General features: G+C 42.4%; 61 protein-coding genes and 1 other annotated feature (1 of these 62 only partly in view). Of the genes, 5 read left to right on the top strand and 56 right to left on the bottom strand.

All coding sequences use genetic code 11. The features are described from left to right. Positions 1–43 precede the first annotated feature (43 nt). From rpoD to ccpN, 4 genes are all read right to left on the bottom strand, one after another. Positions 44–1,213, bottom strand: coding sequence for an RNA polymerase sigma factor RpoD (gene rpoD / locus CSV74_RS03170; RefSeq protein WP_099669135.1), 1,170 nt, complete (start codon positions 1,211–1,213; stop codon positions 44–46). A 15-nt stretch (positions 1,214–1,228) separates the two neighbouring features. Then, positions 1,229–3,037, bottom strand: a complete 1,809-nt coding sequence (gene dnaG / locus CSV74_RS03165) for a DNA primase (protein WP_029054696.1) — start codon at positions 3,035–3,037, stop codon at positions 1,229–1,231. 167 nt (positions 3,038–3,204) lie between these two features. Next, a complete protein-coding gene (locus CSV74_RS03160; protein ID WP_099690523.1) occupies positions 3,205–4,023 on the bottom strand; it encodes a pyruvate, water dikinase regulatory protein in 819 nt (272 codons plus the stop codon). Positions 4,024–4,034: 11 nt separating this feature from the next. Continuing rightward, positions 4,035–4,673: a transcriptional regulator CcpN gene (gene ccpN, locus CSV74_RS03155; RefSeq protein WP_029054694.1), complete on the bottom strand. Its 639-nt coding sequence runs from the start codon at positions 4,671–4,673 to the stop codon at positions 4,035–4,037. A 317-nt stretch (positions 4,674–4,990) separates the two neighbouring features. Here ccpN and CSV74_RS03150 point away from each other — a divergent pair, with 317 nt between their 5' ends. Next, complete coding sequence (locus CSV74_RS03150) at positions 4,991–6,370, top strand: glycine--tRNA ligase (protein WP_029054693.1); 1,380 nt, start codon at positions 4,991–4,993, stop codon at positions 6,368–6,370. Positions 6,371–6,398: 28 nt separating this feature from the next. Here the strand turns inward: CSV74_RS03150 and recO are convergent, their stop codons facing one another. The 25 genes from recO to gpr all read right to left on the bottom strand — a co-directional run bounded on the left by recO (position 6,399) and on the right by gpr (position 31,230). Continuing rightward, positions 6,399–7,193, bottom strand: coding sequence for a DNA repair protein RecO (gene recO, locus CSV74_RS03145; protein WP_029054692.1), 795 nt, complete (start codon positions 7,191–7,193; stop codon positions 6,399–6,401). Between the two features lie 30 nt (positions 7,194–7,223). Further along, positions 7,224–8,132, bottom strand: a complete 909-nt coding sequence (gene era / locus CSV74_RS03140; protein ID WP_029054691.1) for a GTPase Era — start codon at positions 8,130–8,132, stop codon at positions 7,224–7,226. Further along, the gene (locus tag CSV74_RS03135) at positions 8,113–8,526 is read right to left on the bottom strand and encodes a cytidine deaminase (RefSeq protein ID WP_099690522.1); all 414 of its coding nucleotides are present in this window, start codon (positions 8,524–8,526) and stop codon (positions 8,113–8,115) included. The genes era and CSV74_RS03135 overlap by 20 nt, the downstream gene beginning before the upstream one ends. 28 nt (positions 8,527–8,554) lie before the next feature. Continuing rightward, positions 8,555–8,905 (bottom strand): diacylglycerol kinase family protein, encoded by a 351-nt coding sequence (locus CSV74_RS03130; protein WP_099690521.1) that lies wholly within the window; start codon positions 8,903–8,905, stop codon positions 8,555–8,557. A gap of 4 nt (positions 8,906–8,909) precedes the next feature. Further along, positions 8,910–9,383: an rRNA maturation RNase YbeY gene (ybeY, locus tag CSV74_RS03125; protein ID WP_099690520.1), complete on the bottom strand. Its 474-nt coding sequence runs from the start codon at positions 9,381–9,383 to the stop codon at positions 8,910–8,912. A gap of 15 nt (positions 9,384–9,398) precedes the next feature. Next, complete coding sequence (locus CSV74_RS03120; protein WP_199170303.1) at positions 9,399–11,516, bottom strand: HD family phosphohydrolase; 2,118 nt, start codon at positions 11,514–11,516, stop codon at positions 9,399–9,401. A 78-nt stretch (positions 11,517–11,594) separates the two neighbouring features. Continuing rightward, positions 11,595–12,506, bottom strand: coding sequence for a PhoH family protein (locus tag CSV74_RS03115; RefSeq protein ID WP_051210593.1), 912 nt, complete (start codon positions 12,504–12,506; stop codon positions 11,595–11,597). Positions 12,507–12,562: 56 nt separating this feature from the next. Further along, complete coding sequence (locus CSV74_RS03110; protein ID WP_099690519.1) at positions 12,563–13,654, bottom strand: sporulation protein YqfD; 1,092 nt, start codon at positions 13,652–13,654, stop codon at positions 12,563–12,565. Next, positions 13,644–13,901 carry a YabP/YqfC family sporulation protein gene (locus CSV74_RS03105; protein ID WP_029054684.1) on the bottom strand — a complete coding sequence of 86 codons (258 nt, stop codon included), beginning with the start codon at positions 13,899–13,901 and terminating at the stop codon, positions 13,644–13,646. Before CSV74_RS03105 ends, CSV74_RS03110 begins: the two co-directional genes overlap by 11 nt. A gap of 47 nt (positions 13,902–13,948) precedes the next feature. Next, complete coding sequence (locus tag CSV74_RS03100) at positions 13,949–14,473, bottom strand: hypothetical protein (RefSeq protein ID WP_099690518.1); 525 nt, start codon at positions 14,471–14,473, stop codon at positions 13,949–13,951. A gap of 33 nt (positions 14,474–14,506) precedes the next feature. Next, positions 14,507–15,499, bottom strand: a complete 993-nt coding sequence (floA, locus tag CSV74_RS03095) for a flotillin-like protein FloA (RefSeq protein WP_029054682.1) — start codon at positions 15,497–15,499, stop codon at positions 14,507–14,509. Then, positions 15,499–16,836 (bottom strand): NfeD family protein, encoded by a 1,338-nt coding sequence (locus tag CSV74_RS03090; protein ID WP_099690517.1) that lies wholly within the window; start codon positions 16,834–16,836, stop codon positions 15,499–15,501. The genes floA and CSV74_RS03090 overlap by 1 nt, the downstream gene beginning before the upstream one ends. A 390-nt stretch (positions 16,837–17,226) precedes the next feature. After that, positions 17,227–17,400, bottom strand: a complete 174-nt coding sequence (gene rpsU, locus CSV74_RS03085) for a 30S ribosomal protein S21 (RefSeq protein WP_029054680.1) — start codon at positions 17,398–17,400, stop codon at positions 17,227–17,229. Between the two features lie 144 nt (positions 17,401–17,544). Beyond that, positions 17,545–18,243, bottom strand: coding sequence for a deoxyribose-phosphate aldolase (deoC, locus tag CSV74_RS03080; RefSeq protein WP_369823680.1), 699 nt, complete (start codon positions 18,241–18,243; stop codon positions 17,545–17,547). Positions 18,244–18,310: 67 nt separating this feature from the next. Then, complete coding sequence (mtaB, locus tag CSV74_RS03075) at positions 18,311–19,651, bottom strand: tRNA (N(6)-L-threonylcarbamoyladenosine(37)-C(2))-methylthiotransferase MtaB (protein WP_099690516.1); 1,341 nt, start codon at positions 19,649–19,651, stop codon at positions 18,311–18,313. Between the two features lie 16 nt (positions 19,652–19,667). Beyond that, a complete protein-coding gene (locus CSV74_RS03070) occupies positions 19,668–20,408 on the bottom strand; it encodes a 16S rRNA (uracil(1498)-N(3))-methyltransferase (RefSeq protein ID WP_099690515.1) in 741 nt (246 codons plus the stop codon). A gap of 2 nt (positions 20,409–20,410) precedes the next feature. Then, on the bottom strand, positions 20,411–21,355 hold the full coding sequence (gene prmA / locus CSV74_RS03065; protein ID WP_029054676.1) for a 50S ribosomal protein L11 methyltransferase: 945 nt from the start codon (positions 21,353–21,355) through the stop codon (positions 20,411–20,413). A 15-nt stretch (positions 21,356–21,370) separates the two neighbouring features. After that, entirely contained in the window at positions 21,371–22,492 is a 1,122-nt protein-coding gene (gene dnaJ / locus CSV74_RS03060) for a molecular chaperone DnaJ (RefSeq protein WP_029054675.1), read from the bottom strand. 136 nt (positions 22,493–22,628) lie between these two features. Continuing rightward, a complete protein-coding gene (gene dnaK / locus CSV74_RS03055) occupies positions 22,629–24,464 on the bottom strand; it encodes a molecular chaperone DnaK (RefSeq protein WP_029054674.1) in 1,836 nt (611 codons plus the stop codon). Positions 24,465–24,501: 37 nt separating this feature from the next. Then, positions 24,502–25,077, bottom strand: coding sequence for a nucleotide exchange factor GrpE (grpE, locus tag CSV74_RS03050; RefSeq protein WP_099690514.1), 576 nt, complete (start codon positions 25,075–25,077; stop codon positions 24,502–24,504). Then, positions 25,074–26,129, bottom strand: a complete 1,056-nt coding sequence (hrcA, locus tag CSV74_RS03045; protein ID WP_051210589.1) for a heat-inducible transcriptional repressor HrcA — start codon at positions 26,127–26,129, stop codon at positions 25,074–25,076. The genes grpE and hrcA overlap by 4 nt, the downstream gene beginning before the upstream one ends. Positions 26,130–26,219: 90 nt before the next feature. Then, positions 26,220–27,359: a radical SAM family heme chaperone HemW gene (gene hemW, locus CSV74_RS03040; protein ID WP_029054672.1), complete on the bottom strand. Its 1,140-nt coding sequence runs from the start codon at positions 27,357–27,359 to the stop codon at positions 26,220–26,222. 72 nt (positions 27,360–27,431) lie between these two features. Beyond that, entirely contained in the window at positions 27,432–29,258 is a 1,827-nt protein-coding gene (gene lepA, locus CSV74_RS03035; protein WP_029054671.1) for a translation elongation factor 4, read from the bottom strand. 80 nt (positions 29,259–29,338) lie between these two features. Next, the gene (gene spoIIP / locus CSV74_RS03030; RefSeq protein ID WP_233190741.1) at positions 29,339–30,139 is read right to left on the bottom strand and encodes a stage II sporulation protein P; all 801 of its coding nucleotides are present in this window, start codon (positions 30,137–30,139) and stop codon (positions 29,339–29,341) included. Between the two features lie 53 nt (positions 30,140–30,192). Beyond that, positions 30,193–31,230 carry a GPR endopeptidase gene (gene gpr, locus CSV74_RS03025; protein ID WP_099690513.1) on the bottom strand — a complete coding sequence of 346 codons (1,038 nt, stop codon included), beginning with the start codon at positions 31,228–31,230 and terminating at the stop codon, positions 30,193–30,195. Between the two features lie 194 nt (positions 31,231–31,424). Between gpr and rpsT the strand changes: the two genes are divergently transcribed. After that, positions 31,425–31,676: a 30S ribosomal protein S20 gene (rpsT, locus tag CSV74_RS03020; RefSeq protein WP_099690512.1), complete on the top strand. Its 252-nt coding sequence runs from the start codon at positions 31,425–31,427 to the stop codon at positions 31,674–31,676. Between the two features lie 49 nt (positions 31,677–31,725). On the opposite strand, the gene holA is transcribed toward rpsT, so the two are convergent. Beyond that, positions 31,726–32,733 (bottom strand): DNA polymerase III subunit delta, encoded by a 1,008-nt coding sequence (holA, locus tag CSV74_RS03015; RefSeq protein ID WP_099690511.1) that lies wholly within the window; start codon positions 32,731–32,733, stop codon positions 31,726–31,728. Positions 32,734–32,836: 103 nt separating this feature from the next. Here holA and CSV74_RS16575 point away from each other — a divergent pair, with 103 nt between their 5' ends. Next, complete coding sequence (locus CSV74_RS16575; protein WP_155979536.1) at positions 32,837–33,001, top strand: hypothetical protein; 165 nt, start codon at positions 32,837–32,839, stop codon at positions 32,999–33,001. Between the two features lie 173 nt (positions 33,002–33,174). Next, the gene (locus tag CSV74_RS03010) at positions 33,175–33,309 is read left to right on the top strand and encodes a YqzM family protein (protein ID WP_029054667.1); all 135 of its coding nucleotides are present in this window, start codon (positions 33,175–33,177) and stop codon (positions 33,307–33,309) included. A gap of 59 nt (positions 33,310–33,368) precedes the next feature. Here the strand turns inward: CSV74_RS03010 and CSV74_RS03005 are convergent, their stop codons facing one another. From CSV74_RS03005 to CSV74_RS02955, 11 genes are all read right to left on the bottom strand, one after another. Further along, the gene (locus CSV74_RS03005) at positions 33,369–35,429 is read right to left on the bottom strand and encodes a DNA internalization-related competence protein ComEC/Rec2 (protein ID WP_158231736.1); all 2,061 of its coding nucleotides are present in this window, start codon (positions 35,427–35,429) and stop codon (positions 33,369–33,371) included. A gap of 218 nt (positions 35,430–35,647) precedes the next feature. Continuing rightward, a complete protein-coding gene (locus CSV74_RS03000) occupies positions 35,648–36,211 on the bottom strand; it encodes a ComE operon protein 2 (RefSeq protein ID WP_099669113.1) in 564 nt (187 codons plus the stop codon). A gap of 13 nt (positions 36,212–36,224) precedes the next feature. Next, the gene (locus CSV74_RS02995; protein ID WP_233190739.1) at positions 36,225–36,890 is read right to left on the bottom strand and encodes a helix-hairpin-helix domain-containing protein; all 666 of its coding nucleotides are present in this window, start codon (positions 36,888–36,890) and stop codon (positions 36,225–36,227) included. Positions 36,891–36,958: 68 nt separating this feature from the next. Beyond that, the gene (locus CSV74_RS02990; protein ID WP_099690509.1) at positions 36,959–37,699 is read right to left on the bottom strand and encodes a class I SAM-dependent DNA methyltransferase; all 741 of its coding nucleotides are present in this window, start codon (positions 37,697–37,699) and stop codon (positions 36,959–36,961) included. Further along, positions 37,696–38,040 carry a ribosome silencing factor gene (rsfS, locus tag CSV74_RS02985; RefSeq protein WP_029054662.1) on the bottom strand — a complete coding sequence of 115 codons (345 nt, stop codon included), beginning with the start codon at positions 38,038–38,040 and terminating at the stop codon, positions 37,696–37,698. Before rsfS ends, CSV74_RS02990 begins: the two co-directional genes overlap by 4 nt. Positions 38,041–38,043: 3 nt before the next feature. Continuing rightward, positions 38,044–38,616 carry a bis(5'-nucleosyl)-tetraphosphatase (symmetrical) YqeK gene (yqeK, locus tag CSV74_RS02980; RefSeq protein ID WP_029054661.1) on the bottom strand — a complete coding sequence of 191 codons (573 nt, stop codon included), beginning with the start codon at positions 38,614–38,616 and terminating at the stop codon, positions 38,044–38,046. Beyond that, positions 38,597–39,175: a nicotinate-nucleotide adenylyltransferase gene (locus CSV74_RS02975; RefSeq protein WP_029054660.1), complete on the bottom strand. Its 579-nt coding sequence runs from the start codon at positions 39,173–39,175 to the stop codon at positions 38,597–38,599. Before CSV74_RS02975 ends, yqeK begins: the two co-directional genes overlap by 20 nt. Positions 39,176–39,185: 10 nt before the next feature. Beyond that, positions 39,186–39,476 carry a ribosome assembly RNA-binding protein YhbY gene (gene yhbY, locus CSV74_RS02970; protein ID WP_099690508.1) on the bottom strand — a complete coding sequence of 97 codons (291 nt, stop codon included), beginning with the start codon at positions 39,474–39,476 and terminating at the stop codon, positions 39,186–39,188. 2 nt (positions 39,477–39,478) lie between these two features. Then, positions 39,479–40,300 (bottom strand): shikimate dehydrogenase, encoded by an 822-nt coding sequence (gene aroE / locus CSV74_RS02965; RefSeq protein ID WP_099690507.1) that lies wholly within the window; start codon positions 40,298–40,300, stop codon positions 39,479–39,481. A gap of 22 nt (positions 40,301–40,322) precedes the next feature. Further along, positions 40,323–41,423: a ribosome biogenesis GTPase YqeH gene (yqeH, locus tag CSV74_RS02960; protein ID WP_199170302.1), complete on the bottom strand. Its 1,101-nt coding sequence runs from the start codon at positions 41,421–41,423 to the stop codon at positions 40,323–40,325. A gap of 2 nt (positions 41,424–41,425) precedes the next feature. Then, positions 41,426–41,938, bottom strand: coding sequence for a YqeG family HAD IIIA-type phosphatase (locus tag CSV74_RS02955; protein ID WP_099690572.1), 513 nt, complete (start codon positions 41,936–41,938; stop codon positions 41,426–41,428). 158 nt (positions 41,939–42,096) lie between these two features. Between CSV74_RS02955 and sigK the strand changes: the two genes are divergently transcribed. Beyond that, positions 42,097–42,795: an RNA polymerase sporulation sigma factor SigK gene (gene sigK / locus CSV74_RS02950; RefSeq protein WP_029054655.1), complete on the top strand. Its 699-nt coding sequence runs from the start codon at positions 42,097–42,099 to the stop codon at positions 42,793–42,795. 220 nt (positions 42,796–43,015) lie between these two features. On the opposite strand, the gene mtnN is transcribed toward sigK, so the two are convergent. The 15 genes from mtnN to cymR all read right to left on the bottom strand — a co-directional run. Beyond that, positions 43,016–43,708 carry a 5'-methylthioadenosine/S-adenosylhomocysteine nucleosidase gene (mtnN, locus tag CSV74_RS02945; RefSeq protein WP_099690505.1) on the bottom strand — a complete coding sequence of 231 codons (693 nt, stop codon included), beginning with the start codon at positions 43,706–43,708 and terminating at the stop codon, positions 43,016–43,018. Positions 43,709–43,780: 72 nt separating this feature from the next. Further along, positions 43,781–44,503: a DUF1510 family protein gene (locus CSV74_RS02940; protein ID WP_158231735.1), complete on the bottom strand. Its 723-nt coding sequence runs from the start codon at positions 44,501–44,503 to the stop codon at positions 43,781–43,783. 101 nt (positions 44,504–44,604) lie between these two features. After that, positions 44,605–45,081 (bottom strand): transcription elongation factor GreA, encoded by a 477-nt coding sequence (gene greA, locus CSV74_RS02935; RefSeq protein ID WP_029054652.1) that lies wholly within the window; start codon positions 45,079–45,081, stop codon positions 44,605–44,607. Positions 45,082–45,300: 219 nt separating this feature from the next. Next, the gene (gene udk, locus CSV74_RS02930) at positions 45,301–45,936 is read right to left on the bottom strand and encodes a uridine kinase (RefSeq protein ID WP_099690503.1); all 636 of its coding nucleotides are present in this window, start codon (positions 45,934–45,936) and stop codon (positions 45,301–45,303) included. Positions 45,937–45,962: 26 nt separating this feature from the next. Beyond that, positions 45,963–46,601, bottom strand: a complete 639-nt coding sequence (locus tag CSV74_RS02925; RefSeq protein ID WP_099690502.1) for an O-methyltransferase — start codon at positions 46,599–46,601, stop codon at positions 45,963–45,965. Positions 46,602–46,624: 23 nt separating this feature from the next. After that, the gene (gene mltG / locus CSV74_RS02920) at positions 46,625–47,803 is read right to left on the bottom strand and encodes an endolytic transglycosylase MltG (RefSeq protein ID WP_099690571.1); all 1,179 of its coding nucleotides are present in this window, start codon (positions 47,801–47,803) and stop codon (positions 46,625–46,627) included. A gap of 52 nt (positions 47,804–47,855) precedes the next feature. Then, positions 47,856–48,143, bottom strand: coding sequence for a DUF1292 domain-containing protein (locus tag CSV74_RS02915; protein WP_029054648.1), 288 nt, complete (start codon positions 48,141–48,143; stop codon positions 47,856–47,858). A 13-nt stretch (positions 48,144–48,156) separates the two neighbouring features. Beyond that, the gene (ruvX, locus tag CSV74_RS02910; RefSeq protein ID WP_099669103.1) at positions 48,157–48,576 is read right to left on the bottom strand and encodes a Holliday junction resolvase RuvX; all 420 of its coding nucleotides are present in this window, start codon (positions 48,574–48,576) and stop codon (positions 48,157–48,159) included. Beyond that, positions 48,573–48,845 (bottom strand): IreB family regulatory phosphoprotein, encoded by a 273-nt coding sequence (locus tag CSV74_RS02905; protein WP_029054646.1) that lies wholly within the window; start codon positions 48,843–48,845, stop codon positions 48,573–48,575. The genes ruvX and CSV74_RS02905 overlap by 4 nt, the downstream gene beginning before the upstream one ends. Before the next feature lie 205 nt (positions 48,846–49,050). Further along, positions 49,051–51,684: an alanine--tRNA ligase gene (alaS, locus tag CSV74_RS02900; protein WP_099690501.1), complete on the bottom strand. Its 2,634-nt coding sequence runs from the start codon at positions 51,682–51,684 to the stop codon at positions 49,051–49,053. Between the two features lie 42 nt (positions 51,685–51,726). Beyond that, positions 51,727–51,933 (bottom strand) — a binding site (T-box leader). Between the two features lie 39 nt (positions 51,934–51,972). Then, complete coding sequence (gene recD2, locus CSV74_RS02895; RefSeq protein ID WP_099690500.1) at positions 51,973–54,399, bottom strand: SF1B family DNA helicase RecD2; 2,427 nt, start codon at positions 54,397–54,399, stop codon at positions 51,973–51,975. Between the two features lie 32 nt (positions 54,400–54,431). Continuing rightward, complete coding sequence (locus CSV74_RS02890) at positions 54,432–55,097, bottom strand: tetratricopeptide repeat protein (RefSeq protein ID WP_099690499.1); 666 nt, start codon at positions 55,095–55,097, stop codon at positions 54,432–54,434. Positions 55,098–55,109: 12 nt separating this feature from the next. Next, complete coding sequence (mnmA, locus tag CSV74_RS02885) at positions 55,110–56,228, bottom strand: tRNA 2-thiouridine(34) synthase MnmA (protein WP_099690498.1); 1,119 nt, start codon at positions 56,226–56,228, stop codon at positions 55,110–55,112. Positions 56,229–56,249: 21 nt separating this feature from the next. Further along, the gene (locus CSV74_RS02880) at positions 56,250–57,398 is read right to left on the bottom strand and encodes a cysteine desulfurase family protein (RefSeq protein ID WP_099690497.1); all 1,149 of its coding nucleotides are present in this window, start codon (positions 57,396–57,398) and stop codon (positions 56,250–56,252) included. A gap of 12 nt (positions 57,399–57,410) precedes the next feature. After that, positions 57,411–57,671, bottom strand: partial view of a cysteine metabolism transcriptional regulator CymR gene (cymR, locus tag CSV74_RS02875; protein ID WP_029054640.1) — the 3' portion only. Its footprint extends 159 nt past the window's final position; 261 of the gene's 420 nt are visible here — the last part of the coding sequence; the start codon falls outside the window, past its right edge; the stop codon is at positions 57,411–57,413.

The following is a 57,671-nucleotide window of genomic DNA, read 5'->3' as shown; positions in this document are numbered from 1 at the left end:
CTAAAGAATAAAAAGCATCGGCTATATCAAGCCGATGCACTTATTATTCTAAGAAGTCTTTGAGACGTTTGCTGCGTGATGGGTGGCGTAACTTTCTAAGTGCCTTTGCCTCGATTTGACGAATACGCTCACGCGTAACACCAAATACTTTGCCCACTTCTTCAAGCGTACGCGTACGGCCATCATCTAGACCAAAGCGTAAACGTAATACATTTTCTTCACGATCTGTTAACGTATCTAACACGTCTTCAAGCTGTTCCTTCAGCAATTCATAAGCTGCATGGTCTGAAGGAGACTGTGCTTCCGAGTCTTCGATAAAATCGCCTAGATGAGAGTCATCTTCTTCACCAATTGGCGTTTCCAATGATACCGGTTCTTGAGCTATCTTCAAGATTTCACGAACTTTTTCTGGAGTCAAGTCCATTTCTTCTCCAATTTCTTCAGGTGAAGGCTCTCGTCCTAAATCTTGGAGTAATTGACGTTGGACACGAATCAATTTATTAATTGTTTCCACCATATGCACAGGAATACGGATCGTACGTGCCTGGTCTGCGATTGCGCGAGTGATTGCCTGACGAATCCACCAAGTTGCGTACGTACTGAATTTAAAGCCCTTCGTATGGTCAAACTTCTCAACAGCTTTAATAAGACCCATATTTCCTTCTTGGATCAAATCTAAGAATAGCATGCCGCGACCGACATAGCGTTTCGCGATACTGACAACTAAACGTAAGTTCGCTTCAGCCAATTTCTTTTTGGCATTCTCACCACGTATAATACTTGTTTCTATTTCAGGTGTCATTTCCCCTGTTTCTTCAAGGATAGCTTCAGAAGCTAAACCATCAATAATACGGATCGCCAAATCTACTTCTTCTTTACCCGTCAATAAATCCACTCGTCCAATTTCTTTCAAATACATACGGACTGGATCGTTGATTCTGACACCTGGCGGTACACTTAAGTCATTTAAATCAAATTGCTCTTCTTTTTCAGCCTTGGGATCAGCTTCTTCTTTTCTGTCCATTTCAATTTCTTGTGCTTCTATCTGGTCAAGAAACTCTTCGAATTGCTCAGGCTCCATTTCAAAGGATGCCAGTTTTTCCGTTACATCCTCTAGTGTTAGCTCACCTGCTTTTTTACCCGCTTCAATAATAGCCGCTTTTGCTTCTTCAAGAGTCAATTCTACTTCTCCCGTTTGTTCTTCTTTTGTCATAGTGACTATACCTCCTTACAGAACCTTTAACGATCTCACAAGCTGGATTACTTCCGAGGCCAACTCCATTGCTTTTAGTAGGTCGTTCCTTTTTTCTGCTTCTTTTGATTCGTATCGCTTTTGATCAATTAGACGTTTAATTTGATTTCTTTTTAAATGACGGATACAGTCATTTACTTCTTGTGTGGTATGCTCCTGTGAACGTTCAGTTAAGATGGCTTCCATGACTACTTTTTTCAGTTGCCGGTCTTCCAACGTTTCTGCAAACCGCTGATAGTTTGGCAAATCATATTGCTCATAAAACGCTGCTAACTTAAAGAATATTTTGATGACGTCATCTCTTACAAATAAATCTTGAAGTTCCAGCCGTTTTTCTTCGAATAGATCTGCGTCCATCAGCAGATGCGCAAGAAGTAATTGTTCCGCACGATCTGTTTCTGCACGATTCGCCGGAGCTTTTGTAACATGCACAGTTCTGCTTTCTTCAGGACTTGTATCTCGCGATTGTTTCGCCTTTTTTGCAATCGACTTGGTGAATTCTTGACCAAGTGATTCTTTTGAAGCCTGTGTTTCATTGTGGAGTTGCTGGATCAATAAGTCTTTCTCAATAGGAGAACAACGGTGAGCCAGTTCATCAAATACTTCATGTACGTATTGCTTGATGTCATGATCAACGGATAAATTCTTATCTCTTCTATAGTAGGCTGCTACAAAAGAAATATATGATAGCGCTTGATCAAGCACCTTTTCTGAAAATACATCTGAACCATGTTGACCGATATAGTCATCAGGGTCCATTTTATCAGGTAAAGTGGCAACCAGTACATCCATTCCGCTATCCATTAGTTGGTCGGCAAATCGTTTGGCAGCCCCCCAGCCAGCTGAATCACCATCACAGCAAATGACTATCTTTTTTGCCATTCGCTTTAATTTCACGATATGATGCGCGGATAATGCAGTACCCATAACAGCCACCGTATTTCCTATTCCGCCACGATCTGCTGCAATCGTGTCCATGAAACCTTCGAATAGTACTACTTTACCCGTTTTTCGAACATTAAGACGTGCACGGTGAAAATTAAACAAAACCTTACTCTTTTCAAAGACGGGAGTTTCTGGACTATTGATATATTTAGCCTCAGAAGAAGAATCCTCCAACCTTCTGCCGGAGAATGCGATAGTTGCACCATTATCATCCTGAATCGGAAACATGATCCTTCCCCTGAAACGGTCAAAATAACCTGAGCCATCTTCCTTATGGAAACAAAGCCCTGCCGTTTCCATTTCCTTCATGTCAAAACCTTGTCTCTTTAGCAGTGCCGATAAGGCATCTGACTGAACAGGAGACCATCCTATTTCATACTGTTCTATCTCGTTACGCGTAAATCCTCTTTTTTCTAGATATTCTAATGCTTTTTCGCCTTCTATGGTGTTTAAGAGCAGATGGCTGTAAAAATTAGCAGCCAGTGTATAGGCCTTCAGCATCTTATGGTTTGATGAGGATGTTGACGCTTGGTTATCTGTTTGGGAACTTTCCAACTCCAATCCCATTCGGCTGCCTAGTTTGACGATTGAGTCGATGAATGACCGATTTTCCATATCCATCATGAACGTAATGGCATTACCGCTTGCTCCACAACCAAAACAATGGAATAGTTGCTTGTCTTCGGAAACAGAGAAAGACGGGCTACCTTCTTCGTGGAACGGACAGAGTCCAAACCAATTTTTACCTCTTTTTGCTAATTGGACATATTCACTGATCAAATCGACAATATCGGTTCCTGAACGGATTTCCTCAATTGTTTCGTCAGATATTCTTGTCATTCTATCACCATTTCCACTCTATATACATAAATTCTAGACGTTTTCCAAAAACCCTTCTTTATCGACATTTTTCGCTATAAATATTTTCAGTATCTGCATTTATGTCACATTTATGACATGTTAGCTGAGTGGAGACACACAGAAAAAAGAAGACCCAACTAGTTCGTTCAGTTGGCCTTCCTTGCTGAAAATGCTTTTAGAATCGTATTGGCTGTCTCTTCTACCGCGCGATTCGTCACATCGATGACGTTACAACCGACACGTGTAGTAATTCTATTAAAATAGTCGATCTCTTGTTGAATACGTGCTATTGTCGCATAGTTTGCATCATCATTCAAGCCTAATGTCTCCAAGCGGGATTTTCGAATAGAATTCAATTGCTCAACGGAAATACATAAGCCGAAGCACTTTGCAGGATCAATGGAAAACAGTTCTGATGGCGGGTCCACTTCAGGCACAAGCGGCACATTGGCCACTTTAAAACCTTTATTCGCAAGGAATTGAGATAACGGCGTTTTGGAAGTTCGTGAGACACCGATTAAAACAATATCCGCTTCTAATATGCCACGTGTGTCTCTTCCATCGTCATAGCGAACCGCAAACTCAATCGCTTCGATTTTCTTAAAATAATCATCGTCCAACTTTCTGACAAGACCCGGCTCTTCAAACGGTACTTGTTTCAACCGGTCTCCCATTTTCTCAATCAATGGACCAAGCAAGTCTACGGCAGGTACTTTCAATTCTTCGCAAAGTAGATGTAGCTGCTCCCTCATTTGGCTTTTGACCAATGTAAAAACAATCAATGCTTGTTGTTGCTTTGCTAAGAACACGATTTCTTCCAATTGCGAATTCTCTTCTATATACGAAAATCTTTTAATGGAAACAGTCTCTAAATCATGACGAAACTGACTTGCGGCTGCTTTCGTCACAAGGCCTGCAGTTTCCCCGACAGAATCCGAGACAATGAATAATGTGAATTTTGTCATCCTGTCACTCCTCATACATCTTGATCTTCCACTAATGAAAGAAAAGCGGCGGTAATATTTGTTTTCGTCACTCGCCCCATTACTTCAAGTCCATGTTCACGTTCTTGAACTATAGGTAATGAATCAATTTGGCTGTCCATCATTTTTTTGGCAACAGAAATGAGTGTATCTTCTTTTTTGCAATATGTGACATTCGGCATTCTTGTCATTATGACATGCACGGGTATCTTTTCTAATCCTGTTCTTCCGATGCTCGTTCTCAGCAAATCCTTACGTGACACAACGCCTGTCAATAACGACTGCTGGTCTACTACGAATAGTGTACCTACATCTTCTAAAAACAGCTGGCAAATCGCGTCATATACAGATAGATTTTCGGTGATGACGACTGGTCTTGATTGATAATTGGCCACAATCATATCTACCATGCCATCCGCGACGGATTTGATAGGTTTCTTGCCAGAATAGAAATAACCTACACGCGGTCGTGCATCCAAAAATCCAGCCATCGTCAAGATTGCTAGATCCGGCCGGATGGTAGCGCGCGCCAAATGCAAACGTTCAGCAATTTGCTCTCCTGTAATCGGACCGTTTCCTTTGACGATGTCGAGGATTTCATTCTGACGTGTATTTAATTCCAAACATGTCACCGCCTTCAGACTTCAAAGTTGTATTTACTCACTAATTATATATCAACGCGCTCGCTATTGCGAAGAAAGGAGAAGCATGCTACACTAATTTTGAACGAAGTAAACGAAGAACGGTCAATAAGTAGTGTATATTTTGAGCGAACAGGGATAGTGAAAGCCTGTACCTACACGAAAACGGCAGCCGGGAGTTGAAATGTTCATTATGAAAGTGGGTTGAAAAACCAATCGGGGTGGAACCGCGGGTTATCATGCACTCGTCCCCGGACATGATTTTCATGTCCGGAGACGTGTGCTTATTTTAATTGGAGGCGTTTAGAATGTTATCTATGGAACAAGTAGTCAATCTTTCAAAACAACGAGGATTCGTATTCCCAGGGTCTGATATTTATGGTGGTTTGGCGAACACTTGGGATTATGGTCCACTAGGTGTCGAACTAAAAAACAATATCAAGCGTGCTTGGTGGCAGAAATTCATCCAGGAATCCCCTTACAACGTAGGTCTTGATTCCGCGATCCTGATGAACCCGAAAGTTTGGGAAGCATCCGGTCATATTGGAAACTTCAATGATCCGATGATCGACTGTAAAAAATGTAATACCCGTCACCGTGCAGATAAATTAATCGAAGAAGCATTGGATGCGAAGGGAATTGAAATGGTCGTAGATGGCCTGCCGTTCGATAAAATGTTCGATTTGATTCAAGAACATGAAATCAAATGCCCTACATGTGGCGCATTGGATTATACAGAAATCCGTCAATTCAACTTAATGTTCAAAACAAGCCAAGGTGTAACTGACTCCTCTGCTAACGAAATCTTTTTACGTCCGGAAACGGCACAAGGGATCTTCGTGAACTTTAAAAATGTTCAACGCTCTATGAGAAAGAAAGTACCTTTTGGTATTGCACAAGTCGGAAAAAGTTTCCGTAACGAAATCACACCGGGTAACTTCACATTCCGTACTCGTGAATTCGAACAAATGGAACTTGAATTCTTCTGTAAGCCAGGCGAAGATGAGCAGTGGTATAAGTACTGGATTGACCAGTCAGAAAACTTGTTATTGAATCTTGGTTTGAACAAAGACAATATCCGTCTTCGCGAACACAACGAAGATGAGCTGTCCCATTATTCTAAAGGAACTGTGGATATTGAATACAAATTCCCATTTGGTTGGGGTGAGCTATGGGGAATCGCGAACCGTACGGACTTCGATTTGAAGCGTCATATGGAATATTCAGGCGAAGACTTCCATTATCAAGATCCAATTACGAATGAAAAATACGTACCATACTGTATCGAACCTTCCGTTGGAGCGGACCGCGTCACGTTGGCATTCTTATGTGATGCATTTGATACAGAGGAACTTGAAGACGGCGATACACGTACTGTTCTTCGTTTCCACCCAGCATTAGCACCAATCAAAGCAGCTGTACTGCCATTATCTAAAAAACTTGCAGATGATGCACAGAAAGTATATGCAGAGCTTTCAAAGCATTTCCCAGTACAATATGATGATTCCCAATCTATCGGACGTCGTTACCGTCGTCAAGATGAAATTGGAACACCATTCTGTATTACATTTGACTTCGATTCACTGGAAGACCAACAAGTAACTGTTCGTCACCGTGATTCCATGGAACAAGAACGTATGCCAATTGCAGACGTTACAGCATATATCCAAAAGCACCTACAGTTTTAACTATAGAAAAGCCCAGGAGAAGTTGGCATTAGCCTTCCTCTTCTGGGCTTTCTTTAGTTTGTCTTTTTGGTTTTTGCAATTCAGGTGTACGTTCCAGTTGTTCGATGAACTTTCTAGATTTCAGAAAAATCCCTGTTTGCTCCTGATAAATCGTTGAAACAAGCTTCGCCATAAATGTCTTCGTCGGTTTCTTCAACGTCAGCTTACCAATTTGATCAAGCGGAACATTGTAAAACATTCGGATCAACTTGATTTGTGTAGGCGACAGACGAATGATGTACGGATCTACGTGAAAGCAGCGATGACAGAGAAAACCTATCTGTTGAAAGGAAAAAGCGAATTCACCTTCTGTAGCGCCGCAACTCGCACACTCATGAAGTATAGGATGTATGCCTGCAACCGGCAGCATCTTCCACTGAACGAACAGTGAGATGGCTTCTGCATCATAGCCTTCTTCCATAGCGTTAAATGACTCACCTAGCAAACGAAATATGCTTGCATTTGGCTGTTCGGATTCCGTTAGACGATCAAGCAATTCTACAATCAATCCAGCATATGCCGTCGTTTCTAAATCAGAGCGAATGTGACGGACACTGCTGATCAACTCGCCTTGTTCAAGCGACCCCATACCTCTGCTTGCACGAACAAGAAAATAGCCGTGAGTAAACGTTTGTGTAATGGCAGCTAAGCGACTCGCAGGCTTTTTGGCACCTCTCGCCATCGTCGTAATCTTCCCCGCTTCTTTCGTATAGATCGTCACGATTTTATTGGATTCTCCGTAAGGGATACTTTTGATAATAAAGCCTTCCAACTTATTCAGCAACGCGCTCTCTCCTTCATCAGGACAGACCGCTTAGTAGTCTTCCTCGTTAAATCCAAATTCTTTCAAACGACTTGGACGGTTACGCCAGTCTTTTTGGACTTTCACCCATAGCTCTAAATATACTTTATGTCCAAGTAACATTTCGATATCTTTTCTTGCTTTCACACCGACTTCTTTTAGGAGCTTTCCACCTTTACCTATGACAATCCCCTTTTGCGAATCACGCTCCACTATGATAGTCGCGCGGATATGCGTTTTATCGGTTACTGGATCCTGCTCGATGCTTTCAATCGCCACTGCAATCGAGTGGGGAATTTCTTCACGTGTTGTGTGCAATACTTTTTCACGGATCATTTCGGAAATGATGAAGCGTTCCGGGTGATCGGTTACTTGCTCTGCATCATAAAATTGTGGCCCTTCTTCTAAGTAGCTTTCCAGTGTTTCCACCAATCGTTCAATATTATTGCCATTGAGTGCAGAAATCGGAACTACTTCTGCAAACTTCATTTCATTTGTGTACGATGTAATGATTTCGAATAATTGATCAGGATGCACTAGGTCGATTTTATTGATGACCAAAAATACAGGAGTCTCGGACTTCACGAGCCATTCCATAATGAACCGGTCACCTGTACCGATCTTTTCATCCGCATTGACCATAAACATGATGACATCGACTTCACTTAACGTACTGCGTGTCACTTTCAACATGAAATCACCAAGACGGTGTTTCGGTTTGTGGACACCTGGCGTATCTATAAAAATCATTTGAGATGTATCGGTTGTGACGATTCCCTGTACTTTGTTTCGTGTAGTTTGCGGCTTATCGCTCATGATTGCGATTTTTTGACCGACCATACGGTTAATAAAAGTAGATTTCCCTACATTCGGTCGTCCGATGATGGAAATAAAGCCTGACTTAAAGTTGTTCTTCTGCATAATCTAAATCCTCCTTGGAAAAAGCACCCGGCAATAGCTGGTCTACTGTTGTTTCTTGTAAGTGACCCTTCAAGTTCGTCAAGTACACAGGCATGTCCGGCGCACAAAATTCTGCAATGACTTGGCGGCAAGAACCGCATGGCGCGATTGGACCGTCCGTATCACCAATTACAGTAATCGACTTGAACGACTTGATACCTTCGGATACAGCTTTGAAAATAGCTGTTCTCTCTGCGCAATTGGATAATCCGTAGGCAGAGTTTTCAATATTACATCCACGATAAATGGTACCATCTGCAGTCTCTAATGCAGCACCTACTGGAAATTTTGAATAGGGAACATAGGCCATCTTCATCGCTTGCTTTGCTTCATTCATTAATTGTTCTACTTGCATCTACTTACCACCTCTTCATTTAATCTTATTATCCAAACCATTTCGGAAAGAAAATGATACAGCCGATAATCGCGCTCGCTATAGCAAACACGAAAACGGATCCGGCTGCAACGTCTTTTGCTTTTTTAGCTAGCGGATGAAATTCGGTTGTGACTAGATCCACAACATATTCCACTGCTGTATTCATTAATTCGAGCGCCATTACACCTGCAATGACGATAAAAATAATCATCCATTCTATTTGCGAAAGACCGGTGAACCAGCCTGCAATCAACACGATCATTGCCGATAAACCGTGAGACTTCATATTCCGACCTTGCCTAAAGCCGTCTTTAATACCTTCCCACGCATAGATGAATGATTTCAAGAATTTCCCCATACACTCACTGCCGTTCCAGACCGAATGCAGTTAAAATCTCTGTCTGCCTACCGAACATCTCACGTTCTTCTTCTTCATCGAGATGATCATATCCGAGTAAATGCAAGAAACCATGTAATGCAAGAAACCCGAGTTCCCGCTCGAACGAGTGATTGTATTCAATAGCCTGACGTCTAGCCGTATCAATAGAAATAATGATATCTCCTAGAACAACAGGCATATCGCTTTCATGAACAATCGCCACTTCTCCTTCAGACAACTCTTCTAGCGCAAATGAAATCACGTCAGTTGGACGGTCTTTGCCTCTGTACTCAGCATTCACCGCTTGGATGGATTCATCATCCATAAACGTAATAGATAACTCATATAGACCTTCCATTTTCTCCATGATTGACGCGTGAGTCAGTAAATCCTTGATCAATGCCTCCGAACTTGGGTCCACGATTTCTGTTTCGTCTTCGAAATAAAAATCTATCATAATTGCTCTGCTCCTTTACTTATTGGGGTATTCAATACGATTATGGAAAATCCCATTTAACGTTTCATTAATTGCTTGTTTCACTAGTTTAATTTCTTTTAACGACAAATCACATTCATCAAATTGATCGTCCTCTAATTTGCCACGCACAATTGCGTTGACGAGCGTAGCAATTTTTTCAGGTGTCGGTTCTTTCATCGATCGCACCGCTGCTTCCACACTGTCCGCAATCATAATTACCGCATTTTCTTTCGTTTGGGGTTTCGGACCAGGATAACGGAATTCGTCTTCATTCACATCCGGATTGGTTTCTTTCGCTTTCAAATAAAAGAATTTGACGCTACTCGTTCCATGATGCTGTCTTGCGATCGCTATTAATTCTTTTGGCATACGTTGCTTCTCCAAAATTTTTGCTCCGTCTTCCGCGTGGGCTATAATCATATCACGACTTTTCTCGGGTGTCAGTGCATCATGCAGATTACGGCCGTTATGTTGATTTTCAATGAAGAATCCTGGATGAATGGTCTTCCCTATATCATGATAATAGCTGCCGACACGCGCGAGTAATCCGTTAGCGCCAATTGCTTCACATGCCGCATCAGCTAGATTCGCAACCATAATACTGTGATGATACGTACCCGGCGTCTCCACTAAGATTTTCTTAAGTAACGGATGATTAGGGTTCGAAAGCTCCACTAAACGCATATTAGAAAGCAAATGGAAACTTGACTCGAAAAACGGCAATAACCCCATCGTTAAAGCTCCAGACAACAAGCCCGAGGAAATGGCCGCCACGGCATAGAAAATCAGTTCTGACGTTGTATAACTAGTCTGTGTCATCAATAAATAAAATATGATGAACATCATGTTCGATCCTGCAACGCCAAGACTCGTCTGTAGAATCGTTGAGCGTCTGCCATGTTCACTTAGTAAATAAATGCTCACAATCCCACCGAATAAAATATACAACGCTACTTCCATTTGCATAATGGCGGCCAAGCCTTCCTGCAACATGATGCCAGCTGTTGCAGAAGTAATAATCGTCGCCAGTACTGCTGATCGCTCATTAATTAATAACTTAATCAACATCGGTACGAGAGCCGTCGGAAATAAAAATGCAATGAGGACATCAAATTCATAATCGATGTAGCTTACGATTTTCATCAATACGACTGCCAATAATAAAATAATGTAAAATATACCGAGCGCTTTCTTTTTGAATATCTCATCTCTTTTGGACTTGCCAAAGTGTATGGCAGTCAAACCTGATACGAACAAAATAAACAGGATAATGCCGAGCGTCGGTTTAAGTGAAGATTGATTATTGAGGACCCCAGAAAGCTTTAGTTGGTGATACACATCACGGTCGATCAACTGCCCTTCACGTACGATGACTTGTCCTTGTAAAATACGGATTGCTTCAACTGAAGCTCGCGCATCCATTTGATTCTTGACAGTCAATTCTTCATCGATTATTTCCGTTTCCACTACCGCCATTCGACCGAGCGCTAGTGCCACATCAAGCAAATCCCTCGGCAAGGTATTCGTTTCTCGAATGTTGCGCTCCACCTCATAACGATGCATCGGCACCTGTTCAGCTTTAAATGGCTTCGATAATTCTCTTCCTACAGCATGTGTCAGCAATTCATGCAAATTATTCAAATCACCTTGTTCAGCCGAAAGTAGCTGTTTTAGTTGGTCGTCTGTAACAGGTAATAAAATCTGTTCTTTTTCAAGACCTTCCAACTTCTTTTGAAGCAACTTCATCTTAGTATCCGAGGTCATGTCAGGGTCTTTCTTCACTTCGACTTTGACATCGGATACTGCAGTAAAGATCGAGCCAAGGATAGCTTGGCGATTTTTCATAATATCTTCTGAAAAACGATAGGAATTAGGTACTGCCTGTTCCGCCCGTACACGTTCAAGTTCAGTTTTCTCGATATCTTCTATTGTTTTAGGTGATCGTATGGTTTTCGGTGAAATCTCAAAAGCCGATATTTCGTACGTTTCGTTCTGCGTACTCCCATACATCAGAAAAAACAATAGGATACTAGAAAGAGAGACGACAAGAAGCAAAAGAAATGTAAATTTCACTTTTCGAAGTTGTGAAAGCAGTTCCTTTAAAGCTGTCATGCAGTTGCCTCCTATCAGCAAATGTTCTTTACATGATGGATGAACTATGTATCTTCATCATTCAAAAAAAGCAGTCAATTAATTAGTTGACTGCTCTTTCTCATATGCATCAATGATCTTCGCCACAATCGGATGTCGGACTACGTCACCTTGTTCCAGATACATGAACTGGATATCCTGCACATTTTTCAAAATGTGTTCTGCGACATTTAGACCCGAATCCACGCCGCGAGGTAAATCAATTTGCGTTTTATCACCTGTGATGACCATCTTCGATCCAAAACCGAGACGCGTTAAAAACATTTTCATCTGTGCTTTTGTAGTATTTTGAGCTTCGTCCAAAATAACGAATGCATCGTCAAGCGTTCTACCGCGCATATACGCCAAAGGTGCAATTTCGATAACTCCGCGTTCCATAAGACGTTCTGTATGTTCGGCTCCTAGCACATCGTGTAGCGCGTCGTAAAGTGGTCGAAGGTACGGGTCAACTTTTTCTTTCAAGTCGCCTGGAAGGAATCCTAAGCTCTCTCCAGCTTCAACAGCAGGCCGGGTCAACACGATTCGCTTTACTGAACCTGTTTTCATTGCTTGCACTGCCATCACGACAGCGAGATACGTCTTTCCTGTTCCGGCAGGTCCGATACAAAATACTAAATCTCTTGAACGAATCGCCTGGACGTATTCTCTTTGTCCGATTGTCTTTGCACGGATGACTTTTCCTTTTGTGTTGCGTGCGATTTCTTCTTCGTATAAAGAAGAGAAATATTCAATCGTGCCGTTCTTCGCCATTTCAATCGCCGTTGCCACATCGCGTAAATTGATATTAATGCCTTTACGGATAACTTTCAGTAACTCTTCAAGCAATGTTTTCGCGGCTACCGCTTGTTCTTCTTCTCCACTGATCGAGATCGTTTCGCCTCTTGTGTGGATTGAAACGTTCAATTCTTCTTCGATCAAATTCATGTTCTGATCGGAAATGCCAAGAAGCATAATCGCTTCATTCGGTTCTTCAATATGAAGTTGAAGTACATGTTCGCTCAATATTTTCAGTCTCCTTGAGTTATAGGTCGTTTTTCAGCAATGTTTTCATTAAGTAAAAATAGTATAGTCCCACTCACTTTATCATTAGTGAAGGATACATGTAAAATGTTTTCTTCTTTAATTATGCGCTCATTTGTTTTCTTTGACAATAAATCATGCTTGATTAGTGGCAAAATGATGGTCTCTTCCATCCCTTTTTTCAAAAACACTTCCTCAATGCGGGCTTCTTTCGTCTTATCAATAATAACAGGATTTCTAAAGCTTAAGTTTTTTATTTGATTACCTTTCCATGGCTTTTGCCAACTGATGTTTAGATTTTCTTGCCCTTGAATGGAATAACTAATTGTCCGCGGTAATTCAAAATGACATTCTAACCAGTAGTCAGCAAATACTTCCCCGTCCGCCCCTACCACTGTTGTTTTTTCTCCTTGTTCCAGAATACCTGTCGCCAGCATATCACCTTTTTTTACAGTTTGATGAATGATACTCGCTCTTTCTCCTCTTGTTAACGCAAAGCGTGTAATCACCCCTCCTGTTTTTGCTATTAAATGGGATGGCTTTTCTTTCACTTCTTCTTTCACTTCAGTCGACAATGGCGCAAGCATCGGTGAAACAGTTAATGATGTGCCGATCCTTGAGAACCGGATCCAAGATAGAGAAGGTTCATCTTGCATCAGTAGCCGACGAATTTCATCCTCTTCCGGTAATTTGGATAATAAAGAGGGTGCAGTAATTTGTGCTTTCTCCATCTTTGTTTCCATTCGTTGCGCAATTTCTGGTACATCACTTTCCACTGTGATATTCCATAGAAACAATGAGGCAACTAGCGGAATGAAGCAGATGATTAAGAATAACAAAGAGGCAAATAGCCGATGCTGGACAGTATCCAAACCTTTACGCCTGATTTGTACTTTCACATGGTATTTTCTCCTGAAACGGCGGATGATTTGAATCCCCTTCGTATCCGTTTCAAAAAACATAGCGCTTCCAGAAACATACAAGCTACTGATCTTGACATGTTCTCTCTGTAATCTACTTAGAAACACAGAACCGTTACGAACATTTTTTACCTGAACTTCAAATCGTTTAGGACTCATAGCTGTTTCCTACCTCAGGCGTAAAGCGCACCGTCACTTCCTGTAGTTCATCAATCGATATGTGGGCGTGTTGTTCAGTCAGCATTAGAACCGTTACATCTTCTCCTTTGACGGTCATGACATAGTCATTCGTTTGAAAGGATACGGATTGTTCGCTTAATGCGAGCAAGCGATAGTTACCAGTAATCCGCAATGAGTTGAATTCATCTAGAATAATGGATGGATGAAGTGCGAATAATTTTTTCATGAAAAAACCCCCTGTCTCATCCTATGAAAAGACAGGGGGCGGCATGATTACCGTTTTGATTTTGGTGGACCTAAAATTTCTGCATAGACAATCCCTTGCATGATCTGCTGAGGAGTTCTTGGAATCAAGTCTTCTTGCAAAATTTGTTCATCTTCAAGAATACTGGACTGCTTCTCTCCATGTAGCCTACCTCTGCCCGTTTGACGCTCCGAACGCGGTGTAGAAGCAGGTTTAGCCGGCTTCTTAGGCTCTGCATAGAAGATTTCAGACTGAGGCGCCTGTGTCTTTACAGGTTGCTCAGATTCTTTCGTTTCTTGTTGGAGATCTTGGAATTCCTTTTGAATATCCTCAAATAGATTCTTAGATAACTCTTTCAACGAACGCGGCTTCTCTACAGGAGTTGCATTCGTACGCTGAGGTTCTCTCTGATTCATTTGACGTTGAGTTGGTTGAGCTGGCCATTGCTGACTAGTCGGACGCTTCGGTTGTTGATCTGGTTTCTCTTGGTCTTTCTTTTTACCGAATAAAGATCCTAAAGCCAGCATAATGACCAAAATTATCAGTTGTTCCATTATGCATCCCCTTCCCGGGAATTCATCTTGTTATTATTGATCTTTCTTTGGTTGTTGATCCGACCCTGTCTTGCTAATAGAATCCCGCATGCTTGTATCTGCTTGGATATTTTTATAATTCATATAATCCATGATTCCGATATTGCCTGAACGCAATGCTTCAGCCATAGCTAAAGGTACTTCGGCTTCTGCACCCACAACTTTAGAGCGCATCTCTTGAGTTTTGGCCTTCATCTCTTGTTCATTAGCGACAGCCATTGCACGACGTTCTTCTGCTTTTGCTTGGGCAATATTTTTATCTGCCATCGCTTGTTCAGTCTGAAGTTCTGCACCGATGTTTTTACCGATATCCACGTCAGCAATATCAATGGACAGAATTTCAAACGCTGTACCTGAGTCCAATCCTTTTTTCAATACCGTCTGGGAAATCAAATCTGGATTTTCTAGTACTTTCGCGTGACTGATAGAAGAACCGATTGTAGATACGATACCTTCACCAACACGTGCAACAACTGTATCTTCACCCGCACCACCGACGAGACGGTCAATGTTTGCACGGACTGTAATACGCGCTTTTGCCTTTACTTCAATACCGTTCATCGCAACACCTGCAATAAATGGTGTTTCAATCACTTTCGGGTTAACGGACATTTGAACTGCTTCTAGTACGTCACGTCCTGCTAAGTCGATCGCTTGTGCTCTTTCAAACGTCAATTCAATGTTTGCACGTTGCGCAGCGATTAACGCGTTAACCACGCGGTCTACGTTACCACCTGCAAGGTAATGACTTTCCAATTGGTTGATCGATACTGTCAGACCCGCTTTATGTGCTTTGATCAACGGGTTAACGACTCGACTCGGAATAACCCGACGTAAACGCATACCGATTAATGTGAAGATACTTACTCGTACACCTGCCGCAATTGCGGAAATCCACAGCGTAACTGGAACGAATGTAAAGAATACCGCCAGTACGATGATGATGATAAAGACTGCTGCTACCAGTCCAATTGTTCCTAGTCCCATCATAAGCCTTGTTCCTCCTCTTTCTTCTTCTCTCTAACAACGATTCTAAAGCCTTCTACCTCTACAATCACTACTTCTTTACCACTTTCGATGTAACGACCTTCCGATACTACATCAATCCGTTCACCATCTAACTCAGCGACACCGGATGGATAAAGTGGTGTAATAGTTGTTGCCACTTTCTGTAATAACTCGTTACGATTTTTGTTGGAGACGTAACCGCTGTCCGTATCCATCGTATCCATTAAAATGATTTTATTCAATAGATGGAGTTTTTTACCGAAGAATTTCATAATAACCACCGCTCCTATCAATGCTACGGCTATCGCAATTAGCACCGAAACTGCCATGAATGCCAAGTTTGTGCCTGTCAGTAATATACTTCCGATGATAGCCAAAATCCCGAAGATCCCCGCTATCCCTCCTGCAACAAAGAATTCGGCAATAATGAGTGCGACGCCGAGCAAGAACAAGATCAACGTCTCATAACCTGCGAGACCCGCCACTGTATGTCCGTAGAAGAATAGGAATAGAGCTGTTAGCCCCATGCTTCCCGGCACGCCAAAGCCTGGTGAATATAATTCTACAATCAGTCCGAGACTTGCAACAGAAAGTAAAATGGGTACAACGACCGGATTGGTGATGAATCGCGCCATTTTCTCTGTAAACGTTTCCGTTGTGGAAATGACTTGTGCATCTTGCAAGTCCAGTTTCTTCAGTAACTCATCAAATGAAGCGACTGTTCCTTCACTGTACTTCACCTGCTCGGCTTCGTCAGCAGTGAGAGTCAGAAGTTCCCCTTTTTGCGCACGTAAGTCCGGCAGATCGATTTCTGGATTTGCCATCGCCAGTGCATATTGTGGATCACGACCTGAGTGAAGTGCTGCATTTTTCATTTGCGCCAACCAATAACTATTGGCTTTCGTTTCTGCTGCATTTCCAGATCCATCGATGACTTGTGCAGCCCCGATCGAACCGTTTGGTGTCATGTAGATTTCATCTGCATAAAGTGCAAGGAAAGCGCCTGCAGATAGTGCACGATCGTTGATGAATGCGACGATTTTTACATCATCCGTTGTTTTCATCAGCTTTGCGATTTGATCAGCAGCGTCTACAAAGCCTCCAGGAGTGTCTATATCCAACACAATCGTCTCTGCGCCTTCAGCTTTGGCTTCTTTGAATGAACGCTGTAGGAAGGCATGCAGCCCCTTTTCTACTTCTTGGTGAAGGGGTACTTGATATACTTTTGTTTCAGCTGCGTCTGAGTGTATAAAAGGCAATGCGATTGTACTGATGAATAAAATGAGCAGAAAAACTGACCTAATCATTTTAGACATTATTATCTCACCTCTCTCTACTGCCTATTATACTTATTATTTACGTTTGAAGTAGCATTTGGTTTCATTTAATCGCAATTAAATAAAAGTATTTCTTTTCGTGTGTCATAGCTTGATGGTATATGGTTTTTTATGGATATAAATGAACTGAATAGTTGAAGTCGTAATGGAATTTATAGAGGAGTGAGGGTTCAGTTACGAGAGTGAATGGTTGGTGCATGGGAGAGTAAATTAGTATCTACGAAGGGATTGCGACGGAAGCTAGGGACGACTTTTGTCAGTTCCAATTTACATTCCACACAATAAAATAAACCGAAAATCCAGTGAAGGATTTTCGGTTTATAAGAAATTACATTAGTAGGTAATGTCAAAATTCAATGTAGGCAGAAATTAGAACTTACGCTTACGTGCAGCTTCTGATTTCTTTTTACGTTTTACGCTTGGCTTATCATAGAATTCACGCTTTCTACTCTCTTGTATTGTACCACTCTTGGATACAGTACGTTTGAAGCGGCGAAGAGCGTCTTCAAGTGATTCATTTTTGCGAACGACTGTCTTAGTCATATCTCTTGTCCCTCCCTCCAAACACACACTTCGAAACATAGCACTTTGCTATGTACTCTAAAATTATAACGTATATTTTTTGTTTGGTCAATAAAAACTATTAGAATATCACGATAAATTTTACGAATTACTCTTTTGAATTGATCAATAATCCGCTGACGACGAGAGTCCTTGCATGATAGCAACACCTGAACTCGCACCGATGCGCGTTGCACCCGACTCGATCATGCGATCTACGTCTTCCGCACTTCGAACACCGCCACTTGCCTTGACTCCAATTGTCGGCCCTACAACAGCACGCATCAGCTTCACATCTTCTGGAGTCGCACCGCCAGTAGAGAAGCCAGTCGATGTTTTGACGAAATCCGCTCCCGCGAGTACCGCCAGTTCACATGCTGTACGTTTTTGGACATCATCTAGCAAGGAAGTCTCGATTATCACTTTTACTAAAGCCTGATCTTTTGCTGCTTGCACGACGGCTACGATGTCATTTTGCACCTGTTTAAGCAGTCCACTTTGTAATGCACCTATATTGATAACCATATCTACTTCTGTCGCACCGTTAGCAATCGCATCTTTAGTCTCAAAAGCTTTAACTTCGGATGTGCTTGCGCCTAGAGGGAAGCCGATCACAGTGCATACTTTTACTTCCGTACCTTGTAAAGCTTCTGCAGCTGTTTTCACCCAAGTTGGATTAATACAGACTGAAGCGAAAGAATACTTTTTGGCTTCTTCACATAATTCCAGCACTTGCTGTTTTGTGGCTTCTGCCTTTAACAGCGTATGATCGATATAAGCGGCATAATTTGTAGTCAATGAAAGCGCTCCTTTTTTACACACCATTTTTTCCAGTATAACAAATCTTACATTTTGTTGCACGAAAAAGACCACCTATTACAGGTGGCCCATATTAAATCGTTATTTTATCTTCTGTAAGTACACGAACAGGTTGGCCTTCATTGTGAGGATAGCCCGCTTTTGTGATTTTTACTTTTACAATTTGTCCGATCATCGTTTCATCTGCAGGTAAGACTACTTTCAAATAGTTATCTGTATAGCCTACATAGAGATTTTGCTCAGTATCATGCTTAAAGCTTTCTTCTGGAATAACTTCGAGGACTTCGCCTTCAAAACGAGCAGCATAATTTTTTGCTAATTGATCGTTCAACGTTAATAAACGGTGCACGCGTTCGTTTTTTACATTTTCATCAACTTGGTCTTCCATGCGAGCGGCAGGTGTGCCCGTTCTCTTTGAATAAGGGAACACATGAAGCTCAGAAAACTTATGGTCACGAATAAAGTTATACGTTTCCATGAATTCTTCTTCCGTTTCACCCGGGAAACCTACAATGACATCGGATGTAATGGCAAGATCCGGTAACGCTTCATTCAGACGCGTTAAACGATCAGAGAAGAATTCCATTGTGTATTTACGGCGCATCCGCTTTAGTACGGTATCTGAACCCGATTGAATCGGAATATGCAAATGGCGTACGACTATATTAGATTCGCGCAATACATCGATCACTTCATCTGTTAATTGGCTCGCTTCGATTGAACTAATACGAAGTCGTTTTAACCCTTTTACCTGCTGTTCCAGGTCCCGTAATAGGCGAGCTAGGTTATAACCTTTTAGGTCTTCACCATAACCACCTGTATGAATACCTGTTAAGACGATTTCAAGATAACCCGCGTCCACAAGTTGCTGTGCCTGATGAATAACTTCTTCAGGATCACGTGAGCGCATTAATCCTCTAGCCCATGGAATGATACAGAACGTACAGAAGTTATTACAACCTTCTTGTATTTTTAACGAAGCACGTGTGCGATCGGTAAATGACGGTACGTCAAGTTCTTCATAGACACGGTTTTTCATAATGTTGCGCACTGCATTAATTGGCTGGCGCTCTTCACGGAATTGCTCGATCAGCCCAAGCAATTTCGAACGATCTTGTGTACCGACGACAATATCCACACCAGGAATTGCCATAATTTCTGCCGGTGATGTTTGTGCATAACAACCCGTCACACAAATTACTGCATCTGGATTTTTACGAATCGCGCGGCGGATTACTTGTCGACTCTTTTTATCACCAGTATTCGTTACGGTACATGTATTAATAACATAGACATCAGAATTCTGATCAAACTCTACTCTTTCATAGTCTGCTTCTTGAAACAGTTGCCAAATAGCTTCTGTTTCATAATGATTCACTTTGCAGCCCAGTGTATGAAAAGCAACTGAAGACATAAGTTGTTCACTTCTTTCATTCAAATTCATAAGACATAGCGGACAATACATATAAAGGAGCTGTTTCCGTACGCAAGATTCTAGGCCCTAACGACACTGGAAGGAAACCCGCATCTTGAAGTAGAGCAGCTTCTTCCCGTGCTAATCCGCCTTCCGGTCCAAAAACAACTACTATCGATTGTCCATGATACACGTTTTTCAGACGGTCCGCAATCTTATGCGGAACTTCGCTTTTCGCATCTTCTTCATCCGCAAATAATTTGACATCAAAGGAATCTGTATACATGATCAGTTGCTTGACACTTTGGACGGATAAAATCTCAGGCACTTGGTTACGATGACATTGTTCCGCAGCTTCCTTGGCAATTTTCTGCAAACGTTCTATACGTTTATCGCCTTTTTTAGCATCCCATTTGACGATCGACCGACTCGCAGCAAAAGGAATTAATCGACTCATACCGAGTTCGGTACTTTTTTGTGTAATCAAATCGAGTTTGTCGCCTTTAGGTAATCCGCAGGCAATCGTGACGGAAATGGGCAACTCATGATCTTTGTCCAGTTGTTTCTGCTCTGAAACGATAACAAAGTCTTCAGAAATACTGTCAATCATCGCTACCGATGCAACGCCATCATAAACTGTCAGTATTTCCTGACCCGGTGTCATACGCATCACTTTGACAATATGTTTATAATCATCTCCACTGATTGCTACTTGACGCTGCTCATTAAATGGTTGATTCAGGAAATAACGTTGCATGATTATTCACTACCCTTACGAGCAATGATCGCTACCCAATCTTCCATAAGAACCGTTTCCACAATATCAAAACCTTGTGCCATCAGGTCGTTACGCACTTCGTCCCGTTTCGCCCCAATGATACCTGATGTAATGAATAGTCCTCCTGGTTTAACGAGTTGGTAAGCATCTTGGGAAAACGACATAATGACTTCGGCCAATATATTTGCAATGATCATGTCAGGTGGTTCTTCAATTGAATCAAGAAGATTACCTTTCAAAACAGTGATGCGATCATCTGCATGGTTATACGTCACATTTTCCTGTGCAGCGCGTACAGCTACTTCATCCAGGTCAAGTGCGGTAATGTGTTTGGCACCAAGTAAGGCTGCCCCTATTGCTAGTACGCCTGAACCTGTTCCAACATCGACAATCGTCTGACCAGGTTCGAGGTACTTCTCCAGTGCTTGTAAACAGAGGACTGTCGTAGGGTGTGTACCCGTACCGAAGGCCATTCCCGGATCTAGTTCGATGATCAATTCATCAGATTCCACTGGCGTATACTCTTCCCATGTAGGAACAATAGTAAAACGCTTCGATATTTTCACCGGATGGAAGTATTGTTTCCATGAGTTAGCCCAGTCTTCTTCATCCACTTCTGTGATGCCTATCGTAAAGCGTCCAGGATTTAATGAAAACTGACGAAGGCCTTCGATTGCCAATTCAAGATTTTCAACTGTTTCGTTGATAAAACTAGTGACAGGCAAATACGCTTTGATAATGACTCCATCACTCGGGAAGTCTTCTTTATCTAGTGCATATATTTCGCCATACTGGTCCACTCGTTCTTTACCAGGTTCTTCGGAGTCTTCAATAACGACTCCGCTCGCGCCTGCTTCATGCAAGATGTTCGCTACTGCCTCAGTTGCTTCATGTGTCGTGTGCACGGAAACTTCAGACCATTTCACAGTTAGTCAATCCTTTCATTCACCTTTAAAAGTGCGTTTGATTTTATCAAAGAATGAGCTGGAATACTCATCAGGTGATTCTCCTTCTATTGATGCAAACTCACGCAGTAATTCCTTTTGTCGCTCGGTCATCTTTTTCGGTGTAAGTACTTTGACAATGACATGCTGATCACCTGTTCCGTGTCCATGTACATTTGGGACCCCTTTGCCACGAAGGCGGAATGTTGTGCCATTTTGTGTACCAGCCGGAATCTTCAACTTCACTTTTCCATGCACCGTTTGGACTTCGAGTTCGTCTCCAAGTGATGCTTGTGGGAACGTCAAGTTCAATTCCAATATAATATCGTCTTCTTCGCGAATGAAACGTTTATGTGGACGCACATTAAAGACGATGTACAAGTCTCCAGGAGGTCCTCCATTAATTCCTGCTTCGCCTTGACCGCCTACACGTAGACGTTGTCCTTGGTCTACTCCAGCAGGAATTGTTATTTTGATAACTTTGTTTTTAGTTACGCGACCTTTGCCTCGACATGTTTCACATTTTTCAGGAATAATTTTACCTGTACCCTGACATGTAGGACATGTTCTGCGATTCACAACTTGACCGAATGGTGTGTTTTGAGCGAAAGAAATCTCACCCGAACCATTACATTCCGTACATGTTTTGACGCTTGTACCTTTTTTGGCACCTGTACCGTCACATGTATCACATTCTTCCTCACGAGGGATATCAATTTCAGTTTCTTTACCGAAAATAGCATCCATGAAGTCGACTGTCATCGTGTATTGCAAGTCATTACCTTTTTGTGGGGCGTTTGGATCCCTTCTTCTAGCACTACCACCGAAGAACGTGCTGAAGATATCTTCGAAACCAAAGCCATCTGCACCTCCGCCCCCAAATCCTCCAAAGCCTGCACCCGGACCGTTATGACCATATTGATCATATTCCGCTCTTTTATTCTCGTCGCTCAGTACTTCAAATGCTTCTGTTACTTCTTTAAATTTTACTTCTGCATCCGCTTCTTTGTTCAAGTCCGGATGGTACTTTTTAGAAAGTGTACGGTATGCTTTGCGGATCTCTTCCTTTGTAGCAGATTTAGATACGCCTAGCACCTCATAGTAATCTCGTTTACTCATCATTGCACCCCTCATCGCATTTTACCTGTTGTCCATTGTAACACGTTGATATCAAATTTTGTTGAGTTAACAAACGAAAAAGTCAAAGCCGGAATTTCGGACTTTGACTTTTCCGTCAATAGCTATTTCGATTTACTTATTTTTTATCTTTATCGTCTTCTACTTCTTCGAAATCTGCATCTACTACACTGTCGTCTTCTTGACCAGGTTGTGCATCGCCTTGTGCAGCTTGTGCTTCTGCAGCAGCTTGCTCATATAGTTTTACAGATAGAGCTTGGACTAATTCGTCAAGTTTTTCTTTCTTCGTACGAATTTCCTCAAGGTCTCCAGATTCATTAGCAGCTTTCAATTCTTCCAATGCCGCTTCAGCATCTTTCACTTCTGCTTCATCCACTTTGCCTTCTATATCTTTAAGTGTCTTTTCAGCCATGAATACTAACTGATCCGCTTCGTTGCGAAGTTCTGCTTCTTCTTTACGCTTTGCATCTTCTTCAGCGTGTGCTTCTGCATCTTTAACCATTTGATCGATCTCTTCATCCGAAAGACCTGAACTAGATTGGATCGTGATGTTCTGTTCTTTCTGTGTACCCATATCTTTCGCTTTAACATTAACGATACCGTTTTTGTCGATGTCGAATGTTACTTCGATTTGTGGAACGCCACGTGGTGCTGGTGGAATATCCGTCAATTGGAAACGGCCTAATGTTTTATTATCAGTCGCCATCGGACGCTCACCTTGCAATACATGGATATCTACTGCCGGCTGGTTGTCAGCTGCTGTTGAGAACACTTGTGATTTGCTTGTAGGGATTGTCGTGTTGCGGTCGATTAGTTTTGTGAAAACAGAGCCCATTGTTTCAATACCTAGTGATAGAGGTGTTACGTCAAGAAGTACAACGTCTTTTACATCTCCAGTTAGGATTGAACCTTGAACTGCTGCACCCATCGCCACTACTTCATCTGGGTTTACGCCTTTGAACGGCTCTTTGCCCGTTACATTTTTGATTGCTTCTTGTACTGCTGGAATACGTGTAGAACCACCAACTAAGATGACACGGTCGATTTCAGATGCCGTAAGATCTGCGTCTTTTAGTGCTTGACGCGTTGGGATCATAGAACGTTCAACTAGGTTCGCTGTCAATTCATCGAATTTACCGCGAGTCAATGTGATTTCCATGTGTAATGGTCCTGCTTCTCCAGCCGTGATGAACGGAAGAGAGATTGAAGTGGATGTTACACCAGACAAGTCTTTCTTCGCTTTTTCAGCTGCATCTTTTAGACGTTGCATAGCCATTTTGTCTTTAGAAAGATCAATGGAGTTTTCTTTACGGAATTCCTGTACTAAGTAATCCATAATGATATCATCAAAGTCGTCTCCACCAAGTTTATTGTCACCTGCTGTTGAACGTACTTGGAATACTCCGTCACCTAGCTCAAGAATAGATACGTCAAACGTACCGCCACCTAGGTCATATACTAGAATAGTTTGATCTTCATCTGTTTTATCCAAACCATAAGCAAGTGCTGCTGCTGTTGGCTCGTTAATGATACGCTCTACTTCAAGACCAGCGATTTTACCAGCATCTTTTGTTGCTTGGCGCTGTGCATCGTTAAAGTACGCAGGAACTGTAACAACAGCCTTCGTTACTTTTTCGCCTAAGTATTCTTCAGCATAGCCCTTCATGTATTGAAGGATCATAGCAGAAACTTCTTGTGGAGAATATTCTTTACCATCCACTTCTACTTTATAGTCCGTACCCATATGTCTTTTAACAGACATAATCGTGTTAGGGTTTGTGATCGATTGACGTTTTGCTACTTCCCCTACTTGTCGTTCGCCGTTTTTGAATGCTACAACGGATGGTGATGTTCTGTTACCTTCAGGGTTCGGAATTACTTTCGCTTCTCCGCCTTCATATACTGCTACTACTGAGTTTGTTGTTCCTAAGTCAATACCGATAATTTTACTCATGAGTGATTTTCCTCCTAAAATGTGAATGCTTTAATTTTTATTCGTTTACTTTTACCATGGATGGTCGTAGTACACGTTCTTTTAGTTTATATCCTTTTTGCAGTTCTTCCAAAACAATTCCAGAATCTTTATCTTCTTCATTGCCTGTCATTACTGCCTGGTGGAAGTTCGGATCAAATTCTTGATCAAGTGCTTCGATTTCTTCCAGTCCGTCAGATTTTAAAGCTTCTACTAATGAACGGTAAACCATGTCCATCCCTGTTAAGAGGGCCTTCGTCTCTTCCTCTTTCGCTTCGACAGCAAGTGCACGTTCGAAGTTATCAAGTACAGGTAAAATATTCACCATCACGTTTTGTGCGCGATATGTTTGCAACGTTTGATAGTCGAGTGATGCTCGTCTCTTGACGTTTTCCATATCTGCCATTACGCGTAATTTCTTGCCCTCTTCTTCAAGAGCTTTCGTTAATTCATCTATTTTTTTCTCGAGTTCTTGTTCTGTAGTGAGCTCTTCGACGACTTCAACATCTAGCTGATCTGTCGCTTCTGTTGGCTCTTGCTCGTTTTCGGAAAGATTTTCATCTAGTTGCTCTTCGAACTCTTGGTTTTCTTTCACGTGTCTTGCCTCCCGTTCCCGTCTTTTCCGATAGTTAACCGATGAAGTGCAGAAGATAAATCACTGCTTAGTATATCCAGCAATGTTATGACTCTTCCGTAATCCATCCGCTTCGGACCGATAATTGCAATGGAACCTTCCATATTCTCTCCTGCCGAGTACGTGGAAGTAATCACGCTGTAGTCTTCCATATCAATCACATTGTTTTCAGAGCCGATACGAACTTGAATCCCTTGTTCGTTTTTTTTGAAAAGACCCATGGCAGGATTGCCTTTCTCTATCAGTTCAAAAAATGATTGCATCTTCTGGAAGTCGTGAAATTCCGGTTGTTTCCACATATTCAATTTGCCGCCAAAATATAACCGTTCTTCTGGCTCCACCGCCATCGCTTGCTGCAAGGAGCTGAATAGTTGTTCAGCTTGGTGAATATGCTGTTCAAATACATACTTCGCTTCGAGTTGCAATTTTTGCTGCAACTGTACAAGCGATGTGCCGATTAGGCGTTCATTTAAAATATTTACCGTCTTCTCAATTTCCGAAGCAGTGAGTCCAGGTGGCACATCGAAAATTCGGTTTTCCACATGTCCGTTATCCGTTACGATAATCGCCACTGCCCGTTGTTGATCCAATGGAACAATAGAGAATTTCTTGACGGCATGCGTAGATGTGTCAGGTCCGAGAAGGATCGACGTGTAATTCGTCAAGTCAGAAAGAATGGTTGCGGATTTCCGAATTAATTCTTCAGACTCTCCTACTCTTTCCTGAAACATCGTACGCAACTGCAAGCTGTCTTCCAGGCCTAGAGCTTGTGGCTGCAATAAATGATCCACAAAGAACCGATAGCCTTTTTCGGAAGGCACTCTTCCAGATGATGTGTGAGTCTTTTCTAAATAACCCATATCCTCCAGATCTGCCATGTCATTCCGAATGGTTGCCGAACTAAATGGCGCTTCCGGTTTTTTCGACAGTTGTCTGGAACCAACCGGTTGAGCAGACTCGATGAAATCTTTCACTGTCAATTGTAGTATGAGCAATTGTCTGTTTGTCAACATGATCATCACTCCTGTTAGCACTCTTTAACCTCGAGTGCTAATACTACTCATAATTTATCAAATTCTATTTTATATGTCAACGAATCAAACTCAATCTCCTAATAAAAATTCCTGAAATACGGTGTTCCCTTGAAAAATACCCTTTCTAGTCAAACGGAGATGGTCTCCATCGATTTTCAGAAGCCCCTGTTGCTGTAATTTTTCTATCGGTTTACCGAATACTTTATGAATCGGGCGTTGGAATTTCTGCTCGAATCCTTTCATCGAAACTCCTTCAATGATTCGTAAACCGAGAAACATTTCTTCTTCCATTGATTCAGCAAGACTTACTTCATGTACTTCTTTATGGGGTAACTTTCCTTCATCCAATAGGTTAATGTAATGTGTCAACGGTCCGACGTTCGCATAACGGTCTTGGCCGATATAACCATGCGCACCTGCACCAATGCCTGCATAGTGGGAGTTTTCCCAATAAATCAGGTTATGAAACGAAGGATGATCTGGTTTTGCAAAATTACTGATTTCATATTGATCGCGGCCTGCTGCATTCATGCGATCGATCACCATCGCAAACATTTCTGCTTCAATGTCTTCACCTGGCAAGGGTAACTTCCCTTTGACCATTCGGTTATAAAAGATCGTTTTCGGTTCCACGATCAATGAATAGGCTGAGTAATGAGGCAGATCAAGCGCTAATGCACGATCAAGTGTATCTTCCCACTCTTTCACTGTCTGAGTAGGTAAGCTGTACATCAAATCGATGCTAATGTTTTCGAAGCCAACTTTACGCGCAGCCTTGATCACGTTCTCCACGTCTTCATTGGAATGCGTACGCCCAATTTGTTTCAGTAGTCGCTCATTGAAAGTCTGTACGCCAATCGACAAGCGATTTACCCCTTTTTCCTTCAATATAGAAAGCTGCCCTTCCGATAAATCATCAGGGTTCGCTTCTGTTGTGAATTCCTTCAATGCCGTGACGTCGATATACTGTGAAACAATCGTCAGTAGCCGATCGAGCTGTGGAACGTTGAGTGCTGTCGGTGTGCCACCGCCTAAAAAGACCGTTTCTACTTCTTCAAATGAATAGCCGGCTTCTTTCATATAAGAAAACTCTTGGCCAATTGATTCTATGTATTGATCAACCGGTTGGTTTTTAAGAAATACTTTATTGAAATCGCAATAATGACAAATTTGCTGGCAAAACGGTATGTGGATATATACTCCCCGCATGCTCTCACATCCTTTATGTAAATATGTAAACGGCAAAAAGAGGGCGGTTTGCCCCCTTTTCACTAAATTTAATTAATCTTCATCCATCTTCAAAACAGCCATGAACGCTTCTTGTGGCACTTCCACCGAGCCAACTTGCTTCATCTTTTTCTTACCTTCTTTTTGTTTCTCAAGCAATTTACGCTTACGGGAAATATCTCCGCCGTAACATTTCGCTAAAACGTTTTTCCCCATAGATTTAATAGTTGAACGTGCAACGATTTTTTGGCCGATTGCTGCTTGGACAGGAACCTCAAACTGTTGTCTTGGAATTAATGATTTCAGTTTTTCAACGATTGCCTTCCCGCGTTCGTAGCTAAAGTCATTGTGCACGATAAAGCTCAACGCATCAACAGTTTCACCGTTTAACAAAATGTCCATCTTAACTAGTTTCGACTGCTTATAACCAATTAATTCATAATCCAGTGACGCGTACCCTTTTGTACTGGATTTTAATTGGTCAAAGAAGTCAAAGACGATTTCAGCTAATGGCAGTTCATAAATGATATTGACACGCGATGCGTCCATATAATCCATTGTCATGAAGTCTCCACGTTTACGCTGACAGAGCTCCATGACAGCTCCAACGTAATCATTCGGTACCATGATGGATGCTTTAACATATGGCTCTTCAACATAGTCTACTTTTTGTGCACTAGGCATCATCGATGGGTTATCTACGCTCATCGTCGAGCCGTCCGTTAAGTTTACTTTATAAATAACACTTGGTGCTGTCGTGATCAAGTCGATGTTGAATTCACGTTCAATTCGTTCCTGAATGATTTCCATGTGTAACAAACCGAGGAAACCACAACGGTAACCGAACCCTAATGCCTGAGATGTCTCTGGCTCGTATTCAAGTGCAGAGTCATTCAGCTCCAACTTTTCTAGCGCTTCACGCAAATCGTTGTATTTAGATGTATCGATTGGATACAGACCGCAGAATACCATCGGATTCATACGACGATAACCTGGCAATGCTTCCTCTGCAGGATCATTGACAAGCGTTATTGTATCCCCTACTCGTGTATCGCCTACCGTTTTAATGGATGCAGATAAGAATCCTACATCGCCTACAGTTAATTCGTCACGCGGAGAAATACCCGGAGTGAAGACTCCTAGTTCCAATACTTCAAATTCTTTACCCGTAGCCATCATGCGAATCCTATCGCCTGGTTTTACCTTTCCTTCTACGATACGGATATTGACGATAACCCCTTTATATTGATCATAATGAGAGTCAAAGATCAGTGCTTTTAATGGCGCTTCTGGATCTCCTTGAGGAGCTGGCACTTTTTCTACGATTTGTTCTAAGATTTCATCAATCCCAATTCCGGCTTTCGCAGAAGCTAAAACTGCTTCAGATGCATCTAATCCGATGACATCTTCAATTTCTTTTTTCACACGATCCGGATCAGCTGCCGGAAGGTCGATTTTATTAATAACAGGTAATATTTCCAAATCATTGTCCAACGCCAGATAAACGTTCGCTAATGTTTGCGCCTCGATACCTTGCGCAGAATCCACTACAAGGATAGCGCCTTCACAAGCCGCTAGACTTCTCGATACTTCATATGTGAAATCGACGTGTCCTGGTGTATCGATCAAGTGTAACGTATAGTCTTCGCCATTCTTTGCCGTATAGACTAACTGAACGGCATTCAATTTAATGGTGATACCGCGTTCACGTTCTAGGTCCATTGAATCCAATGATTGTGATTTCATATTACGTGTTTTCACTATTTCTGTTTTTTCCAAAATTCGATCAGCCAGTGTGGACTTCCCGTGGTCGATATGGGCTATGATAGAAAAATTTCGGATGTTTTTTTGACGTGCTGTTCTCTTCTCTTGATTCATCACTGTTCACTCCTACATGTACGTACCTATTTAAGCTACTTGAATTATAGCAGTGAACGGTTCAGACTTCAATATTTGAAAGATTATTGCACGATCATCATAGCGGAAACAGATTCACCAACGACAGATACCGTTTGATTGATCTCCGCTTCCGTATTACCAACGCCACCCATTTCGATTAAAATGATGCTTGTATTTAGATCTTGATTGTATTTACCGTCTACTCCACGGCCACCTTTGATAATGATCTCGCGCGTAATACCCGGCACTATTTTTTCCATTTCATTTTTCAATTGTTTCGCTTTAGCCAGGTTCCGTTCATAATACGGATGGTCTCTTCCTATTACAAACGCCACTTTTGCATAGCGTTGCCCAGCGTGTGTAATCGTCGTTTTAGAAGGTCCAAGAGAATCTCTGTGCATGTCGATGACTAAATCATAAGACCCCTCGTTAACTTTCTTTTCCACATACGGCCGAATCGCAGCATACGAGCGATGATACGGTATTTTCTTTTGTTGCATGATTTTTACAATGTCAATATCGAGCTGTTCTGCCGCAAGACCATGCGTAATTAAATTCTCTTTCAGGCGCGCGCCTACTTTTAAAATATTCTCGGAATGATGAGATACGGCTACTTTTCCGTTCGCTGCTTTCGTAATAGGTTCATACGCTTCATGTGCGTGAGTCGAATAAATCAACACATTCCCTTGTGCTTTCGGTTTAATATCCTCTTCCAACACATTGGATGCGTAGACAATCGTGCTCGGTTCCTTTAACGAGAGGGCAGCAGGAATGGTCGGCTGTTTGGGAATGTACTGCAGTACGACAGGAAAGATGAACAATACAAAAATAACGCTCATCCAGATTTGCAAAGTTTTTTTCATAGTAATCCCTCCATCTCCCACACTATGCGGAAGAAAAAAGGTCAATGACTAGTTCATGAATTTACTTTGTGAATCCAAGTAATTAATGAAGAAGATAATGCAGTTGCGTAGTTTGCTACCCATGAATCAATTTCTTTCGGAGAAATAAATGTCGATAATGCCTGATTAGTCAGCACTTCTTCAAATAATTGGATTCGCTCTTCATGCGTCCATGATGACCAATCACCGAATATAGGGCCTAGCGCTGTGCGATCTGCATCTTTGGTTACGCGTTGTGGAAATCGGCCAGTGGAAAGTTTGGATGAAGGCAGACCATCTTCTTCTATTTTCGCTGCAATATAACCAAACATCGTGTCAATTGCATCCGCCACTAGCACAGGTCCGTCCACAACGGTTGGCACGCCTAATGCAATGACAGGGATGCCGAGACTTTTTTCCGACAACTCTTTGCGGCTGTTCCCTACACCTGAGCCTGGATGAATGCCTGTATCCGTCAGCTGGATTGTGCGGCAAAGCCTTGCGCTACTCCTTGCAGCAAGCGCATCGACGACGAGCAACAGATCGGGCTTACTTTGATCCACGATCGCTTTAACGAATGAAGCAGTTTCCAAACCAGTCTGAATGGTTACGCCCGGTGCATACACCATCACACCACTCTCGTCCGTTTCGTAATAATCGGGTATTACTTCCTTCACATAATCCATTACAGCAGGCCCAACAGCGTCTGGCGTAATCTCTCGGTTGCCGAGACCGACACACAATACTTTTTTTACTTCGCCCGGTATCTTTTCCTTAATTAATGTATCCATTTTTTCCACCACAAGTTCACATAGCGCTTGAAGCTCATCGGTTTCGTGAACAGCAAGTGTCGGAATCGTCAGCGTAATATACGTACCTTTCGCTTTTCCGATTTCTTCTTCACCTTCCGCTGTCACTTTTACAGTTGTCGCCTTAATCCGACCGATGGTTTGTTCCTCGACACGTATACCGGACATTTCCTTCAATTTCTTTTCTTCTGACTCTGTCTGATGTCTGACAAACTCGTCACTTTCGTCAATTAAATCCGTGCGGTAGTAGTTGATTTCGCTCATTTTCTTCACCTCTACTAGCAAGTTTGTGCAGTTTATCGGCATTTATTCTGGAATAGATTGCTGTAAAGATGAATCACTTTACTTTTTTTCTTGCAATCTGTCGGTAGCTTTGATAAAATAATGCTTGTTGTAAAGAGATGTCCGGATGATTGTGGAAACACTCTTGCCTTACCTGAAAGCTGGAGGTGAATGAAATGCCAAACATTAAAGGTGCTATCAAACGCGTGAAACAAAGTGCTGCTGCGAACGAGCAAAACTCTAACGTAAAAGCTTCTATGCGTACTGCAATCCGTAAAGCGGATGCGGCTCTTATTAATAAAGAAGAGAACGCTGAAGAACTTTTGAGAGACGCTGTGAAACAATTGGATACTGCTGCCCGTAAAGGTCTTATCCCAAGAAACACTGCTGCTCGTCAAAAATCACGTCTAACTAAAAAAGCTCAATAATGATAAGTTAAAAGACTGCCTCCTTGTGACGGCAGTCTTTTTTGTGTTCTTATAGACCATTTATTAAAAATAATTCCAGTTTTCGCTGACGATTACCACTCGTAGTTTTAAGTTGTAGATCGATCGTCGCCAAATCATCCAATGCTTTAAGCAACACTTGCAAAGGTGGCAGCTTCCTTTGCATCATCAATTTAACGCGATATGGGTGGATTCGAAGCGTTGTGGCGATTTGTTGTTGCTGATAGCCTTTTTTTCGTAAATTTGTCACATGAATCATTAAACGTACCTGACTCGCAATGAGTGACGCGAGCATGATGGGTTCTTCACCATTACGCAATAAATCATGATAGACAGCGATTGATTCCGCCCTTTTATTATTGACGAATGAATCCGTTAGGCGAAATACATCCATTTCTGGCGTCCTAGCCACAAGTTGCTCAATCATATCGATGTCCACTGCACCCTTAAACGCCAAGTAGCCAGCGAGCTTGTCCACTTCTGTCGCCAATGTCAGTAAGTCGGTTCCTGACATCTCCATAAGAAATTCAGCTGTCTTTTTATCGAATTCAATTCCTTTATCCTTACCTTGTTGCATAATCCACGTAGATATATCTTGCCCTTGCAAAGCAACGGCTTCTACGACAACTGCATGCTTCTTTATTTTTTTCGTAATTTTCTTACGTGCGTCTAATTTTTCATAGGGCGCCACAAATACTACGGTTGCGGTAGGTGATGGATTTTCCAACCACTTTTCCAACAGGTCTAGTTGATGGTTCTGCTTTTCTTTCGATTGATCTGTCGCTTTCAAGAATGAACAGTTTTTTGCGACGATCAATTTATGGTCAACCAAAAATGGAAATTCATTCGCCACTTCGAGCACGGCCTGGATTGGAATCTCTTCTAAATCAAAACGATTCACTTCAGAAGACGTCATACCTGGGACTGCCTTGATTAATTTCTTAATTGTTTCGTCTAATAAGTGTTGCTCTGTGCCTGTCAGCAGATAAACTGGCTGGACATCACCTTTTTCAATTTGACTCCAAATTTTTGTAACCATTTTCTTCACCTCAATTACCGATTACTTGCTAATAAAAACCTGTGATAACTATACATGAAAATCCATCATTTCTCCATACTAGCGAGTAAAGGAGGTTTTTTTGATGAAAAAGTCTAACCGTTCACAAATGAATTCCCGTGAGAAATTGAAGACTGAAGGGAAAGAAGAAATATCACTAGAGTTAGCAGAGTTCGAACACTTAGCACCAAAGCAGGAGCCAATGACTCCGAACCACCGGGAGACAGCTGAGAAAGACAAATATTATTAATTCGAAAAGACGAAGCGGAATTGGCTATGAGCAATTCCGCTCTTTGAACTTATAACGCACTTACTCTATGAACAAATTGTGTCAACGTTCGTTGCAACTCCTAAAAACTGCGATTTTAATGGATTTTTCTTTCACTTTCATCTATACTTAGTATGGAATTAGGAGGTGTAGCAATGAATGAATTTGAACATGATGTCCAATCCAAACGTAATGATGCGATTGACAGCGGCATCGGCTTTATAGTAGCGTTTATCGGTTTTTCTGCAATTTTTGTTGTTGCTACGATCATCGATATCGTCGCTCTCTAATCAACTGTTGTATAAAATAGACACATCCACCACATTGGCGGATGTGTCTATTTGTTTTTCTAACGACTCGAAGTGGCGGTATACACTCCGTCTTTTACGCGCAATTCAATCGTTCCCTGTTCAGCTGTCGACCAAAACGGAATACTGTGCGCATGGAAACGGTCAATTACTTCTGCGTGTGGATGCCCGTAACGACTATTCCTCCCTGCAGACACAATAATAAACTCAGGTTGGAGAAAACTGATAAATGGCTCCGTACTCGACGTCTTACTCCCGTGATGGCCTGCTTTTAGTATGACACGTTGAAAATCAGCAGAAATATATCTTTGCAAAAACCGCTGCTCCCCTTCTTTTTCGAGATCTCCAGGAAACACGAAATGAAGATCTTCTTTCTTCATCACAAGTACTAGCGAACTGTCATTACCGTCATATATACGCTCTTCAGGCGCTACATATTGGAATTGATAGTCTCCTACTTTCCAATTAACGCCTTCCTTAACTAGGTGCACAGGAATATTCTGCTCCTTTGCCAGCCCCAACACTCCATCCATCGCTTTCTCTTGTTCACTTCCAGGGGACAGCTGAATTTCCTTTACTTTTAACTCTTCCAAGACTTCATCGGCACCCTCCATGTGATCCATATCGGCATGAGATATAATTAGCCGATCAATTTTCGTAATTCCTTTTGCTTTTAAGTATGGCACAACGATATTTCGTCCGATTTCAAACGGCTGCTCAGGCGTTTTCCAATCGTTTTCGCCAAAATGGACAACTCCACCCGTATCTATCACATACACCGCTTTCCGGTAAGGCATTTCGATCATCGTACTGTCCCCTTGCCCGACATCTAGATAGGAAATGATCACGTCACGATGAAGTATCGGTTTAATTTCCAAATAGAGCGCTGGGAGCAACAAGCAGATAAGACCGAACACGATCAACTTCTTTCTTTCCAGACAGACGAGGAAAATCAGAATACCAATAACAGCCAACGCTGAACCCACCCCATCCGGTTGTCCTGGCGTCCACATTTGATAGGGAAAGGAAGCAAACCAAGTCGTCATACTACCAATCCATTGCCTTACAGGCTCATAGATAAAAAAGAGGTTGTCTGCCAGTGGTGGCACTACGCACGTGCAGATCAGCAACAGTAAATTAGCAGGCAAAATAACTATAGAATACAACGGAACATAGAATAAATTGGAAATAAATGAGGAGATAGACAACTCGTAGAAGTGATACAGCAAAATAGGATAGAGAGCGACTTGTGTAATGACAGTGACGAGAAACGAAACAACCAAGCCGTTTTTCGCTTGGCTAAGAATAGCTGACGAATACAATAATGAACACGCAGCTAAATAGGATAGTTGAAATCCCGGTTGGAACACGATATAAGGTTGCATTAAGATAAAAAATAATGCGCTTAAAGCAAGAGCATCATCCAGGCGCAATTTAAAATTGCCTGTAACAGCAAGCAAAACAATCATCGTTACTGTCGCTGCACGCCAGACAGACGGTGCCCCGCCGGCAATACATGCGTAGATTGGCAAAAAGATGAGTAATCCGTATGTCACCCACTCTTTGCGAAAGCCAATACGCAACAAGATCGCTCGAATGAAAAACGTCAACAGACCGACATGCAATCCAGAAATTGCAAATAAATGCGTAATACCTAGTGTCTGGTACTCTTTTTGCAAAATGCGATCCATTCCCGAACGGTCACCGATTAATAATGCTTCAGCTTCTGTAACTAGTGAAGGTGGAAACTGATCGTGAATATGTTGTTTAATTGCAGAACGATAGTGAGAGATTCGTGAACGCGGTGTAGTGAGTGGTTCGCTCGATGTAATACGAGTAACTTCTAGAATTCCTGCCGCTCCATTCATTCGTAAATAGCGCACCATATCGAATGAATAATTATGGGCTGCTGGTTCCAATTCTTTCGGCTCCACGTCCGCCGTGAACTGATACGTCGATAATCGCGCAGACTGAAATCGGATCTTTTCTTGTTCGGAATGTAATGGATACATCATATACACAACGGTCCCGTCAGATAGGGTAGCGAAACCTTTCACTTTAGCCCCATCGATTTTCACTTGATCTTTCCAATGAAATGTCACGACTGAGTCGTCAGGAAGAGTTGTAGAATGACTGGAGAAATAGAAAAAAGAGAGACTTGCAAGAAGTGTACAAAGAAAAAGGTGTAGATAATCTTTGCGTAAAAAGTAGAATGGCATGAGGAATATTGCATTCAAAAATAAAAGCGATCCTGAAAGCTCAGCTGCAAACGCAGAAATCGCAACAGGAATCGCTATATACATCCATCGTATCGATCGGATTAATTGCCAAATAAATGATTCACCCTTTGCAAAAGGGTATCCAGTTCTTCAGGTTCAGCGCCAAGTTCCTGCATTTTCGTCAACATCTCGTTGAATAATGAAAATTTCTCTTCACTGGCGAAGTCAATTGAACGCTCGTCAAACGGCACTTTTTCAATTTCCACACCTGCTTGCGCAAATAGCTCGAGTGCATACTCACTGTTTCGATAATCTTCCGCATATTTAACGTGTTTAATACCGGCCTGAATCAATGCTTTACTACACTGTAAACACGGGAAATGAGTGACATAAATGGTCGCTTTTGCAACAGGTATGCCATATTTTGCACATTGCAGTAATGCATTCATTTCTGAGTGTATCGTTCGAACGCAATGATTATCCACGACATAACAGCCGTGTTCAATACAATGGTCTCCACCCGATATCGAACCATTGTAGCCGCCAGCAATAATGCGTTGATCGCGTACTAAAATGGAACCTACCGAGAGTCGCGTGCATGTGCTGCGCATCGCCAGCAAATGACTTTGCGCCATGAAGAACTGATCCCAAGTAATTCGCTCCATACGGTTGCCTCCATCAGTTAAGAATAATATGTGGTTCTAATTTTTCAAATGTCTTGTCACCAATTCCTGACACATTTTTAATACCATCCAAATGCGAAAAAGCTCCATGCTCTTCACGGTATTGGACAATCGCCATAGCTTTTGACGGGCCGATGCCAGGAAGCGTCTGAAAGTCGCTTTCATTCGCTGTATTAATATTTACTTTTGAAGTGGAACTGTCAGATGAAGAAGATGCCGCTGTAGCCGGTTGCTCGTACACCGGTGGTTCTTCTCCTGCGACCGGTACATAGACGACAGATTCATCCTGCAGTTTTTGCGCATGATTCAACAACCTCGTGTCAGCGGCCTCTGTGTAGCCTCCTGCTTTGTCGACCGCATCAAGCAATCGGTCGCCATCTTGCATCGAATAAAGTCCAGGATGTCTCACAGCACCTTTAACGTCCACCAGAATTGCAACAGAGACAGCTTCTGCGATCAATTCGACGGGTGCTTCCACTTCTATATTTTGTTCAGCAGTTTCAATAGATTCGATTGGTTCAAATAAGGATTGTCCACGTTCTTCGGAAAGTTGATCCGGTTGTTCTCGGGGAAAGAACAAGACAGTGGAAAGTACAGCGAACGCTGCAATAGGAATGATCAATGTACGCCATTTTTCGGTGAGGAATGAACGGATAATCAACAATCCTTTCTATCAGCACCGTATGGAGTCTCATTAACTATACCCGATTCCGAAATACTATGGTAGCCCTATTTTCGAACTTGGAAGAATATTCTTTCACTCTCTTCTTCAGGTGCTTCATCTTCCCAGTCTGCAAAAATCCGTTCAATATGAAATCCAACTTCTTCGAGCATTTGAACATATTCCGGTACTGCAAACGATCGTTGCATATGTACTTCGTCAAAACGTTGATAGGAATCATCTTCTTGTTTTACGAAAAACGCTAGCTCAGAATAAATCGAGTGATTCTCTTCTCCAGGGGCAGTTTGCCAAATATAAGCAATACGTCGATTATCAAAAACAAAAGGTCCTTCAAGGAAGATCTCATCCATTTTACATAATGAATGCACATCAAAGAGCAATACGCCGCCTGTAGCAAGCGCTCCATAAATCCGGCGGAACGTTTCCACGACATCTCGCTGCTCTATTACATAATTCAATGAATCGATTGAGATAACGGCAGCGTCAAATGTATCTTCTACATCCAATCGTTGCATAGGTTGCTCGATAAACCGAATATCTAAAGAAAGTGACTGCGCACGACGCGAAGCAACCTCGAGCATATCAGCGGAAAGATCAATGCCGGTGACGTGTGCTCCTTTTTTCGCCAGCATGGCAGAAAGCAAGCCGGTTCCGCAACCTATATCCAATACTTTTTTCCCTGAAACGCCAGCAGACGCCAAATCGAGTAACTCGACATAGGCGTCATACGGGATATCATTCATTAGTTCGTCATAAATGGATGCGAACGCTGAATAGGAAGAACTCATATTTCATCCTCAACGTTTAGTAACTGTGCGTCTCCCCATAGCTTTTCCAAGTTATAAAATCCACGTTCGTCTCTGTGGAATACGTGAACGACTACATCGAGAAGATCGATTAAAATCCAACGGCCCGCGTCGAATCCTTCCAAACGTTTCACGGTGTAGCCTTCTTTAGAAGCAACATCTGCTACTTCACGTGCGATGGCCTGCACTTGTCTTTCAGAGTTCGCATGACAAATGATGAATTGATCAGCAATAAGTGAGATGCCCTCCATGTTTAATACTACGATGTCTTCTGCTTTCTTACTATCTACTGCTTCATAAGCTAATTCCAATAATGTTGGCATATTTCACTGTTCCTTTCTTCTACGTACATGTTCATTATAGCAGTCAAATGAATGTGGGAAAATGACTGCGTATCGTTGAACTAAAAATTTAAATGTATGCTGGATGCATTCTGTCATTTGATCTTCCAGCGGTTCACCGTCAATACGTTGGCGTAATTCTTCGATACCCGGAAACTTTCTTCCTGGTTCGATTAAATCAGCGATATAGATCACTTTCTCTAACTCGCTCATTTCTGCACGTCCCGTCGTATGAAAACGGATGGCCTGCAAGATGTCGTGATCTTCTACTCCATAACGTTCTTTCGCAAGCATAGCTCCAACTGGCGCATGCCATAATTCGGCGTGATACTGTGCATAGAGCTCATACTCTTCGTCACGTTTTAGTAATTCGAGTAATTCATCTTTATCCATAAACTTGGCGTAATCATGAAATAGGCCAGCAATTTCAGCCTTTTCTACTGACACACCCACTTCTTCAGCTAATTTCTTTGCAGTGTCCGTGACACGCAGTACGTGCTCATAACGCGCCTTAGGTAAGCGTTGTTCTAGATCATTTTTAACTTGTTGTAGATCCATATAATCTCTCCTCTCGAATGTAAGCCTCGACAGCCGGGGGAATCAAAAGTTGCACGGTTCCACCTTCTACAAAACGTTGGCGGATCAATGTGGATGACAAATCAAGTTGTGGTGTTTCTACCAATTGTACCGGGATTGCAGAAGCGTTATCAGCACCTGGGCGTTTTACACCGATAAACGTAACGATATCGAGTAAATCCTCAATCCGGTACCATGTCGGTAACTGATCGATCATATCTCCACCAATAATGAAATGAAAGTGAACATCAGCTTCGTCTTGTACGAGTTGTGACATTGTATCATATGTAAAAGATACACCGCCGCGCTCCATCTCAAACGACGACGCACGCAAGCCATCCACTTCATCTACCGCCAGTTTCACCATTTGTAGGCGTTGCTCGGCTGTCGCGTCGCCTACCGCCACCTTATGTGGCGGGACTGCAGTAGGCATCAACCATACCTCATCTAGCTGCAGTGCATAACGCACTTCATTGGCGATCAATAAATGTCCAGTGTGTGGCGGATTGAAAGTTCCGCCCAAAATGCCGATTCGTTTCATCTAATTCTCCTTACGGTAATTGTATGCGTTTTTTCTCTGTCGATTCCCTGTATAAAACAATGGTGTTACCGATGACTTGGACTACGTGAATACCTTTATACGCACCCATTTTTTCAGCAATTTCATTTTTATCTCCTTCGCAATTTTGAAGTACGCTCACTTTAAGTAGTTCACGTGCTTCGAGCGCCTCGTCGATTTGCACGAGGATCGCATCAGTCAAACCACTTTTCCCAATTTGGAATAATGAATCCAAATGATGTGCTTCGCTACGTAAAAATCTTTTTTGTTTACCTGTTAACATGTTTACCCGCCAACTTTCATTGTAATCATATCGATCATTTTTTTCGTGTCAGGATAGACACCTGTCCACTTTTCAAAAGCGAGGGCCCCTTGATGAACGAACATTCCTACACCGTTCATCGTCTTGGCTCCTGCTTGTTTTGCTTGTCGTAAAAATTCAGTTTCGAGCGGATTGTAAATAATGTCCGCTACCACTGCACCGTTTGCGACTTTCTTTGGATTAAGCGGTATTCCTTCTTGTGCAAAGTTCATACCGACCGATGTCGTTTGCACTACAAGTCCAAACTCACCGAGACGATCTTCCGCGTCTTCAATAGAGATCGCATGCCCGTCCTTCATATCCGCCGCTAATTCTGCAGATCTCGAAGCGGTGCGATTCGTGAAGTAGAGAGGACCGTAGCCAGCCGATTGCAGTGCAAAGGCGATGCCTCTAGCTGCACCGCCAGCTCCAATTAGTAATACAGAACCTTTAACTAAGTCCGTAAACTCTTCCAACGACTTCACGAATCCGGCCCCATCCGTATTGGCACCGATTAGTTTACCCTCATCTGTTTGATACACTGTGTTGACCGCATTCATCACCGCTGCCGATTCGTCCACTTCGTCGAGGAAAGGAAGAATCGCTTGCTTGTGGGGTACCGTCACATTAAAACCACTACATCCGAGTGAACGTAAACTATTTATCGTCTGTTCCAAACTTCCGGCTGTTGCATGAATCGGTATATACGTTGCATGCAATGCATTTTCTTTAAACCACTGATCATGCATGACCGGTGACATCGATTGCGCGATGGGATCGCCTACTACCGCATACCATTTTTTCATCTGGTAATCCCTCCTGTCCCTCTTAAATCAATGAAGGTCTGACTTCGACATTCACACCTTTTGGTGCATGTACAGCTACTTTTACATTGGCGTGCTGAAGTGTAATCCAGCCAAGGCCTGAAATCACTAAGTCCGTCTTTGCTTCTTTAATCGAAAATTCATGACGCACAAGTGACGGCAACTTCTCAAGTGATGCAGGTCCTGGCGGAGATAGCATGTCACCAAGATGGTTTTTGTACAATTCATCCGCATTTTCTAACTTCGTCCGATGAACTGGCAAACCATTGGCTGTATAGATGTTGAAGGAGGAGCGTCCACCTTGAATGAAGTCAAAACGTGCTAGTCCGCCGATAAATAATGTTTGTTCAGCATTCAGCTGATAGACTTTCGGCTTCAGTTCTTTCTTCGGTGTAATCAACTTCAAATCATGAGGATCCAAGTGATGGGCCATTTGATGATCGTTGATAATCCCTGGTGTATCCATCAGCATTTTTCCGTCGTCCAATGGAATTTCCACTACATCGAGGGTTGTCCCCGGGAAATAAGATGTCGTAATGACATCTTGCATACCGGTCGCATCTTTAATAATCCGATTAATGAACGTAGATTTTCCTACATTTGTACAACCGACTACGTAGACGTCCTTGCCCTTACGGTACTTCTCAATCGCGTCGAGCGCTTCACTCATACCATTGCCTTTTACAGCTGATACGAGCAACACATCGATTGGTTTCAGTCCTAGCTTTGCAGCTTCTGCCTTCATCCAATTTTTCACTCGTTGCGGATTAATCGCTTTCGGTAGAATATCTGCCTTGTTACCAATTAATAAAATATCTTTCTTGCCCACAAAGCGATGCAAGCCGTTGATCCAACTACCGTTGAAATCAAAAATATCTACTACTTTGACGATCAAGCCTTGTTTTTCACCAATTCCATTTAAAATCGCTAAAAAGTCGTCTCCTGATAAGGACACTGGCTGTAATTCGTTATAATTTCGTAATTTAAAGCAACGTTGGCATATGACATCTTCTTTTTCTAATGAAGCTGGTGGCGCATAGCCCTCCATTGTCTTGTCTGTTGTTTGGATCGTAATACCGCATCCAATACACTTGATCAATTCCAAATTTAGTCCTCCCACGTGAGTAGTCCTTTTCTTTTAAACCTTGCCATAATCCGTCGTTCAATCGCACGATTGAACTTCGTAATCGTCGCATCGGAACTTGCTACAGGGACGACCAATATTGACTGCAGCCCCACCCGATTCGCACCTAAGACATCCGTTAGCAATTGATCGCCAATCATGACGACTTCATTTTTTGGCAAGCCTAATGTAGCAAGTGCCTGATGAAATGACTTTTTCATCGGCTTCCGTGCTTCGCAAATATACGGGATGCCTAATGGATCACAAAAGTGACTGACGCGTTCTATATGGTTATTGGATACAACAGTAATTTGCAAACCGGCATCGCGCATAGACTTGAACCACGCCATTATATCTTGCGTAGCATCCGCACGATCCCATTCAACGAGTGTGTTATCTAAATCTGTAATAATGCCCTTAAAACCATTTTCAAGAAGGTCTTCTGGTTTGATCAATAATACGGATTTTACATAAGCACTCGGTAAAAAATGATTCAACACATTATCCTCTCCGCCCTACAACAAATTCTTGTCTGATTATAACATAGTTGTGTGACATGCACGCACAACTATGTCTGATTTTAACGCTTTTCTTGTCAGTGGTAGACCATCTGTATTTTGCATAGAGTAAACTACTACTAATCGGAGGTGGTCATATGAGCGGGTTTTTCCTGGCCGTCATGCAATTATGGTTAGAGATCCCCGCGCTAATCGGTTATATCAGAGGGCAAGCGTTCCTTCGTCCGTTGTCTAAGAAAGAAGAAGAAGAGTGCCTGAGACGATTAGCTGAAGGCGATGTAAGTGCACGTGATGAACTTATTGAACACAATATGCGTTTGGTCGCCCATATCGTCAAGAAGTTCCAGCCAAAGCACGAACTACTTGATGATTATATTTCCATAGGGGCGATTGGTCTGATGAAAGCCGTCAACAGCTTTACGCCAGATCGTAAAACCAAGCTAGCGACGTATGCTGCACGCTGTATTGAAAATGAAATTCTTATGTATTTACGAACACAGAAAAAAGTACAAAAAGATGTGTCCCTCTACGAACCAATTGGCATGGATAAAGATGGCCAATCCCTGGAAATCGCAGACCTCCTTCAAACAAACGACATACCTCCACAAACAACCGTAGAACAAAATGAACAAAAAGAGCGGCTCTACCGTCATTTGGATAAGCTCGATTCACGCGAGTTAGAAATCATTCAAAGACGCTACGGCTTGCTAGATGACCAGCCAATGACACAAAAAGAAATTGCCGAGCAACTAAATATTTCTAGGAGTTATGTTTCACGTATCGAGAAACGAGCGATCGTCAAATTGTACCAATCATTCAAGCATGAATATCAATAATGCAAAAAGCGTTTCCGATTATGCGTCAGAGGGCCACAGCCCCCGCATATCGGAAACGCTTTGTTTCTTTTCTCAGTCAGCTTTAACCTCGCGTAAAATTATTGCTGCCAATAGTGCCGTGACGATAAATACGCCACCCATTAAGAATTCCATTAAATGTCCCTCCTCTCAACCAAACGAACTGCTAGTCTGTCTACTTAGACATTTTATCATAGAACGATCAAAGTTTCGAGATGACGCGCAAAACAATCTGTGACGAGTGTTTGGCAGCCAGAGGTAAAAACTCTTCAAAGCTGACGGTCGATTCTTTCCCAGCAATATCAGATAGCGCACGGATGACAACACATCGCGTATTGAACTGATAACAGACTTGCGCAACAGCGGCCGCTTCCATTTCTACAGCGATTACGCGTGGGAAACGATTTTTAACTTGTAAGACTTTTTCAGGATCAGCCATGAACGTATCAGCTGAAGCGATAGTTCCTACAGCATGTTGATATGTATCTAACTCAATTACAGCTTCTCTAGCAAAATCGATCAGTTCAGAATCTGAAGGAAAGCTTGCAGGAAGTTGTGGCACTTGGCCTAGCTCGTAGCCGAATGCAGTGGCATCGACATCATGATGCAGGACATAGTCAGATATTACAATCGTTCCAACCTCGAGCTCAGGATTAGTTCCACCAGCAGAACCTGTATTCAAGACTACGTCAGGTTTGTAGTTTTGCAACAGGATCGTTGTGGCCATGGCAGCATTTACTTTCCCGATACCACTCTTCGTCACGATCACTTGATGCTTGCCTACTTTTCCTTCAATAAACTCACAGTTACCAATGGTTGTGATTTTTCCAATTCCAATCTCTCTGCGTAATATTTCAACTTCTTCCTCCATTGCACCCACGATTGCTATTTTCATTTATGCCCTCTCCTCTTTTTCACTAACTAGAATGTACTGCACGATAGGCAGCACATCGGTAGGTTGATTCACTTACTTCATTACTTCCATTTTCACAGGTTTCCAGCCTTGGCCGTCCACCCACTCAAGGTATACTTTGAATTTTTTGGAATTGTCTTTGCTTCTAACAATACCTTCTGACTTTTGAGGACTGCCGCCATTTTGAATACGTTCAAAGTACAATTGATCTTCAGACATGCCGGTTGCATAAGAAATAGCTTTCTTTTTCTCATACCAGTCATCGGACTGACCATCGTATTTCGAAACGTGCTCTCCAGTTTGCTTTGTTCCAATTGGTTTCCAGTCAGGATTAACCACAACTTTCTTGCCTGAATCCGGTGAAGCTTCTTTCTTCGGCTTGTCCTGTTTAGGTTGTTCTTTTTTCGGCGCTTCTACCACTGGCGCTTCAGGTTCTTCAACCACTTCATTTACCACTTCGTTATTTTCTTCAGGAGCCTGAACTTCTGGTTCATCCATTTCTTCCGACTCTGCATCTTCAGCTTCAGGCTTGTCCGCCTCGTCTTCATCGTCTAAGACGATAGGTTCAATTGGTGCTGCATCGGACTGCGTGGATTGCTCCGGCTTGTCAATTGCCACTTCATTTTTATCGTCATCACCTGTGAGAAAGATTATTGCAACAACCGCAATGAGAAATACCACTACACCAATTGAAATATTCAATGCTCTATTCACTTTGCTCGCTTTACTGCCTTTTTTTCTAGACGTTCTCGAATACTTCGGATTTTGATCTGCCATTTCAGACATCTCCTTTACTATGAAATGAAATGCGTATACAACGGTGGAAAGAATTAAAAACGACAATACCGTCTTCTGCTAGTGAGAAGACGGTACGTGTGTCACTTTATCTCGAGTATTTCTACTGACATTTCACCGCCGGGAGTCTGGATCTTTACTTTATCATCTTTTTTCCGACCAATTAATGCTTTCGCAATTGGCGAGTCGTTCGAGATCATACCTTCCATTGGATTGGCTTCAGCGGAACCAACAATCGTATACGTCTCTTCTTCACCATCAGGAATTTCTTTAAAAGTAACTGTCTTGCCTAATTGCACTTCATCCGTATTCAATTCATCTTCAGTAATAATGACGGCATTACGAATCATTCCTTCAATAGAAGAAATCTTTCCTTCAACAAATGCCTGATCCTCTTTCGCTGAATCGTACTCGGAGTTTTCCGATAAGTCACCGTAGCTACGTGCGATTTTAATGCGTTCTACTACTTCTACACGTTTAACCGTTTTCAATTGCTCTAGCTCTTCTTCTAACTTCGCTTTACCTGCAGCCGTCATTGGAAATTTCTTTTCTGAAACCATGTAATAACACTCCTCAAATGTCTGTTCATAAAAAATACTATGTCACACTAACTTCAATTATGTGACATAGCAGAACTATTTTAGTTTTGACTATACTCTTTTCCGTTCATTATTGTAATCTGAACGAAAAAAAGCCCTTGCTTATCTTGCGTGCATCCTAGTTTTTCTATAGAAAGACCGGCGAATGCTAAATTAATTTAAAATTATGTCATCATCATATTATACTTCGTCGACAGAAGCAAGAATTGTTTTTATCTTCGTGACCATCAAATCGATGGCGACCGCATTCTCGCCGCCTTCCGGAATGATTATATCAGCATACTTTTTTGTCGGTTCAATAAATTGGTTATGCATCAGGCGCACAACCGTTACGTATTGCTCGACAACAGAATCTACTGTGCGTCCACGATCATGGATATCTCGTAAAATTCGACGAATAATACGAATATCAGAATCCGTATCAACAAACAGCTTGATATCCATAAGATCTCGCAATCGTTCATCTTCCAACACGAGAATTCCTTCAAGAATGATGACATCTTGTGAATCTACAGTTACTTTTTCAGCTGAACGTGTATGCAATGTGTAATCGTATGTTGGCTTTTCGATTGACTGTCTGTTGATCAGCTGCCGGATATGTTGAATCAGTAGGTCGGTATCGAATGCTAATGGATGATCATAATTCGTTTTTAATCTTTCTTCAAACACTAAATGTGATTGGTCTTTATAGTAATCGTCTTGTTCAATGACTACGACCGAATGACCTTGGAATACCTCGTGTATCTTTTTTGTGACACTTGTCTTACCGGAGCCTGAACCACCGGTAATACCTATTACGACAGGTTTTTTCTTCACAGCGATTCCCCTTTGTAGCCTACTGTTTAGTACTTTTTCACAGCTATTAAAATGCCGTCACCTATTGGTACAAGGGACGTTTCATAGTGATCATTCTGCATCGCCCAGCTCGTGAATTGTTGCAAGTTTCGGATCATTGTCCGGTTGCGTTTTGGTATGTCTGCATCTTCCAACAGCACCATACCATGCATAAACATATTATCACAATAGATTACACCTGAAGAACCGACAAGTGGGCTATATTTGTCGAAAAACTTTCGATATTGCCCTTTGGCTGCATCGATGAACAGTGTATCAAATGGTTCTTGTGGTAACTTGGTTTCGTCTAACTCGAGTGCGTCATCATGAATGATACTAATACGCTCTTGTAGTCCACTGCGCTCAATATATTCAACTGCTTTCTCATACCGTTCTGCGTCACGCTCGACTGTATAAATGACGGCTTCAGGAAAAGCTTTCGCTAATCGAATAGCTGAATAGCCAATTGCGCTTCCTATTTCAAGAATACGTTTCGGCTGCTGAATTTGCAGCAGCCCGATCAACGTATACAAGCCTGTATCGTCCATGATGGGCACACGATGCTCTGCAGCGTAGTGCTCCATCTCCACGATGAGCGGATCTTTTTCTTCTACAAAGCGGCTAATGTACGTATTGTAGTCCGTCATATTTACTTCCCCTTTACGACGTATTATTTATGTTGGCTGTCGATATACTTTGCTTTGTTTTTTAAATGTTCTTCATATGTTTTAGCAAAGTGATTAACGCCATCTTTATCTGCCAGGAAGAACAAGTATCCAGTATTGGATGGTTCTACTGTTGCCTGGAGAGAAGCAGTTCCAGCATTCGCAATGGGACCTGGCGGTAATCCTTTATTCTTATACGTATTATAGACATTTTCCACTTTCAAATCCTCATTCATGACGCGGGCTTTATGTTCCCCTAGTGCATATAAAACGGTTGGATCTGTCTGCAATGGCATATCTTGTTCAATACGGTTATTGAAGACGCTCGCAATCGTTTCGCGATCCGATTGGCCAGTTGCTTCTTTTTCTAACAAGGAAGCAAATGTCAGCATTTTATGAACTGAACGATTTTTGTCTTTCTCTGCCCAATACGCTTTATACGGTATGACGTTTTGCACAGTGGCATCCACCATCGTATCGACCACTTCTTTAACTGTAGGCTTTTCTTCAAAGAATGGGTAAGTAGCAGGGAATAAATAACCTTCTAGTGCATAACGTATATTCTCATTAAGAATTTCTTTTGTTATGACTTCTGGGTACTTGGCTATATATTCTTGAATGACTTGTTCATTCGTCACGTATTCCATAAACTGTTCTTTCGTAATCGTCGTCTTTTCACTTGTTCTTTCTGCAATCTGATCTATCGTTAACCCTTCCGGAATCGTAAGTGTAAATGCCGGTGTGCGATAGACTACACCTGTTTTCAGGCTCTTAATCAATTCATCTGGTGTCATAGACTGCGTTAATCCATACGTTCCAGCCTGAAAATCTGCTTCATTGTTTACTTTTGCATAGTATTTGAAAATCCGCGCATTTTTGATAATACCCGACTCTTGCAGTTTTTCCGAAATCATATCCAAACCTGAACCGATCGGAATTTCTACTTCTATAATTTTTTCCGAGTCCGGATCAACAGGCTCTAACGCACTTTTTATGTATGTATAGACCGAAAAACCTCCTACTATCCCTACAACCAACACGACCGCCACAATCCAAAACACTATTTTTCTAACGGTTCTCACTTCTTCCTTCTGTTCTAACATACGTTCAAACATGACATCTTTTTTTCTCTGGGGCTCTTTTCCCACAAGCCTCACCTCTTCTTCCGCTATAGATAACTCCATTAAAAAAGACGGAACGGTCAGCACCATTCCGCCCGTCACATGATATTATCGCTTACTCTTCTTCTTCAAGGAATGTGTTCAATACTTCTTCGATCATATCCCATTCTTCATCAGATTCGATTTCAAGAAGTGATCCGCCATCTTGTCCTTCTTCAGTCGGAATGAATGCAGATGCATGGATTTCAACTTCCTCGTCATCGTCTCTCTCTTCGCCATCTAAAATATGGTAAAGTACATATGATCTTTCATATTCTTTTGAATCAAAAGTTAAAATTACCTCACATACGTGCTCTTCGCCGTTCTCATCTACGATTGTCATTGTTTCTTGTCCGTGTTCCATTGTTTAATCACCTCTAGTTTTTTTGTGAATCCAAATAGCCTTGTAAAATCATGACAGCTGCCATTTTATCTATGACCGATTTACGTTTTTTACGGCTGACATCCGCTTCTATCAAAACGCGTTCAGCAGCCATAGTAGTTAATCGCTCATCCCATAATACGACAGGTAAACCGAACTTTTCGCGTAATTTCTCTGCGTACTGTTCGGAAGCTTCTCCACGGGGACCAATCGTATTATTCATATTCTTAGGGTACCCGACGACAAACTCCGTCACTTCGTATTCTTCTGTCAGCTGTTTGACTCGTTTCATCCCGAAAGAACCTACCGCTTCATCAATTTTGATCGTTTCGATTCCTTGGGCTGTCCAACCGAGACTATCGCTGATCGCGATGCCTACGGTTTTCGTGCCAACATCCAATCCCATAATTCTCATTCTGTCTTCCCTCTGTTTTCTCGGATATAGAACTTAACTAATTCTTCTAGAATTTCGTCTCGCTCCAATTTCCGGATCAGACTGCGTGCGTCTTCGTGTCGTGGAATGTAGGCTGGATCTCCAGATAATAAATAGCCGACCATCTGGTTAATTGGATTGTAACCTTTTTCTTCTAATGATTTGTAAACGTGGAGCATGACTGTTTTGACTTCTTCCTCCATTGACTCTTCAGGAAAGTTAAACTTCATCGTTTCATCGGACGAATTCATACTCGACACCCCGCTTTCCGATTTCCATTTATGTCTATAACGATCTACCGTCATGATATACATAGTACATAGATTGGTGGATCAACCGCCGTTCATATTCGCTTCTAGTCTGACTCTTACATCTGGGCATATACTTTAGGCATCCAAATGAAAACTAACTAGTTACATGTATCTATATTTTATGATTCATCGCTCTACATAATGGTTAAACAGATTTTACATAATCATACACGGATTGAAGCGCATCATCAAGTTTTGACGCATCTTTCGCTCCTGCCATCGCCATGTCAGGGCGTCCACCGCCTTTTCCGCCACAAAGTGACGCAACATGGTTGACGATTTTACCTGCGTGGTAGTTGCCACCTTTTAAGTCATCGGTAACACCAGCCGCCAGCATTACTTTCCCATCCGTTACTGTACCAAGTACAATGACGCCTTTGGAAGTTTTTTGTTTCATTTCATCAATCAATTGACGTAAACCGTTATTGTCTTTCACTTCTACAGTTGCAGAAATGACTGTCACGTCTTCGATCTGCTGAGCCGTTTCCATGACACTTGCCAATTGGCTGTTGCCCATCTTCGCTTGCAGTGATTCATTTTCGCGTTGAAGTTCTTTAAAGTCAGCGAGAATCGATTCGACTTTCGTCACGACTGTTTTCGGAGTCGCTTTTGCAGTTGCTGCTATTTCATCGATGATCGCTTGATCTTCTTTAAATGAACGGAATGCTTGTCCACCCGTGAAGGCCTCAATACGTCGGGTACCCGCTCCAATGCCGCCTTCTGAAACGATTTTGAATACGTTGATGTCAGACGTGTTGCGTACGTGACAACCTCCACAAAGCTCAACAGAGTAGTCACCGACTTTGACCACGCGAACGATATCACCGTATTTTTCACCGAACAATGCCATCGCACCCATTTCTTTTGCTTCTGCAATGGGTGAAATGATCGTATTGACAGGAGTACCTGCCCAAACTTGTTCATTGACCTGGAATTCGATACGCTCGAGTTCTTCTTTTGTGACTTGTCCAAAATGGGAGAAGTCAAAGCGAAGACGATCCGGTCCAACATATGAACCTGCTTGATTGACATGTTCACCAAGAACATCTTTTAACGCGCGGTGCAACAAGTGTGTAGCTGTGTGATTTTTAACTGTCAAATTGCGTGAGAACTCGTCCACTTTTACGTTAACTGATACGCCTTCATTCAATTCACCTGAACTGATGAAGACCGTATGCAAGTTCTGTCCATTAGGCGCTTTTTTGACGTCGCGAACTTCCGCTGTGAACGATTCATTGGAGATCGTTCCTTTATCCGCTACTTGACCGCCACTTTCTGCATAGAACGGAGTCTGATCCAACATAAGTTGTACCGTTTCTCCTTCAGATGCATGCGCGATACGTTCACCGTCTTGAACAAGGACATTGACGATTGCAGTTGTTTCTAGTTGACCATACCCAATGAATTCACTTGCTTCATGAATTTCACCAAGAACACCCGATTGCACATGCATGGAGTCGGATGTGGCACGCGCAGCACGTGCACGGTTTCGTTGCGCAGCCATTTCTTCGTCAAACCCGATACGATCGACTGCCACGTTTTCTTCAAGAGCAAATTCCTCTGTCAGTTCAAACGGGAAGCCGTATGTATCATAGAGCTTGAACGCGTCACTGCCTGAAACGATTGGTAAGTCTGAAGCTTTTGCCTTTTCAATGATTGTCGTTAGAATCGCCATACCGTCATGCAATGTTTCGTGGAAACGATCTTCCTCGTTTTTCACAACTTTCATAATGAATGCCTGTTTGTCGTGAACTTCAGGGTAGAAGTCTTTCATGATATCTCCAACAATTGGCACCAGCATGTACATAAACGGCTTATCAATGCCTAATTGCTTCGCGAAACGAACTGCTCTTCTTAATAGACGGCGCAGAACATAGCCCCGGCCTTCATTGGAAGGTAGTGCTCCGTCTCCAATAGCGAATGCTACCGTGCGGATGTGATCCGAAATTACTTTAAACGCCGTGTCTGCTTGCGTAGTTTCACCGTATTTTCTGCCTGACACATTTTCAACTGCTTCAATGATCGGTAAGAACAAGTCTGTATCGAAATTCGTAGGCACATCCTGGATAACGGATGCCATGCGCTCAAGACCCATTCCTGTATCAATGTTTTTCTTCGGTAGCGGTGTGTACGTGTGATCAGGATTATGATTGAACTCAGAGAATACTAAGTTCCAAATTTCCAAATAGCGTTCGTTTTCTCCACCTGGATATAATTCAGGATCTGAGAAATCGTCACCGTAAGTTGGTCCACGATCGTAGAAGATTTCGGAGTTCGGACCACTTGGACCTTCGCCGATATCCCAGAAGTTTCCTTCAAGACGAATGATACGCTCTTCCGGAATACCGATCTGATCTTTCCAGATTGCGTACGCCTCTTCATCTTCCGGATGGATCGTAATGGACAAGCGTTCTGGATCAAAACCAATCCATTGTTCATTTGTCAGGAAATCCCACGCACGAATAATGGCTTCTTCTTTGAAATAATCACCAATAGAAAAGTTGCCGAGCATTTCAAAGAACGTATGGTGACGTGCTGTATAGCCGACATTTTCAATATCGTTTGTGCGGATCGATTTTTGTGCATTCGCAATCCGCGGGTTTTCAGGAATCACTCGTCCATCAAAATATTTCTTCAATGTAGCGACTCCACTGTTGATCCATAGTAGTGATGCGTCATCAACTGGCACTAATGCAGCTGATGGTTCTACAGTATGCCCGTACTCTTTAAAATAGTCTAAAAACATTTGGCGAATTTCAGATGCCGTAAGTTTTCTCATCGTTTTGCTCCTCCTAAAATTAAAAAAACTCCACCCCTTGTATAAAGGGGCGAAGGTTTTATTGATCGCGGTACCACCCTAATTACCGCATGACGCGGTATCTCGAGTTGCCTTAACGCGGCAAGACGGCAGGGATTAGCCTGCAACTTCGGAATAGCGTTCGCTGTAGATCTGAGAGAGCTTTTTCAGCCAAGAAGCTCTTTTCTATGACACAGAATAAACAGGTACTTGTTCCTTCAACGTTTTTCAATATTTCTAAACGAATTATAGGAAAGTTCTTTCGCTTTGTCAATCAGTCACTTCAAGAAAGTCAAATGGTGACACGTTGTTCATGCCAACGAGCGGATCAATTCCAGTAAAATTGTCCATCGTTAACTTTGCCGGAGACGACTCTCGTGGTTCAACCGTCACTTTTGCAGGTGCTGTATTGCGCGTAATCGTTTCCTCAAGTTGTGTTGTCTGAACTTCTTGTGTTTCTCCTGTAATGCGTTCTTGTAGCGTTGTCTGTCGCTCTGTTTCATCAGTGCGTGCAATCCCCGCTTTAAATTCTTCCGCTTCACCGCACAGTATTAAGAAGTTCTTCGCCCGCGTAATCCCTGTATACAGTAGATTACGACGTAACATTTTCCGCTGACTTCTGACGATCGGCATGACGACAATCGGAAATTCACTACCTTGAGATTTGTGAATAGAACAACAATACGCCAGTGTCAACTGATTCAAATCGCTTCGTTCATACTGTACTTCATTGCCGTCGTATGAAACCACCATAATTGCTTTTTTGTCAGTAGTTTCTTTCGCTAACATGATCGCAACGACTTCTCCCATATCCCCGTTAAAGACATTGCTCTCCGGTTGATTGACGAGTTGTAGCACTTTATCTCCAATGCGATATATCGTTTCACCGAATACCATTTCTTTTCTTCCTTCTGCAGGTGGATTCGTCACTTCTTGAATCATTTTATTCAAGCCATCTATGCCTGCTGGACCTTTATACATCGGTGCCAGCACTTGGATGTCTTTAATGGAATGTCCTTTTGATGTTGCATTTTGAACAATTTGTTTAACCACAGGCAAAATTTGATCACTCGATGCTTTAATAAATGAGCGATCAGACGTCTTCTTCGTGACATCCATCGTCCATTCTTTGTGCTTGATCATATGTGCCATTTCAATGATTGTGGAGCCTTCACTTTGTCGGAAAATATCGGTCAGTTCAACAACTGGGATTTTTCCTGACTGCATGAAGTCATGCAACACTTGTCCGGGTCCAACGGAAGGTAGTTGATCTTGGTCTCCAACGAATAATAACTGTGCGTCGTTGCGGACAGCTTTTAACAGCTGATGCATGAGCCAAGTATCTACCATGGATGTTTCATCAATGATAATGAGATTGCCATCCACTTCGCGTTCCGTCTCTTCTTCGGTTTCCTGACCTGTAAATCCGAGTAGACGATGAATCGTCATGGCGGGTAATCCAGTCGATTCGGACATCCGCTTCGCTGCGCGCCCGGTAGGTGCTGCCAAAATAATCGGGAATGGTTCTTTTTTGCGTGCATATTCTTCAAGGTCTAGTGAAATGCCATGCAGTTCTGCATACGCCTCAACTAAGCCTCTAATCACGGTTGTTTTCCCTGTTCCTGGTCCACCTGTTAGCACAAGCAATGAAGAATGAAGAGCACGTTCGATGGCCTCTACTTGCGTTTCAGCATATTGCACTTCTAAACGTTCCTCAATTTCACCGATAGCTTTTCTAATTTCAGAAGCAGGAAATTGTTCAGCGACTTCATTTTCGAGAATTTTATTCACTTTAGCTGCAATACCAATTTCCGAGAAATAGAGAGAGGGCAAGTAGAGACGCTGCATTTCGGCAGACAGTGTGCCTTCTTCGACGAGTTCAATCACTGCTTGTGTGATCGATTCGTACGAGATGATATGTGCCTGACTTGATTCAAGTAACTGTTTTGCTTGCGGCAAGATCACCTCTGACTCCACGTAGACATGCCCTGCTGACTGTACTTCATTATGTACGCTGTAATAAACAGCTGCCTTTATACGCGCGGGATGATCTCCTACGATCCCGAGTTGCTTTGCCAGATCATCTGCACGTTGAAAGCCGATTCCTTCGATTTCCTTGATTAAACGGTATGGATTTTCCGTCAGAATCGTGATGGCGTCATCTTGATAGGCTTGATATATTCGCATAGCCACTTGCGGACCAAAGCCCCATTCATTCAGTTGCACCATTGTACGCTCAAGACCTAGATTCTCCTGCAAGACCGAAACAAGCGTATCTTTTCGTTCGTCACTCAAACGCGGGATTTGGTCCAGTACGCTGCGGTCTTCGAGAACTTTCTGGATGACGTTATTGCCGAGTGTCTTGACAATGTCAGTCGCTGTTTTCTTCCCTATTCCAGGAAACAAATCACCGGATAAGTAATGAATCAGACCCGCTTCTGTCGCAGGTAACTCTTTCGAGAACGTCTGCACATCGAACTGTTGTCCATGTACCGGATGGTTGACTAGTCGACCCGTAAATTTGTAATCTTCTTCCGCAACTAAAGGAGGGAATGACCCTTTAATCACTATTTCACTGTCGCGGTAATCGGTATTGGTGGAAGTGACTTTTAGCTTAACGATGGAAAATAGATTCGTCGTATTATGAAAAATCGTCACGACCGGTCTGCCGATTATATATGGTGCTGTTTCACTCATCGCTAGGGCTCCCTCCTTTTTTAGCTGATGTATTACTCGCCTTGTTCACCAAGCTTGATCATATCGAATAAATAACGTGCCTGTGTATGGTCAGGTTCTACAGTGAATGCTTGTTCTAAGTGTGACAGTGCACTTGCTTTGTCTTCCGTTGATACTGCATATAAAACTCCCAAATTATAATGGCTATCCGCATGATCCGGAGCTACCGCCAAGATCGATTCAAATACAGGCTTCGCCTCTTTAAATAGCTCGAGCTTCGCTAGTAAAATTCCATAGGACAATGCAATTTCTTGATCGTCAGGATTTAATTCAACGGCACGCTGCAAATATGGTAAAGCTAAACGGTCATTACCTGCTTGTTCCATACTTTTACCGAGCATGAAATATGCATCGGCAGAGTCCAATCCTGTTTGGATCGCTTTTTCATATAACTTTGCTGCCTCTTCAAAACGCTCTTGATTGTAATACAGATTTGCCAGTCCGTAAAATGCCGTTCCTGCACTTTCGTCAAGCGTCAACGCTTTTTGGAAAAATGGTTCCGCCTGCTCCGCATCTCCAAGTGACGCAAAAATATTTCCAATATTAATATACCCTGTAGGCTCTTCCGGGTTTTCTTCTACTGCTTTCATGAAAAGCTCAATTGCTTTTTCATAATTACCTTCTTGCATTTCTTTAATCGCATCTTGATGAATCGACATGCTGTTGCCTCCTTATCCTACGTATGTCAGTTTCTTGCCGTCTTTAAATACTTCATTGATTGTTCCGCCACCTAGGCACTCATCACCGTCATACAGCACGACAGCTTGTCCTGGCGTAACTGCACGAACAGGTTCATCAAACGTCACAATTGCTTCGTCACCAGATAACTGCACAGTTACTTTAGTATCGGGCTGACGATAACGGAATTTAGCTGTACAAGTAAACGTCTCCGGTAATTCTTTCGATGAACAAATATTCATATCCGTTGCTTGTAAACTCGTTGAGAACAGTGTGTCATGATAGAAGCCTTGTTCAACTAGCAACACATTGCGCTCCAAGTCTTTACCGACCGCAAACCAAGGTTCTCCAGCTCCACCAATCCCTAGACCATGACGTTGCCCAATTGTGTGGTACATGAGTCCGTCATGCTTGCCCATCTTCACTCCGGCCATCGTCTGCATCTCACCTGGACGCGCAGGTAAGTACTCCCCGAGGAATTCTTTGAAATTGCGCTCACCGATGAAACAGATCCCTGTTGAATCTTTTTTCTTCGCTGTTGCCAATCCCGCTTGTTCCGCGACTTCTCGAACTTCGCTTTTCTCCATATGACCTAGAGGAAACATCACTTGCTGAAGTTGTTCTTGTGTCAATTGATTCAAGAAATACGTTTGATCTTTATTATTGTCTACACCACGGAGCATCGCTACACCATTTTCACGTTCTACGACTTGCGCATAATGTCCGGTCGCCAAATAATCGGCACCTAGACTTTTGGCGTGCTCGAGGAATGCTTTGAATTTGATTTCTTTATTACACATTACATCTGGATTCGGTGTGCGACCTTTTTTGTATTCATCCAAGAAATACGTGAATACTTTATCCCAATATTGTTTTTCAAAATTAACTGAGTAATAAGGGATGCCAATCTGATCACATACGCTGCGTACGTCTTCAAAATCTTCTGTCGCAGTACAATGTCCGGATTCATCCGTGTCATCCCAGTTTTTCATAAAGATTCCGATCACTTCATAGCCTTGCTGTTTTAAGAGTAATGCCGCAACCGAAGAGTCCACTCCGCCTGACATTCCAATGACTACACGAGTATCGGCAGGTGCTTTTTTTGTTGTCATATTGTTCATCCTTTACTTAATTCATTTCACTAGTCGTTTGACTACATTCGCAATTCGATTGGCTGCTTCTTCTATAATAGATTCATCCAAGTCATAACCGAAACTGATGCGGATCGAGTTTCTAGCTTTATCTGATTCTGTACCAAACATGGCCGTTACGACATGTGACGGTTCAAATGATCCTGCCGTACAAGCAGAACCACTAGATACGGCTACCCCTTCTAAATCTAAACTCATCAAAAATGTCTCCACATCAGTGCCGGGAAACGATACATGATAAATATGCGGTAAAGAAGCTACTGCATCGGGAATGGTAGGCAGGAAATCGATTTGATGTTTTTCAAAGACTTCCGCCATTTTTTGTTTATACGTAGAATAAGCTGTTTTCTTTTCTTGTTTGGATTGCTCGGCAATAGAGACCGCTTCTGCAAATGCAACTATTGCTGGCACATTTTCAGTACCTGCACGTCGCTGTTTCTCTTGTGAACCTCCGAGTACTTGGCTCGACAGTAACTTGCCATTTCGCTGATAAAGGAAGCCGATTCCTTTAGGACCATTCAGTTTATGCGCCGAAACTGACAGTAAATCGACTTGCAGTTCTTCAACGTCCAGTGAACAACTACCGTAAGCTTGCACAGCGTCTGTGTGGAAGGCGCACGGATGTGTAGAGAGCAACCGGCCGATTTCTGCAATCGGTTGGATGGTTCCTACTTCATTATTGCCGTACATGATGGATACTAAAATAGTTTCATCCGTTAACGCAGCTTGAACTTGTTCTGCTGTAATGACCCCATGCTTATCAGGTGAAAGATATGTCACTTTATAGCCTTGTGACTCCAGTTGTTTACACGGGTTTAACACCGCATGATGTTCGATTTCCGTTGTAATAATGTGTTTGCCTTCTGTTCTCAACGACTGTACGTACCCAAAAATCGCCAAGTTATCTGCTTCTGTCCCTCCAGAAGTAACTATGATTTCATTGGGTGACGCATTGATCGAGGATGCTAGCGTTTTGCGGGCATCTTCCAACACTTTTTTTGCGTGGCGACCAAATTGATGCGTACTTGAAGGATTACCATATGTATCTTGCAGCGCAGTGGTGAATCGCTCCAGTACAGCTGGATGCATCGGTGTCGTAGCGGCATAATCTAAATATATAGCTGGTTTCATCACTAAACTCCTTTAAATATAGAACATGTATTCATCAGCAGTAGACGTATCTTCAAATTCAATTAAATCTTTGATCGTCGTATGATCTAATACCCCTCGGATGGCGTCTCCGATTCGTTTCCATAGTTCGCGTTGCGGGATATCATCGTCATCAAGTCCTTCGACTAATTGAATCGGCCCTTCAAGCAAACGGATTACGTCTCCTGCCATAATTTCAGAAGGATCTTTTGCGAGTTTATAGCCACCGTAGGCCCCGCGAACACTCTTCACCAT

Origin of the sequence: Sporosarcina sp. P19 (assembly GCF_002743165.1) — a bacterium.
Taxonomy (GTDB): domain Bacteria; phylum Bacillota; class Bacilli; order Bacillales_A; family Planococcaceae; genus Sporosarcina; species Sporosarcina ureae.
Note: the sequence above shows the minus strand (reverse complement) of the source record. Positions and strands in the feature narration are given on the sequence as shown.

What these genes read in the sequence shown, in the direction of transcription:
- CSV74_RS02905 (WP_029054646.1), bottom strand. Translation starts at nt 48,845, where the DNA reads ATGAATTCGTCCGATGAAACGATGAAGTTTAACTTTCCTGAAGAGTCA.
- rpsT (WP_099690512.1), top strand. Translation starts at nt 31,425, where the DNA reads ATGCCAAACATTAAAGGTGCTATCAAACGCGTGAAACAAAGTGCTGCT.
- CSV74_RS02990 (WP_099690509.1), bottom strand. Translation starts at nt 37,699, where the DNA reads ATGAGTTCTTCCTATTCAGCGTTCGCATCCATTTATGACGAACTAATG.
- yhbY (WP_099690508.1), bottom strand. Translation starts at nt 39,476, where the DNA reads ATGTTAACAGGTAAACAAAAAAGATTTTTACGTAGCGAAGCACATCAT.
- ybeY (WP_099690520.1), bottom strand. Translation starts at nt 9,383, where the DNA reads ATGATAGATTTTTATTTCGAAGACGAAACAGAAATCGTGGACCCAAGT.
- floA (WP_029054682.1), bottom strand. Translation starts at nt 15,499, where the DNA reads ATGGGACTAGGAACAATTGGACTGGTAGCAGCAGTCTTTATCATCATC.
- rsfS (WP_029054662.1), bottom strand. Translation starts at nt 38,040, where the DNA reads ATGCCAACATTATTGGAATTAGCTTATGAAGCAGTAGATAGTAAGAAA.
- CSV74_RS03160 (WP_099690523.1), bottom strand. Translation starts at nt 4,023, where the DNA reads ATGACAAAATTCACATTATTCATTGTCTCGGATTCTGTCGGGGAAACT.
- CSV74_RS03000 (WP_099669113.1), bottom strand. Translation starts at nt 36,211, where the DNA reads ATGGAGCGAATTACTTGGGATCAGTTCTTCATGGCGCAAAGTCATTTG.
- dnaJ (WP_029054675.1), bottom strand. Translation starts at nt 22,492, where the DNA reads ATGAGTAAACGAGATTACTATGAGGTGCTAGGCGTATCTAAATCTGCT.
- aroE (WP_099690507.1), bottom strand. Translation starts at nt 40,300, where the DNA reads ATGAAAAAATGGTATGCGGTAGTAGGCGATCCCATCGCGCAATCGATG.
- hemW (WP_029054672.1), bottom strand. Translation starts at nt 27,359, where the DNA reads ATGCGGGGAGTATATATCCACATACCGTTTTGCCAGCAAATTTGTCAT.
- CSV74_RS02890 (WP_099690499.1), bottom strand. Translation starts at nt 55,097, where the DNA reads ATGTCGATTCATCAAGATGCGATTAAAGAAATGCAAGAAGGTAATTAT.
- holA (WP_099690511.1), bottom strand. Translation starts at nt 32,733, where the DNA reads ATGGTTACAAAAATTTGGAGTCAAATTGAAAAAGGTGATGTCCAGCCA.
- CSV74_RS03090 (WP_099690517.1), bottom strand. Translation starts at nt 16,836, where the DNA reads ATGTCTAAAATGATTAGGTCAGTTTTTCTGCTCATTTTATTCATCAGT.
- yqeK (WP_029054661.1), bottom strand. Translation starts at nt 38,616, where the DNA reads ATGGATCTACAACAAGTTAAAAATGATCTAGAACAACGCTTACCTAAG.
- CSV74_RS03120 (WP_199170303.1), bottom strand. Translation starts at nt 11,516, where the DNA reads ATGACAGCTTTAAAGGAACTGCTTTCACAACTTCGAAAAGTGAAATTT.
- mtnN (WP_099690505.1), bottom strand. Translation starts at nt 43,708, where the DNA reads ATGAAAATAGCAATCGTGGGTGCAATGGAGGAAGAAGTTGAAATATTA.
- CSV74_RS02880 (WP_099690497.1), bottom strand. Translation starts at nt 57,398, where the DNA reads ATGAAACCAGCTATATATTTAGATTATGCCGCTACGACACCGATGCAT.
- rpoD (WP_099669135.1), bottom strand. Translation starts at nt 1,213, where the DNA reads ATGACAAAAGAAGAACAAACGGGAGAAGTAGAATTGACTCTTGAAGAA.
- gpr (WP_099690513.1), bottom strand. Translation starts at nt 31,230, where the DNA reads ATGAGCGAAATCAACTACTACCGCACGGATTTAATTGACGAAAGTGAC.
- ruvX (WP_099669103.1), bottom strand. Translation starts at nt 48,576, where the DNA reads ATGAGAATTATGGGATTGGATGTTGGCACGAAAACCGTAGGCATCGCG.
- dnaK (WP_029054674.1), bottom strand. Translation starts at nt 24,464, where the DNA reads ATGAGTAAAATTATCGGTATTGACTTAGGAACAACAAACTCAGTAGTA.
- CSV74_RS16575 (WP_155979536.1), top strand. Translation starts at nt 32,837, where the DNA reads ATGAAAAAGTCTAACCGTTCACAAATGAATTCCCGTGAGAAATTGAAG.
- CSV74_RS03105 (WP_029054684.1), bottom strand. Translation starts at nt 13,901, where the DNA reads ATGAAAAAATTATTCGCACTTCATCCATCCATTATTCTAGATGAATTC.
- mltG (WP_099690571.1), bottom strand. Translation starts at nt 47,803, where the DNA reads ATGGAGTTATCTATAGCGGAAGAAGAGGTGAGGCTTGTGGGAAAAGAG.
- mtaB (WP_099690516.1), bottom strand. Translation starts at nt 19,651, where the DNA reads ATGTCTTCAGTTGCTTTTCATACACTGGGCTGCAAAGTGAATCATTAT.
- CSV74_RS03115 (WP_051210593.1), bottom strand. Translation starts at nt 12,506, where the DNA reads ATGCTTCTTGGCATTTCCGATCAGAACATGAATTTGATCGAAGAAGAA.
- recD2 (WP_099690500.1), bottom strand. Translation starts at nt 54,399, where the DNA reads ATGAGTGAAACAGCACCATATATAATCGGCAGACCGGTCGTGACGATT.
- CSV74_RS03110 (WP_099690519.1), bottom strand. Translation starts at nt 13,654, where the DNA reads ATGAGTCCTAAACGATTTGAAGTTCAGGTAAAAAATGTTCGTAACGGT.
- CSV74_RS03100 (WP_099690518.1), bottom strand. Translation starts at nt 14,473, where the DNA reads ATGGAACAACTGATAATTTTGGTCATTATGCTGGCTTTAGGATCTTTA.
- alaS (WP_099690501.1), bottom strand. Translation starts at nt 51,684, where the DNA reads ATGAGAAAACTTACGGCATCTGAAATTCGCCAAATGTTTTTAGACTAT.
- mnmA (WP_099690498.1), bottom strand. Translation starts at nt 56,228, where the DNA reads ATGACAACAAAAAAAGCACCTGCCGATACTCGTGTAGTCATTGGAATG.
- CSV74_RS03070 (WP_099690515.1), bottom strand. Translation starts at nt 20,408, where the DNA reads ATGCAACGTTATTTCCTGAATCAACCATTTAATGAGCAGCGTCAAGTA.
- spoIIP (WP_233190741.1), bottom strand. Translation starts at nt 30,139, where the DNA reads ATGAAAAAAACTTTGCAAATCTGGATGAGCGTTATTTTTGTATTGTTC.
- dnaG (WP_029054696.1), bottom strand. Translation starts at nt 3,037, where the DNA reads ATGACAAGAATATCTGACGAAACAATTGAGGAAATCCGTTCAGGAACC.
- hrcA (WP_051210589.1), bottom strand. Translation starts at nt 26,129, where the DNA reads ATGTTGACAAACAGACAATTGCTCATACTACAATTGACAGTGAAAGAT.
- CSV74_RS02925 (WP_099690502.1), bottom strand. Translation starts at nt 46,601, where the DNA reads ATGACGGACTACAATACGTACATTAGCCGCTTTGTAGAAGAAAAAGAT.
- rpsU (WP_029054680.1), bottom strand. Translation starts at nt 17,400, where the DNA reads ATGACTAAGACAGTCGTTCGCAAAAATGAATCACTTGAAGACGCTCTT.
- deoC (WP_369823680.1), bottom strand. Translation starts at nt 18,243, where the DNA reads ATGGTGTGTAAAAAAGGAGCGCTTTCATTGACTACAAATTATGCCGCT.
- CSV74_RS02940 (WP_158231735.1), bottom strand. Translation starts at nt 44,503, where the DNA reads ATGGCAGATCAAAATCCGAAGTATTCGAGAACGTCTAGAAAAAAAGGC.
- era (WP_029054691.1), bottom strand. Translation starts at nt 8,132, where the DNA reads ATGCAGAAGAACAACTTTAAGTCAGGCTTTATTTCCATCATCGGACGA.
- CSV74_RS02975 (WP_029054660.1), bottom strand. Translation starts at nt 39,175, where the DNA reads ATGAAACGAATCGGCATTTTGGGCGGAACTTTCAATCCGCCACACACT.
- CSV74_RS03010 (WP_029054667.1), top strand. Translation starts at nt 33,175, where the DNA reads ATGAATGAATTTGAACATGATGTCCAATCCAAACGTAATGATGCGATT.
- CSV74_RS02915 (WP_029054648.1), bottom strand. Translation starts at nt 48,143, where the DNA reads ATGGAACACGGACAAGAAACAATGACAATCGTAGATGAGAACGGCGAA.
- CSV74_RS03150 (WP_029054693.1), top strand. Translation starts at nt 4,991, where the DNA reads ATGTTATCTATGGAACAAGTAGTCAATCTTTCAAAACAACGAGGATTC.
- CSV74_RS03130 (WP_099690521.1), bottom strand. Translation starts at nt 8,905, where the DNA reads ATGGGGAAATTCTTGAAATCATTCATCTATGCGTGGGAAGGTATTAAA.
- CSV74_RS03135 (WP_099690522.1), bottom strand. Translation starts at nt 8,526, where the DNA reads ATGCAAGTAGAACAATTAATGAATGAAGCAAAGCAAGCGATGAAGATG.
- sigK (WP_029054655.1), top strand. Translation starts at nt 42,097, where the DNA reads ATGAGCGGGTTTTTCCTGGCCGTCATGCAATTATGGTTAGAGATCCCC.
- greA (WP_029054652.1), bottom strand. Translation starts at nt 45,081, where the DNA reads ATGGTTTCAGAAAAGAAATTTCCAATGACGGCTGCAGGTAAAGCGAAG.